We start from the raw sequence: 57,671 nt of genomic DNA, 5'->3' as shown, positions 1-57,671 counted from the left end.
TTACTCAGTGTAGGACTTTCCGGAATGAATTTTGGCGGATAAGCAAAAATATTTTCATTTCCCGATTTTAAAGCCGTTGCAAATAACCAGACAAAAGGCCCCACCATAATGGCCATAATCAAAAGCAACAAAACATAGTTAACTATGATTTTGCCGGCTTTTATAATAGATTTCTGCAACGATGACAATTGGGCAGATGTATGCGTTTCTGTTCCAATTTTATTATGCTGGGTTTTCAACTAAATCCCCCCTCAGGCAACAGATTGCTCTTTTTTTCGTGCAATCAGTAAATTTATAATTGAAAAAACCAGTGTAATCAGGAAAAGCACTACACCAGCTGCACTTGCATAGCCCATGTTCAGCTTGTCAAAAGCCTCCTGATATATAAAAAACACAAGTGTCTTTGAGCTGTTTAATGGTCCTCCACCCGTCATGATATAAATTTCTTCAAATACTTTCATGGCAGCTATGGAAGACATTACAGACACAATTACTATGGATGGAGTCAGCATCGGAATGGTGATCCTGATGGTTTTTTGCCACCAGCTGGCACCGTCAATCGTTGCTGCTTCATACAAATCATCCGGGATAGCCTGCAAACCTGCAAGATAAATAACCATGTAATATCCCAACCCCTTCCATACGGTGACGGCCATAACAGCAAACAGCGCCGTATTTGTGGAAGTCAGCCAGTGTACAGGATCATCGATGATCCCAATGCTTTGAAGCAAAAAATTCATTACACCGTTTTCGGCATACACCCATTCCCAGGCGATCCCTGCCACCACCCAAGATGTAACAACGGGAATATAATAAGCCGAACGAAAAAAGCCGATTCCTTTTAGCTTCTGATTTACTAAAATCGCCAGAAAAATAGGAAGAATGACAAGAGCAGGAACCACGCAAACTAAATAAATTAATGTATTTGTTAGGGTTTTCCAGAACAGATCATCTTGAAACAATGCTTCATAGTTTTCCATTCCAACAAAGTTCGGGGCCGGAACAATCATGTTATAATCCGTAAAACTCAGCCAGATTGCCTGCAGCATCGGATAAAAAATAAAAGCTCCTAGTATCATACATCCGGGCAGCAAAAACAAAAATGGTGTCCATGGCTTGAATTTCACCGTACCCCCTCCTTCCGAACAGAATCCAGGGCAAGCCTCGCGGCACCATATATGCCAGCTTCATTGCCAAGTTCAGCAGGTTTTATCCGCAGTGGAATTTTATACCTTTTTAGTTTCTCTTCCAAAAGGCCCCAGAACATCTTACTTGATTCAGCTACTCCTCCACCGATAATGACTAAATCAGGGTCAAGTCCGTTGGAAATCGTAACAAGGAAAACAGATAAATTTTCCAGATATTCTTCAACTGTTTGCTCAGCTTCCCTGACTCCCTCTGAATACAGTTCAAAAACTTGTTTTCCATGACTAACTGCCGTTAACCCATTTTGACGTGCCATTCTGATCAGGGCATTTCCGGACAGGTACTGTTCCACACAGCCATTCAATCCGCAATTACACTTTATTCCCCCCGGTACAAGGATTGTGTGACCCCATTCACCGCTGTGAAAATGATGGCCATGGACTAACATTCCGTTTATACAATTGGCGCCGCCCACACCGGTTCCAAGTGTCAGCATAACTACTGTATTTTCAACATAATTAGCCCTCTTCCACAATTCTCCCATCAGAGCGGCATTTGCATCATTTTCAACAAATACCGGCACATGATATCGTGTGCCAATTTCTCTTTTTAGATTGATTCCCTGCCAGCCTTTCAGATTATCTGTTGCATACAGCACTTCACCGGTTTCAGGGTTTACCCGTCCTGCCGTCCCTATTCCAATAGCATCAGCAGCATGCTTCTCAGTCAGTTTATTAATCATAAGACATAAGGATGAGAGTATCTGTTCTCTTCCGTCTGATGATTTTACTTTAATTTCCAATTGATCCAGTTTATCCATGGTTTCCGTTATGACTGCACCTTTTATAGCTGTACCGCCTATGTCCATTCCTAAAACATTCATTTTGTCACCCGCTTAGTAGATTTTATTAATCACTGCCCTGGCCGTCAGTTCCTTGTATTTTAGAGATTGTTCCTTATTTCTTAGGGCGATTCCGGTACACAGCAAGTCTATGATAAATAGTTGTGAAATTTTTGCCGCCAGGGATCCCCCCTCGAGAGGGGACTCTTTTCCGCCGCTTAGAAGAACTAAGTCAGCAACTTTAGTAATAGGGGAACGCGCATGGTAGGTTATGGCTATAACGGAAGCCCCGCTTTCTTTTGCCAGTTTCAAAGAATCAATCGTGTCCATGGTACTCCCGGAAACACTGATGCCGACTACAATATCATCTTTATCCAGAGTTGCGGCTGTCATCGCCTGAATATGAGAATCAATCACAGCTTCTGTTCTTTTTCCGATCCGCAAAAAACGATTTTTAGCATCCAGTGCAGTTAAACCAGATGTACCCACTCCGAAAAAAAGAATAGAGTTTGCCTTTTCCATCATATTTAGAGCCGTTTCAAGTTTATCCTCACTGTTTAATGCAACGGTTTCCTCAATGGCCTTCACATTATTCAGAGCAATTGATTTGATCATACCTTCCTCAGTTTCATGATTTTCTTCCGGGCTTCCTAGATCCTTGGCAATGGCCAGCTTAAATTCCTGATAGCCTTTGAATCCTATTTTTCTGCAAAATCTTAAAACCGTTGTATCACCAACATCTGCTTCATCTGCTAGATCTGTTACTGAAAAATACATGACTTGATCCATCTTTTCGAGAACGATTTCTGCTACTTTCTGTTCAGATTTGGTTAATGAAGGATAATAACTATTTATAACTCCTGTCAACCTTCCTTTCACTCCGATTTTACCTGCTTCCATTTTCATCACCTCTATTTATATATTTCACGAATCTTTTGGTGATTTCCTGCGGCCTTGTAATGGCTGATCCGACAACAACCGCATGGGCTCCCAGCCTCAATGCCTCTCTGGCCTGTTCCGGAGTGCGAATTTTCCCTTCAGCAATGACAGGAATGTTCAACTCGCTGCCAAGCCTTCTGACAAGTTCAAAATCTGGTTCACTATTTTGTACGGAATAAGAAGTATAGCCAGATAAAGTCGTTGAAACACAATCAAACCCAAGTCTTTCGGCCTTAAGTCCTTCCTCATAAGTCGATACATCAGCCATAACCGTCTGGCCTCTTTCCTTAGCGTACTGGACCAGTTCTTCAACTTTTTCACCGCCAGGACGATATCTGTCCGTACAGTCCAGTGCTAACATTTCGATGTCTGCATGAATTAATTGATCAATTTCCTTTTTTGTTGGGGTAATGTATACATCACTGTCTGGATAAACTTGCTTGATCAGACCGATAATGGGCAGTTTCGTTACTTTCTGAATTTCCTTAATATCTTCACAGCCATTGGCACGAAGACCTGCAGCGCCGCCGATTTCTGCAGCGAGTGCCATTTTGGCCATCGTATCCGATCCATGTAATGGCTCCCCTTCCAGGGCCTGGCATGAAACAATCAATGATCCTTTTATCCGCTGAAATAATTCCTGTTTGTTCAATTGCTACACCACCACATCCGTCTATTGTTAGAAAAAAGAAGAAGGGGAAAGGGCTCCCCATCTTCTTCAGTTCATGTTAGTTGCTTAAAATCTCATTCCATTCCTGTTCTGCTTGATCCAGTGCTTCATCTATTGTCATTTCCCCAAGCATAGCTGCCTGCAGGGCTTCAAATATGGAGGTTTTGAGATCTTCATAATTTTTCATCGGCGGAACCAGCACTTCACCATTTTTTAATTGGCTGGCAGAAACAATTCGGGCCCTGTCAATAGGAGTCGGATTTTCCGGAAGCTCATTAAAGAAAGGATCATCAAGGGCTGATTCAATTGAAGGCAGGATCGGAACAATCTTATCAAATTCTATTTGATTCTCTGCATTTGTAATAAATAGTGCAAACTTTACTGCTTCCTCCTGATGATTGGACTGTTTTGGAACAACCAGGTTCATCGCATCTACCTTCATTTTCCCAGTTTTTCCGGTGATTTGGGTAGAGCTTCGGGTAGCTTCCAATATTTCTGGCGCATTCTCTTTAACTGTATTTAGGAACTGTGGACCAGAAGCCAGAATAGCCAATTCTCCCGCCTGGTACATATCAATAGCTTTTCCATGACCTTCGGTAAGAGCTTCTCTTGGGATTAGCTCATTCTGGTATAAATCGACGAGAAACTGAAAAGCCTTTTTCCCTTCAGATGAATTAAAGGCTGCTCTGGTCATGTCTTCATTGGTCAGATCAGCCCCCATCATAACCATTGTTTCAAGTAAATGGCTGCCATCAAGTGGGGGGAAAAATGCATATTTGCCTGTTTCTTCTTTCATGGTTTCAGCAACTTCGTAAACCTCATCAAAGGTTTTTGGCGGATTATCAGGGTCGAGTCCGGCTGCTTCAAACATGTCTGCATTGTACATGGTCAACTGAGTGGATAAATACCATGGAATTCCGAAGGTTTTTCCGTTAAATGTGTTCGATTTCCAGACTCCTTCAAAATAATCATCCCGTATATCAGCAGGTACAGCCTCATCCATATTTACTAATGCATCAAGTTCTGCTAACTTTGAGGCAAACTGAGGGTTTAAGTTGGCAACATCTGGAGCTGTTTCCGATGCAACTGCAGAAAGAATTTTCTTTTCCATATCTGCCCATGGGACATCCACCCATTTCACCTTAATATTGGGGTTTTCCGCTTCAAAATCTTCAATTACACCATTGATGTAGTCATCAAATGTCGGAGAAAGTTGCATGGTCCAGAATTCAATTTCGACCTGTCCAGAATTGTCTCCCTCCTCCTGATCCTGTTCATTATTCTTATCCGACGTCTGCTCGCCTGAATTGTCCGAACATGCTGCTAAAAAAAACATTAGCCCAAAAAACAATAGAAACGTTAAAGCTTTTTTCATTTAAATCCCCCTCAAATAATTAATTTTATACTTACCTACTTCTCAAAAAAGTAAGATAATGCCCGTACCAAATCATTTCGCCAGAACTCCCAGCGATGTTCTTCATCTTCCTCATAATAATCTGTCCGAACTTCCATTTGTTTCAACTTGTTGTAAAGCTTTCTGTTTTCAGTCAAAATGTCCAATTTTTGGCCTGTCAAAGGCGACTCAAAATGATCTTCTTTCAGACCAACTACCTGGTAAACTTTCCAGTGATGTACCTGCTCACGGTTTAACCCTTCCAGGAATTCCACAGGACGATATGCTGCAGACTGCAATAGCAGATGTGTGAAACGCTGGGGACAATGAGAAGCTAAAGACACAGATGCTGTTGCTGCAAGGGAATCTCCTAACATGCCAATTTTATGTATCCCTTGATTTTCGGAGTTAAAGAACGGAAAAAATTCTTGATGAAAAAACGTAAGAAATTTCTGGTGTATGGGTTCGTCCTGATGATATAGATGATATCTTTCCCATGAGTCTCCCGGATGAATGAATAGAATATCTATTTTCCCCTGAAAATTGCCATCTCTTATGGTCTTACCAAATGCAGCTTCAAAATTTCCAAGCTCAAGGTAGTTTAAACCATCGTGGACAAAAAGGAGATACTGCTGCCCAAGATTGTCAGTATGACACTTCAAATGGAAGAAATTAATCTCCTTGCGCAAAGAATGGCTGAAGAAAACACATTCCTTAATAGAGTAAAATTAAATCTCCCCCTTTGTAATTGGTTTGATAATAATTTAACATAAATATTCCGAAAAATAAATATTTTTTTCATTTTTTAAATATTTAGCGGAGATATCCTCCAAAAATTACAAAGTATCGATTAACAGATAAAAAAGCTGCCCACAAAGGGCAGCAGTCTGAGTTCGAATCATTTTTCTGAATAAAAACTAGCAGATTAACATACACACAAATGATGTGCCAGATAACCGGTTATTGATCTTGTCTAATCATCTTTAATAGCCCGGGAATTTTATGCGGAGGTTTTGATGGGTTTTTAAATTCTTCTTCAAGAATATACCACCATCCATATTCCTCAAGGTAAACAAGATCAAACAGCATAATTCCATGAGCATTGTCCATAACGGTACGTAGGGCTTTTCGAAATTGTTCTGGATTATTCTCGTACTGTAATAAGTACAAACTGCCATACAAAAATGTTGCTTCATTAACCACATCCATAGCAATGTCCACAGACCCTTCAACGCTATACCAATCTGGGTTTCCTACTTCCACAGCTTCTTCTCGCGTTACTTCACTGAAATAGTTTCCAGTCATTAAAAAATCCAATGTTTCAGCATAACCGGTTTTATGATAATCCGGACTTGCCCAGTCATAATCAGGTTGATACGTGTTCGAAGCCCAGTTGACCCCTTCACTAAAGTAAAGGGGATACCAGGAACCAACATAAGTGCTAAAGAATAGATCTGAATCATGACTGTGTACTAGCTGCTCCGCCTTTTTAAAAAATGATTGTATATTCCCGGCTCTCCATTCAATCCATTTCTGGTAAAGAGGACCAGGTACAATTTGCTGACTTTCCCCGGTAAATGTGATTTTATAAATATCTTCCGGCCAATTTTCAACCGTTTCCCCGATATATTCTTCAAACTTGTCTCTGCTCAAGTCGCTAAAGTCAGCATGGATATTCGAATAACGTGCACGATCCAATACAATTCCATCTACGTCATAATTTTCAATTATTTCTTGTATAATGCTTAACTCATAGGTTTGAACATCTTCTCGAATTGGATTAACAAATGTGGAAAATGTCGGATATTCAGAGGCTGGTACTAATTTAGTTTCTCCTTTAGACAAATCAATTGTTTGACCAGGCTTTAAATTAGATAAAATCCATTCTCTTGCCTCTCCATGCCCTGATAGCACCATACCATTTTCTGGAATATCAAGTGGCGGGGCACCGTTGATTCTATCAACAATTTTAACTACTTCTCCATCGATAATTTGGACTTCAGCTCCCCATTGATTTGTCGGGGTCTTGTCGTACTGAGAGGGTGTGTAAAGAACCAGTTCATTTACACCTCTCGTTTTATTTATCCCGGTAATCTCATAAAGGCTCCCATTTTCAGCTTCTGCTAGCCTAACTTCCATGTAGAAAATGGACTGCCAATCAGGATTCTGAAATGCCGGACCATCTTGATACTGGTTATTCCCTTCGGAAAACACGTTAACATTAGCATGTACATCTATTCCCTTTTCATGAGCTGCCTTTATAACTTCCTCAAGTAAATCGTAACCTTCAGGGAATTTTTGATATTCTGGAATGCTTGAATTACTCATATGGGGTGCTATCTCGCTTATATACCCAACATTCCCCGTGTAATTTTTAACATCTAATATTATTGTGTCTATATTTGCATCAGTCGTTTTCTCTACTATTTCCCTTACTTTATCCGGAGTGTCGAGATTTTCAATATTTGCAGATAGATCATACCACAAGATCTTTGCTTTTTTCCCCTGGTTTCTTTCCAGGTTCGTCATAACTTCTTCCATTGCTGTTCGATCGGCTGCTAAAACTGGAAAAGCTAAAAACAAAATCAAAAAGAAACTCACTACAATAGTGAAATTTTTTTTCAACCATTTTCCTCCTTTAATATCCCCCAGACAGTATATTGGAAAATTCCTCCTTTATGAAAATATTAGGGGTTTTTAAAGATATTAACATAATTTTTTGAATTATGGAAACATTTTTCGTATTTAAAAATTTTAGTGGAATATACCTCCATCTAAACATATTAGAAGGCATAATCTATTCTTATAAATTTTTGAATACTTTTACCTTTAACAGGTCAGGGCGTTAAATAACTATCAAACATACGTAGGATAATTTAAAAATATATTGGACATCTATCTTGTATTTAAAGACATTTTAATCAACCAGTAATGTTCGTAATTTTTAATGATGCTATATCCTGACTAGCCTTTTATCTGATTCTCACCCCGAACACCCCTTTTTAGCACTTTAAACTTTTTCGGTCTCCGTCAGCTCTGTTTATTCCCTGTTTCCGCGAGTTTCACCCTGATTTCATGCTCAAAATCCAGATAATCATGGGTGTACAGGTAAAGTCTAATCAGGTCATTCGCTTCCATATAAGCTATCCGGTCCCTGAACAGTCCCATCGTTACAAAGTGATAAATCGCGAGCCGCTCAAACAAATGAACCATATAATCGTTATCAGACCGCAGAGAATCTTCCGTATCAAACAAGTATCGTTTCCCTTCAACCTCCACTACACCAAAACCGAGCCGGATGGCCGGATCAATGTCTACCTCCTGAACGTCAATGACAAATTCTTTCATGTGATCAACATCATGGATAGGCATAAGACTATATCCATCAAACCCTCGATCTTCCAAATACCTCTTAAAAACAACCTCACTGATGTCAATATAATCGGATTCTTTCGTTCCAGTGAAAGAGAAAAATGGATATCGGGAATAATCCTCCTCATCCATCACCGCATAGGACAAAATTTTGCCCTTTTCCGGATTAATTTTCGTAAAACGCATATCCATCTCACCTTCCTGACAATAATTTCACATATATATGGCTAAGGAAAGTGAGATTTGTACACGGAATTTGTTATTTTTACCGGTCTCTTTTTAACGGTTTTGCGGATTTGAGCCTCTCCTTACCCATAAGCATGCATTGCCAGCGAATTGTTATTTTGTAAAAATTACCTTATACTGTTGTAAAAAGGTGGTTTCTTATGATGATCAAAAATAAAATTCGTTTCACATCATCCTTGATATCTATTGCAGGGCTGACGATTTTACTATTAAGCTACTATATTCATGCATCCGTAATATTCATAAAAGGAATGTTTTTTACATCACTCCTATTCATTGGAATTGGTCTGGTCTTCAGTTTTTTCGCAATCATACGAAAAGAACATGGCCTATTCAAATATTCGGCTATCGCTGTTCCGGTTCTTATCCTGTTAGGAGTAGCCCTGGTCCCTCTATTCATGGGGATGTTTGGGTTTAACAATCCTTAAACATCAATAGGAGGGAGGGGACGAACCCCGCCCTCCTACCCCATCGTACAGTCAAGTTTTTTTGATGAACGATTGACCCATTTTAATGGTGGACCTGTTTAAATGGATGTGGATACGAAAAAACTTTAATCTGCAGGATATCTGGTTGCTTACATAGATTCCTGACGTTACCGCTTCCAAGTGACATATTTTTATTCCCTAAAGACCCTGGTTGTTATTCTCTTTAAAAGTGATGCGGATAATGCAGACATTGCCTTTTGCCCAGAGGACGATTAACAGGTATGCTATCCCTTTTCCAGGTCAATCAGCAGCCAATTGAACGTGAGATCACGGTCATGTTGGAATACATGGCCTGTCCTCTTTATGATTTTGCTGGTCAGTGTACGCAATCAGCTCATTTAAATCATACGGAATTGCGCTGAATGATATATTTGAAAATGGACGAAAACCAGATATATACCATATCCTGAAATGACACCCAAAAAATTAAATACGATATCGTTTATATCCACAATTCGTTCAGCCACACCAGTCGAGTAATTCAGTACAAATTGTGTTCCCTCAATGATGACTGGAAATAGAATTGCCCAGAGCAGCACCTGGCGTTTTTTTGTGATGTTTTTAATCAACGGAAGCAAGAAGCCAAAAGGCGCAGTCAAAATAACATTGAGTATAGCATTTTCGAGAGAATTGTTTTGAAACGGAATGAGATTCAGTATCTTTATGACTTCTTCACGGTCTGAAAGTTCAGATACGAGTCTGATTGGAAATAACGTATGTTTCGCAACCATACACATGTATATATAGAAAAGACTCCAAAACAAAATGTAATAGGAATTCACTTTAACTTTCACTTTCATGATCAATAGAATGAACAGTAAAATCATCCCTGCCATCATCAGATAGGGACCCTCAAAATAAATAGCCATCCGATCACCCCATCTCATTTACTATTTAATAAAATATGAATGTATATGGTCCCCGCAATTTTCCAGTTGCTATCTGTCTAGTATAAATAAATCAAGATCATTGGAGTCAGAGTTTTTATTTGCTGAATCAGGAAAACGTCATGAATGATGCATGAGGTGTTCTCGGCGTAGCCGTTTCGAACCAGGCATCGTGATGATCAAACTTTCTTTAAAATGGACTGGTGTTTTTCAGGTTTAGATGTTTTTTCGTAGATCGTAGACATCCAAAGGCCTTTCCCGGCTTCCATGTTTTGCTAACCTTTTACCATTCATATTATATTCATAAGTTGATGAAGCAGTAAAGTTTGGAATAATTGTAAAAAAGGAGGGAAATATTTATTGCGGCTTCCTGTGTTATTTAACATCATATGGTTCTAACTGTCTTTGTTAGCGGATTCCAATTTATTACACAGGTTAGTATGATTTGCGGATTTGAGAAATTTATTAGGAGGTGTTCAACCATGATGCTATTGATTCCGGTCTGGGGAATCATTCTGGGGACCATTCTGTTTCTGTTTGTCTTCATTTTATGCAAGAAAGCTAAACAATACCATTTAGCTTCACTCATTACATTTCTGTTTTCCATTCTCGTGATTGCTTACGGCTATATCATCGTCAGGGGATTTGAAGGATTTGGATACTTGCTTTTAGGTGTTGGTATCTTATTTCCCGGTATCGTCGGTACGATCTGGATTCCTAAACGGGCAAAAAAACATACAAACCAGTCTTCATTCAATCAACGGGATAAAATTCTTTTATTCACACTCCCGGTTCTGTTTTTAGGTACGATCAGTTTAATGCTTTTGTGGGGATAAAATGGGTCAATTCCAGCCGCGGTGAACCTACCCCGGCTGGATTCTATTTTCACGTGCAAAAGAAAAAGACGAATGATTCAGTGCTGTCACTTGTCGAACTTCTTTTCTTATTCTCAACATGCAAAACCCTGGCAAATCAGCGGAAAGGGCAAGAAAAGCTTTCCGCTTTTTGCGTCTAATCACCCCTATCTTCCATTCCGACAGTTGCCAGACACCTCCCGAAAATTCCCGAATCTTAGTGATTTTTATCGAATAGCCTTCCTTTTCTCCTTGAATACCTTGTAGTCGAATGGTACACTACCTTCGTGAACGAGTGGGGAATTCGAGGGAGAGGCGTGAGACGATGCAGATATTTTTAGGTATCCTTGCCATTCTTGTGATGCTAGCCATCATCATCCATTTCTTTGACTGGGTTTTGATCATTGGGGGAACTTATCTGCTATATCAGGCAATTCAGGCTTTTAGAGGAAAAATCGAGATGAAAAAATACAGAAGAGTGCTCAGTATCATCTTTGGCTCTCTTATTTTTCTCACCGGTATCGGAATGGCTGCCGGTAGTAAAGTTGAAGAAATATCTCAAGACGAACCGCATCATGTAGAAAGTCAGGATAATGATAAGGAACAAAATCATGAAGAACAATCCTCTACTGTCGAGGATAAAGATGAACCAGGTAAGGAAGAAAAGCAGCCAGATAATGACCCACAACCAAACCGTTCTGAAAACAAAAATGGTTCAGAAACCAACAACATTCCTGATTCATCCACACAAGATCAAAAGTCGGCCGAACACTCATCGGATGAACAACAGGAGACAACCGGTGATCAGGAAACAGATAATCAAGGGGCCGCTCCGGGTGAACCTGAACAAGATCAGGGAATTCCAGCAACCGTAACCCGGGTAGTCGATGGAGATACCCTTGAGATATCGATGAATGGGAAGACGGAAACCGTCCGTCTGCTGCTCGTGGATACCCCGGAAACGAAGCATCCATCGAAGCCGGTTCAGCCATTTGGACCTGAAGCATCACAATTTGTCAAAGATAAACTCGAAGGCAAGCAGGTACATGTAGATGTCGGGATTGAAGAACGGGATCACTATGGACGAATTCTCGCGTATGTCTGGATCGACGGGGAAACCATTCAGGAGAAGCTTCTAAGAAAGGGACTGGCCAGAACCGCTTATCTTTACAATGATGTCAGAATGCTCGAGGAATTTTATGAAGCACAGGATATCGCCATGCGTAAAGAAATAGGCATCTGGTCCATTGAAGGATATGCTTCCCCGGATGTTGATGATGGTTATCATTATGAAGAGATCAGTCAGGATACAGGTGTTGAACAGAGTAACAGAAATGAGCAAGTATCTGAAGAAGATTCTAGTAGTGCGGATGAGTATGAATATGACCCGTGGGGTCCAGACCGGGATTGCGGGGATTTCTCCAGCTGGGAAAATGCCCAGAAATTTTTTGAAGCTAGAGAAGGTGATCCCCACAGATTGGACCGTGACGGAGATGGAATCGCCTGCGATAGCCTGAAGTAGTGTTGATAGGCGTTATTTACACACGTAAGCAAAACCTTGAAATGACAATGGAAAGGGCGTATACCCTTTCCATTTTTTAAAATCAGCCCAATGTTCCGTTTGACAGGTGACAGTCACCCACTTACCATCTTCTAAATTCAAGATGAACTCCTTTTCCTACGCTGGCCGCCTGTTTCAATATTTCTCTGGTCATTCCATCAATCCAGTAATATTGAGGCTTTGTTCCGAAACAGGTTTTTACTTTCCAGGCTGTGGACAGGTTATTCTTGCCTGCTGTAACCTCTTCTTTACCCTCTACTTCAATCTGGATCATCATTTCCTGTTCAGCATGCGCATGAAAAGCATGTAACCTGAAAATATGGCCCGTTTGTAGAGGAAGGAGTCTCAGAAGCATTTCGACGGAAAAGGAATCAAAACACCCCTGATTTTTCAGTTGAATCGTCTTTTTTTCCGTACCTTTTCTAATCAAGACATGATGATTTTGATACATCGCTTCTATTTGCATGTCATCTGTGTAGCTGAAATAAGATACTGGTTTGAAACTTTCCCTCTCAACAATCGTGATATCCTGTCTGTTCCCCATAACCTTTGAATCCAGTATCTGTTCTCTCTTTATAACCTTACGTCCATGAATGGTTATGGGCTTGATCTTTTCTTCTGTCATTCCAATCATGTTTTCCATTCCCTGTTCCACTAGCACGACTTTCTTTTGGTCCACTGATTCCCCAGGCATCATCCACCGAAAACGGGAGTCACCAGTTTTGATCCATTCCATACCCTCATCCCTTTAAAACAGATTACATTTTCGGTCAATTATAACACATATACTAACAAGCACACTCAAACGTAAAAAAAACCCGGCATTTTGCCAGGCTGAAAAAATCACCTCAAATAACAGGCAAGTCTGCACCTGCCTAATTGATACGGATGGATCGCGCTTATCGTATATTCAAATATACATTTAACAGTTTTTTTATTTGCCTCTCATCTTCTTTATTCCTGGTTTTTATATGATATTGGTCCCCGGTCAGTTCCACGGAATATTCCTCAAATCCGCGCTGGTTCAAATAACGTTCAACATCGGAGGGCTGATCATTTGGGGTTAATAGCGGTTTATAGCCTACATGATCACCATTTACAAAAACCTCGTATCGATCATGGGAAAGTTTTGCATCTTCAACATCTGCTGCTCCACGAGGAAACGGTGGGAGTCCTCCGTTAAACATGGTTATCACTCTTTTCGTTTTTTTTATTATTTGCCATGACTAGAACTTCCTATACATTCCCCCCAGGATACCGTAAGTGGAATGTCTGATTCTCGGCCAGTTTTTTTAGGATCAATTCCATTATGGCGGTAGTCGAATGCTGGATGGATGTCATTCACTCCCCGCTTCCCAACAAATATTTCATAAAAATTCATTCCATCAGTTCCAGGGAGTAAAAACTTGATTGTTGGCATAAAAAACGATGCCCGGGCATTTAAGAAAGCGGTTTTTCCATATCGATCATATTCTTGAACCCTAGATGTTCGTATACGCTTCTTCCAGCCGAGCTGGACCACAATCGCGCCCGTTCTGCCCCTTTTTCTTTGAGCCACGAACATACTTCATCAACCAATATTCGCGCAAGCCCATGATTGCGGTGTTCTTCTAAAGTGTAGACGCTTATAATCCAGCCAAAAAGACTTTGCTCCTCAGCCAGTGGAAAGGCGTATTCCGTTCTGATAAGACCACCAGCACAGGAAACGATATGATCTTCGCTGTCTATGGCAACTCGAAACCTGAGATGGCCTGATGCGGTCTCTTTTAGAAACATGTTCTCAACTTGTTTAACCCTTTGAACATCAGGTTTTGGTATTCCATCGAGTTGTCCCATTTCACATGCCATCCTGAACCAGAAATCTGCCAGAATGGGAAGTTCGTGATCGGCAGCCCAGCGTGTTTGATACATGCCATTCCTTCCTCTCATGAAAAAATATGTTCTCAAAAAGGGGTACACATCCCTATTCGGCTGGCACCCCTGATGCGTTCATCTTTTTTTTCTTCGGTTTGTCTGGTAATTTCGGCCCGCGCTGTGGCCTTTTCGGATGACCATTTGGCCATAATTCTCCCTTGAAACTGACTGTGTTCCAGAAACCAATTGGCACACTGCTATACATTTTCAAAAAAGAGTCGAACGACATCAGCCCCTCCGATAAAGGTTCCAAGGGAGCTGCCAAGGTTCGCCAGGACAATAACCAGCAAGATTCGGGTGACTTTATTATTCCAGAATCCTTTCATGCTGTGAACATCTTCCGCAAGTGCTTCAAAATCTCCCACGTTCGGCCGTCTGATCATAGCCTGTACAAGCCCTGCAAACCACCCGGCGGCAAGCAGCGGATTAAGGGAAGTAATGGGGGCTGCGACAAAAGCGGTCAGAATCGCCAGCGGATGGGCAAAGGCAATTGCCGCACCAAGTGCTGAAAAAGAGCCGTTCCACAGCACCCAGCTGATGGTCTGCTGCATTCCAGCTGACGGATTTGCCAGAAACGTATATAAAATAACCGAGACAATTAAGATCGGGATTGCCCAGCCAATCATTTTTGGTGTCTTCGATTTCGGAGGCACTTTTGACAGCCTGGCCAGATTATGTTCTTTATGGATTTCTTTCTTAATGCCCGGAACATGGGCTGCTCCCACAACCGCAACCACTTTTTCACCAGAAGCCTCTTTAATTTTCTGGGCCAGATATTGATCCCGTTCATCAATCAACGGTTTCTTCAGGCGAGGGAAGTGTTCCGTAAATTCGTTCAACATGGAATTTAGCATATCCTGTGATTTCAGCCTCTCCAGTTCCTCCTCTGAAATTTCCTCCTTACTAAAAATGCTTCCAACAATCTGCATGAGGAGCTGCGCTTTTCCCCAGAAGCCCAGATTACCCCAGATGCGCGAAAAGGTGACCTGAATATTTCGGTCAGCAAGCACCAGTTCAGCTCCCACATCCTTTGCGGATTCAATTCCCTGAATCATTTCCTGTCCGGCCTTGATGCCGAACTGTTTTGCCACCCGCTTCTGAAAGGAGGAAATCACCAGGTTCATCAGGAGCAATGTTGCCCTTTTTTCTTTGATGACCTTAAAGATGTCCATCTCCTTCCACTGATTGCCTACCATGATGGACTGATAGCGTCCTTGATCCAATTCCACACACACTGAATCTGGCTGCTCCGCTTCAATCACTTCTTTTACTTCTTCGGCGCTTTTTTTGGAAACATGGGCCGTTCCGATTAAGATAATTTCTTTATCATCTAAATGAATTCTCGTGACATTCTGTTCCATGAACCCTACCCTTCCTTTACGAAATCCCGTCAGTCAAGCTATTACACTTGGAGTTCGGATTAACCTGTCTCTATTTTATACTGTATCATGTTCACACCTTTCCCTCCATAAAAAATCACATGATATTTTCAATACTACCCATTTCCCCATGGTAAAAACGCCCGAAATGGATATACATGAAAGAAAAAGAACATTTCCCCTATGAGCCCTTTACATTTTTTAAAAAACCATTTAATATGTTTGATTAAAGTTTTAAGAATGTTTCGAAAAGGTGTGAGTCCATTGGATTTTGAGATCTCCCAATCTCTCAAACATTTGCCTGAACAATTTTTTGCCCGGCTGGCATCGGATGTTCAGCAGTATGTTCAAAAAGGCTATGATGTGATTAACCTGGGTCAGGGAAATCCTGACCAGCCCACTCCGGAGCATATCGTCCAGGCGATGCAGGAAGCGGTCGCCAAGCCAGAATATCACAAGTATTCCCCCTTTGGCGGTCAGCCCTTTTTAAAAGAGGCAATTTGTGAATTTTACAGGCGTGAGTATGGGGTCCATCTTGACCCTGAAAAAGAGGTGGCCATTTTAATCGGTGCCAAACACGGGCTGGTTGAGCTTCCCCGGGCACTCTTAAATCCCGGAGATATGGTGCTGGTGCCTGACCCCGGATATCCGGACTACTGGTCAGGAATTGCCCTGGCGCGGGCGAGAATGGAAAGAATGCCTCTTACAAAAGAGAATGAATATCTGCCTGACTATGATTCAATCCCGGAAACCGTCAAACACCTGGCCAGGATGATGTTTCTAAACTACCCCAATAATCCAACGGGAGCAACCGCATCCCCGGCATTTTTTAAGGAAACCGTGCGTTTTGCCAGTGAAAACCAGATCTGTGTGGTGCATGACTTTGCTTACGGGGCCATCGGGTTTGACGGGATCAAGCCGCCAAGCTTCCTCGAAACGGACGGGGCCAAAGAAGTTGGGATTGAAGTATATACCTTATCCAAAACCTACAATATGGCCGGCTGGCGGATTGCCTTTGCTGCGGGAAACAAACGTGTGATTGGGGCTTTGAACCTGCTGCAAGATCATCTTCACTGCAGTGTGTTCAGTGCGATTCAGGAAGCAGCCAGAGTGGCCTTGACCGGCTCTCAGCAATGCGTAAAAGAGTTAAGGCAAATGTATGAAAAGCGCAGAAATAGGTTCATAGAGGCAGCAAAAGACATTGGCTGGCATGCAGACGCACCAAAGGGATCTTTTTTTGCCTGGCTTCCGGTTCCAGACGGGTATACGTCGGAATCCTTTTCACGTGAAGTTCTGGACAAAGCTCATGTTGCTTTTGCTCCGGGAAACGGTTTCGGTGAACATGGCGAAGGGTTTGTCCGGGCAGGATTGTTGACAACAGAAAACCGGATGAAAGAAGCGGTTCAACGAATAAAAGATTTGGAGATTTTTTGAAAGAACTCCCGGGCTGGCTCCGCATGGCCGGCCCTTTTTTCTTTTTCCAGCGGTACTGGTACCCACCACATTCTGCAAAATAGAAAAAATTATGCTTACAGTAAAGAGAAAATTTGTTTTACAAGTGCTGGACTACTGAGGATAAATACAAAAAATTTTAAGGGCGAGGCTGAATAGAAGAGAATGATACTTGGTTTTACAGGTTGACAATAGCTTTTTTCATCACTTCGATATCGATCTCATGCTTTTTGACGAGGGCCGTTACATCATCAAGCTTTTTTTCAATGGTCTGCAGCTTTTCTGTATTTTTGACAACTTGAGAAAGGATGGTTTTCTGATTTGCTTCCACCTGATCGAGCCGGGTTTCGAATTTGTCGAAACGGGTTTCTAACTTTTCCAGATGCGATTCGAGCTGACCCAGACGTGACTCAAACTTATCCAGATGCGATTCGAACTTACCCAGGTGTGACTCAAACTTATCCAGACGTGATTCAAGCTGACTCAGACGCATTTCAAACTTACCCATACGCGAATCGAGCTGACCCAGACGCGTTTCAAGCTTACCCATACTAGATTCGAGCTGACCCAGACGCGTTTCAAGCTTACCCATACTAGATTCGAGCTGACCCAGACGCGTTTCAAACCTATCCAGACGTGATTCGAGCTGACCCAGATGCGATTCCAACTTATCCATGCGGGTATAGATTGGGGCAAGCTTCTCATCGAGCATATTCGAAAACATCTTCATCAATTTTTCTTCATTCATCCATTTTCACCACCTTTCTTAAACTATAATATATCAAAAATTTCTTAAAAAAAAGTTACAAATCTTTTTAAAAATTTCCCAGTAATCATCGTGTCATACACTGTCCATGTAAGCTTCATGTGCCCATTCCGTTAAGATTTCCCACTTATTACAATATACTTTCCGAAAAATCATTAGGGGATTTGCCTCAACTTTCTATAAACTGTTTAAAAATCGTAGAAAAGTGCTACTGTAAAGTACCATATATAGATGCATTCCCACCTCATTCTCTTATTTTTGCATCGAATGGAAGGGAGGTGATCGAAAGACCCTTTCATTCCGATCTGAACTTGATCCCTCCTAGATATTTCGATACGGGAAGGGATTGGTAGACTTCAAGATACAGAAACTTGGAAAATATAACACGATGCCAAAAATGTGTATTTTCCATGTATAACGGAATGTACCAGAAAAAACATATGAATATGCAATCTTATCTAAACTCTCATAAACGATGAGCTGTTTGAATCTCTGAAAGTAATGCTGGACGGAAAATATACCATAACGTATTCGGCCAGATTTGTTTCCTTTATACTTTTCCAGACTTTCAAATTCCTGGTCAGGACTACCTCATCCGTTTAAATTCACGAAGAATCCTTAGATTATTCAGGGTCAGAATCCCTTTCCACTCATCCCTTGCTTTTGGCCAGTCTTCCTCATAATTCCCAAACCAGTCCCAGTTTGGTGCCCAGTTTCCTTTATCTTCCTGTTTATTAATTAAATAGTCGAGGTTTTTCTCAATGAGTGAATTGTCCACAACTTCTAAATATGGAGATTTTGGTGAGTCAATAAACGTTAAAGGGGTAGCGCTGTACTCCTCCCAATCCTTTTCACTCTTTCCGATGACCTGTGGAATACACCTTTTCAACTTTTCATAAACTGTTTCTTTTGGAGGATCAGCCAGACGCACCGCCATCCGGTCAAAACACAGGATTTCATGCATATCCATCTTATCGGGATAAGAAAGCAATGTATCAAGGGCCCGACCGGTCAACTCTTCCAAAAATTCTCTCGGCACTAGTTCGGCATATTCGTGAAGATACCCAATAATCTCTGCGGTGGGATTTCCCCAATCGCCTTCATTTTTCTCCTCCGAAACATGCCACCAGGGTGCGTGGGGATAATCATTTACCTTTTCTGGGACAGCCATCCAGCATCCTTTTTGTTCATCATATGTCTGTAAAAAATATCGGATTCCCTTCTCCACCATTGGGTGACTGGCATCCAGACTGATCCTGGACATAACCTGAAAAGCCACAGTTGTGGCTAACGGCGAAGAGTCGGACAGCCTGAAATCTGGTTCCAGACCATGTCCAAAACCTCCGTCTTCGTTTTGAAAAGTGTTCAATTCCTCAACAACCTTCTCCCTGCTGCCATTTTCAAATTCATATGCATACAGTGCTGCTTCAAGCGGGCGTGCCTGATGGATTAAAAACTCCCGTGCCTTTTGGGCTTGTTCTTTTGTCATTTTCATTAAAAATTCTCCTTTTCTATTCTAGATTTTCCCTCTTCTGTGTCTTTTTGCCAAAGTCGTATGAGCGTAAATGATGGTCTCAGCACTTTTTTGGTTTCAGATGCCACAGACCATTTGGCTTAGGGAAAAGATGACGGGTATAATGATGACCAAACCACCCATCGACTTTTACTTGCCAGGTGACATGATGAGTTTTCCAGGATTATAACGACAGGAAAGGGAATTCATGAATATTTATATCATTACAATTAAACAAAGCTGACTTTCTTAATCAATCGTCATAAACTGTTACCTTAGGCCAGATATCACTCCATTGTTTTTCAGTAATTCGTTTTTGATAAATGTCCATCAGTTTTTTAGACGCTTTAAAATAGGGGGTAGGCCGGACTTCCATGTTGATGACATCTTTTACACCCCATGGAGCGGCTAATTGTATTTCATTGCTTTTATCTAATTTGATGCCTAAGGCCGTGACAGTTTCAGGGAACTTTGAAATACCATCTAAAGCAGATTCATAAGGAGGAATTTTGTTGATCTTGTGCATTCTGGCTTGATTTTTAACGGACCAGGGAAGACCAGGCCAAATCTTATCCAGCTCCTTTTCAATCTTTTTTTCTTCCGATTCACTTACATGTTGTTCATCAAAAAAGATTACATCAATATCGCGGACTGGTGTTCTTTCTTTAAATCCATGCAAATTGTCCCAAATTTTGGATCGAATGAAGCCAGCACAAATCCACCAATCTGGTAAATTCATAGACTTAACAGCTTTTAATATGTCTATTATCCATTCATCATGGTGAAAAAGTTGAATGATATCCTTCTCATCTCTCAGTTTCACTTTACTTCCGTCCCCCTTACCAAACAGACATGCGTTTAACCATCCATATTTTTACTATTGTACCATATTTCATTGAACAAGTGTTGGATAACGAATGGGAATTAAGGCGATGGAAATGATCTTTTTCAGGTGAGAGTTAACTGATCCGTTTCTGCTAAAAAGCCTGCTCCATATAGAACGGAAGCAGGCTTCATTGTTTTATTCTGATTTCATTAGCAAATATAAAAAATACGGTGCCCCCAGGCAGGAGACTACAAGACCAACAGGAAGCTCAGACGGCATAATAATGACTCGGCCAATCAGGTCAGCAAGAAGGAGTAACAAAGCGCCGATGAGCGCACTGGTCATAATCAACCGTTCATGCTGGGGACCCACCAACTTTCTTGCAATGTGCGGGGCAATGAGTCCCAAAAACGTAATATTGCCACTTACGGCAACAGCTGAACCGGCCAGAGCGACAGCCAGAATAATCAACAGCTGCCGCTCCCTTTCCACGCGCATTCCCAGCCCAGTAGAAAGTTCATCACCTAAATGCAGAACATTCAGTGATCTGGACTTACACATCACAAATGGAATCAACAACAACACAGATGGAACAGTTACCGTAACATAATCCCAGTTCGCAGCCCATATACTTCCCGAAAGCCAGACGAGTGCTTTCATAAAGTTGTTGGCTTCCATCTGCAGCTGAATGACAATGAGCAATGCAGACAAAATGGCATTAAGGGCTACTCCTACCAGCACTAACCTCAGCGGGGAAACTCCCCGGTTCCAGGCAAAAACATAAATGAGTACAGCTGAGAGCATAGCTCCTGAAAAGGCAACGATCGGCAGCAAAACTTTAGACGTCAGGCTCAGTGACTCAACGGTTCCCCCGGTTAAAAAAATAAAGGTGACGATCGCCACACTGGCACCGGCGTTAATGCCAATGATCCCCGGGTCAGCTAATTCATTCCGGGTAATCGTCTGAAAAACAGCTCCTGAAACCGCAAGTGCCGCACCTGCCAAAATGGATAGAATCATCCTGGGCATCCGAAAATCAAAAAATAGTAAATGATGATTGTCAGTCCCCCTGCCCAATAATGTTTGAACCATTTCAGCAAGTGATAACCGAATCACACCCGAATTTAAGGAAATAAAAAAAGTAACGATGATCAGAACGATCAGGACGATGACCTTGCTTTCAAATGAAAATCGGTTTTCTTTCTGCATCATTTGCCCCCTTCCCTTCTCGCCAGATATAGGAAAAAGGGACCACCAAGGAGAGTTGTAATGGCTCCAACCGGCGTTTCAAATGGTGGATTGACCATACGCGCCCCAATATCTGCAACGACTAACAAAATCGCACCGAGGACACCGGAAAAGGGAATGATATACCGGTAGTCCACTCCGATTAACATTCGGGCGATGTGGGGAACAATCAGTCCGACAAAGCTAATGACTCCGGCGACAGCAACGGACATCCCTGTCATAACCAGAATAACCAGGGCTCCGGTCACTTTGACGATTAACGTTCGCTGTCCTAGCCCCTTAGACACTTCTTCCCCTAAACTCAGCACGGTTATTGATCTGGCAATGATCATCGATAGGGCAAAGGCGATCACACCAATGATCACCATGGGATATACGTACACCCATTTTACACTGGAAAAACTGCCAGCAAACCAGAAATTCATTTCTTTGGCAACGTCAAAATGAATCGAGATAGCTGTAGAAAGGGATGTAAGAAGTGCACTTACAGCAGCACCTGCCAACACCAGTTTAACAGGGGTTAACCCTCCTCTGGACAGGGCACCTGCCCCAAAGACCAGTGATGCACCCAGCAAAGCCCCTAAAAATGCGGCAGTCATCAAGGATGTGGTGGATAAACCAGGAATAAAAGCAAAACTGACAGCGATGGCAAAGGCAGCACCACTGGTAACACCCATAATCGATGGGTCTCCGAGTGGGTTTCTTGTCATTCCCTGCATAATCGAGCCTGAAATAGCTAAAAATGCTCCAGTCAGTGCACTGGCAATCGTTCTTGGAATGCGCACATCCCGGATAATCTGGTGTTCTGTTAATTCGGGATTAAAATAAAACAGGCTTTCCCATAGGACAGGAAGATCAATACTGGCCACTCCAAGAGAAATGGACAGAAACACGGATATTGACAAAACCAGGAAACCAATCAGAAACCACCAGAAATAAGTCTTTCCTGCTTTCTTTTCAATGACCTGTATGTTTTCTCCATGTTCATCTTTTCTTTTCTTGATGCTCATATAAATACCTTCCTTCACTGGATCAGCATATGCGTCTGTCAGTCCTGTTACTTGAACCTTTCGTCATTGGCTGCATATGTGCTGAATTCCCGTGTTTCATCCACTCTTCCTATCCATTCATGTAGGGGACGCCGTTTTTTAGGTTCAGGTACTTCATCCGGGTCAAAATAGCCTAAGTGAACCGTACCTATAATCCGCTTCGATGCAGCTATACCAAAAGCGTCCCTGAATTGATCATCCAGAATATAAGGATTGGTACGCCACACCGCACCAATTTGTTTCTGCCAGGCCAGCAGCTGGATATTTTGAATAAACGTTGATGTAGCACAAATGGACTCCAGATCTTTTTTTTCATCTTGAAAAACATCTGTAGCCACAATAAGGCTGACAGGTGTATGGAGCATGACTTTCTCATAGGCTTCCTTGATTTTTTTGACCTTTTCATCAGAATAATCTGCAAGAATCTGGTTGCGTTCATAGCTTTCAAATACACATTTCAAAAAATATTGATGTTCTTCCAGCGTTGATGCAATGGTTACTGACCAGGGCTCAACTTTGCTGTGGTAAGGAGCAAATGAAGCCTTTTTTAAAATGTCATACACCCGTTCAAGGTCGATTGGATCGCTTTTCGGAATTCGAATGGTACGGCGGGAAGTGATAATCGATTCAAGTTCAGACATCATAACCTTACACTCCAAGCTTAATTCGTTTTTGTTCATCCTGATTGATCAGGTCATACGTTAAACAAATCGGTTTGTTTAAACGGGGATCTTGAACAATTTCAGCATCAATGTGAAATACTTCCCTTAAATGTTCTTTTGTCATCACTTCATTGGGATTACCGCTGGTCAATATTTTGCCATTACGCATGGCAATAATGTAATCAGCAAATCGGGAAGCATGGTTTAAATCATGTATAACCATGACAATGGTACGATGTTCCCTGCGATTTAACGAGTACAGGATTTCCAGAATTTCGAGCTGATGTGCAAGATCCAAATAAGTTGTAGGCTCATCCAGTAAAATCAATTCGGTTTCCTGGGCGAGTGCCATGGCAATCCAGACCCGCTGCCTCTGACCGCCGGAAAGTGCATCGACCGAACGATGCTTGAATTGAATGGTCCCGGTAATTTCAAGGGCCCAATCAATCATTTCCCGATCCCTGGCTGTTAATTTCCCAAAACCTTTCTGGTAGGGAAAACGCCCATACGAAACGAGTTCGTAGACGGTTAATCCGCCGGGAGCAGAAGGTGTCTGAGGAAGAATGGCCATTTGTTTGGCAATTTCCTTTGTAGATTGTTTTAAGATCTCTTTTCCATTTAAATAAATCGTTCCTCCATCTGGCTTCATAATGCGGGCCATAGATTTTAGGAGTGTGGATTTACCGCACCCGTTCGGACCAATAATGGTCGTAATCTTCCCCCTGGGAATGTCAATATTGAGCTGGTCGATAATCGTTGACGTACCGTAGGAAACGGTTACGTTTTGTCCCTGTAAACTATGCATGCCATCGCCTCCAGCTTAAATGGGATTACCTATAGCCACCTGATCACTCCTGGCTGCCCGTGATTTTTTCCACCATCAGCTCAAGCTGAGCTTCTAATGAATATGGGTCAGCATAATACATGTGAAGGAAGTTCATGAGATATACCTGATTGTTCTTAATGGCATCCAAATTGCTCCAGACCGCACTAGATTTCATTTTTTCAAATAGTTCTTCATCTGGACCCTGGGCCTGAGAATTATAAGTGGTAATAAACATGTGATCCGCTGCGTATCCAGGCAATGCTTCAAGAGAAAGTTCTTTATACTGAGTGCCCTCTCCGATTAGCTCCTGCATTAGTGCTGGCGGATCTAACTGTAATGCCCGGTAAAGCACATGACCTCCCCGGCCCCAGTTATCCCCGAAAATATAAATTTTTTCATCCGCAATTTCATAGATTCCAAAAGTTTCGCCTTCTTCAATAAAAGGTTTTATTTTTTCCCGTTCAGCGGCTGCCTTTTCTTCAAACGAAGCAATCCAGTCTTCTGCTTCCTGTTCTTTGCCGATAATTTCAGCGATTTTTCGGAGCTCTCCGTAAAAATCTCCTTCAGAAGCGTAAGGAATCACAATTGTCGGTGCAATTTGATTTAATTTTTCATAGTTTTCATCTGATTGCACAACAATTAGATCGGGCTGAAGCTGCAAAACTTTTTCAACGGAGATCGGTGCACCTATATCTTCAATCCCATCAATCTGGTCCTCAATAAATGGATTGCGAAGAGACCATTCATTGGCTCCGACTGGTTTAACCCCAAGTGCGAGAAAATCGGCGAGATATAGATCCGTCACGATACGTTTCGGATTCGCCGGAACCTCCACTTCCCCTTTGACTGTTTCAATAACTCTAGTTTCATCATCTGATGCAGAATCACCATCAGAATTGGAATCCGATGTTTTTTCGCTGGAATCTGCTGTTTCATTTTCGCCGTTTGTTTCGCCGGCACAGGCTGACAGCAGCAGAAGGAATAATAGACTAATGATACTCCAAAATATAAGGCCTTTCTTTCTATTCATATATACCCCTCCCGGTTGACATTGAGAATCATTATCATTTTCATTTAAAAATGTTATCACAAAATGATTGCATCTGTCTATCTTTTTTTGAAAATGATTCTCATTTAAGGAGATTATATATTACAACCGGGAAACGTTTTCTGATTTATTTTCTTCATGACAAAAAAATCAGAGGGACATCTGCCCCCTGATGATAGCTGTCCTACTTTACTCTTTTGTCTGATTCGGGTCCGTTCCTGGTATCACACAGCCTTCCGGACCGCAAATCATATCCCCCTGTTTCTTCGCTTCTTCCGCTCGTTCCTTTTCCAGCTGTTTTTGCTGCCACTCGATATCGATTGCAGGAGAAAATTTTTCCGGATAACGAATATACCAGCGCTGTTTTCGAATTAAAAAATTATCCGGATCGAGCAGCAGTGCCTCATCGAATTCCTTTAAAGCTTGATCTTTTTTTCCGTTATGCACATATTCCATACCCAGCTTAAATTTTGTCTGTGCCAGCTGCTTTTCTAAATCACTGATCTGCCGGGCTGGCTTGTAATACGCATCATCCAGTTCCACTGTCTCTGCTTCTTCAGTTATAAGCTGTTTGACGGCATCCGTATGTTCTTCATTGGAAACATACAATCCCTGCTGGATCATTCGAATGTTGCCTTCCTCGTCAATAAAAATTCCATTGGGAACAATTTTAAATCCAAAGAAGTTCGCTAATTGATTTTCAGCATCCACAACCGTTATAAAAGGTCTGTCTTCCGCGTAAGGTCTTGCTGCTTCAGGGCCCTGAACATCCACTGATACTGACAGAATCTGAAAATTTTTATCCTTATACTTCTCATAAAATTTCTGCCATCCAGGCAGATGATTCCGGCAGCGTCACCAGCTGGCCCACATAAAAATCAGCGTCTTTTTGCCCCGGAAATCCCGTATGGAAACCTGATTTCCATTTAGATCGGGCAGCTGAACATCCGGTATCGTTTTCCGTAACATGGTTACCTCCCTCTCAAAATAGTTTCTACTTCACGTATTCCTTTTTTGGCAAATTCGAAAACTTCCTCTTTAAAAAGGTTTCACAGACATTAAAATGATGAGAATGACAGCAGATGAATGGAGAATCCTGTTTAAAGTCCGAAGACTATGGTTGATTTCAGTAAATGCATATGGAAGGTTTGGTTCCTTGTGGTTTTCAAGGGACTCAGCCGTTTTTCCCATCTTCTTCGGCAGTATTCCTGCTGAAATCGCCTGAACTGCCACGTTCAGAATTGAGAGTTCTTGATCATTCCACCGAAATGAAGCAGTAAATGTAACATGCTCTTTATACCCGTTTTCGAATCTGAAAATTGTCTTGCAATAAAGCCCAGTTTTGCGGGAACGGATAGCCAAGAACCCAGTAGCTGATTCCCCTCAAGCCATACTCCTTGACCAGATCAAATTTGGCCTGTGCACTTCTTGCATCTTCAAACCATACCTCATGGGCACGCCCCTGTTCATCGGTGTAACGGAAAAACGGGGACTGAGCGGTTGTATCGTATTGGATCTCAGCACCATATCGAACAGCCCGCCGGACGGCTTCCTGCATATCAAACGTTTCCGCTTCCTGACCTTGAACATGGGGGAGGAGCCAGTCGCGGGCATACAGCTGAAAGCCCATAAAAATCTTGTCAGCTGGCATGACGGATACAGCAAAATCAATAACCCTCCGTATCTGATCAAGGGGCGAAATGGCACGTGGCGGCCCCAGCCGATATCCCCATTCGTAGGTCATCAAGATCACAAAATCAGCCATCCTTCCATGGGCGGCATAATCATGTGCTTCATACAGGAGGCCAGGCTGATCCGGACGGGTTTTTGGAGCGAGTGCAGTGGAAACAAAATACCCTTCCGGATGGAGGCGGTCAACCGCACGCTGCAAAAATTGATTGTACCGCTCCCGGTCCCGGGGATACACATTTTCAAAATCAATATTTAAGCCGAGATACCCCTTTTCCCTCATCACGCGGATCATGTTGGTAAGCAGACGTTCCTGAAGTTCCGGACTTGCCAGTATCGTACTGGCCAGCTGCGAACCTGGATCCCGGTACGTAAAGTTGGTGATGGACATCATGGGGACAACCTGTTGATTATAGGAAGCCAGAATCATGGGGTTGTCGTTGATGGAGGTGAGTCCTCCATCTGCCTGAATAATGTAGGCAAATGGCGAAGAATAGGTTAAATACTCTCCTCTCTGTCGAATGATTTGAGCTCCTTCATTCCCCATATTGATGAGATAACCATTGACATCAATGGCGGGATTTGGAAAAGGAATGATCAGACGTGTACCTGGATAAATGAGGTCTGGATTCTGAATCCGGTTTTCATTGATGATCGACCGGGTAGTTGTTCCATAACGCCGGGCAATCTGCCATAACGTTTCTCCAGGCTGAACCTCATGGATCCTGGGAGGAATGATTAGCGGGGTTCCCGGATAAATAATGGAAGGGTCCGACATCTGGTTTGCCTGCACGATCGTGTTTACGGTTACGCCATATTGCCGGGCAATCTGCCAGAGGGTTTCCCCGGGACGAACGATATGCTGACGGTCTGGAGTTGGAATGACGAGGGATTGACCTGGAACCAGCTTATTGGGATTGGGAAGTTCATTGATGCTGGAAATTTGAGCAGCGTTGACTCCAAATCGGTTTGCGATCGTCCACAATGTATCTCCTCTCTCCACTACATGGATAAACATGAAACGGTACCTCCTCAAACGAAATCAATCATAACAGTATATTCACCCCCTCTGTCCCAATATGAAAAGAGAACGATGCCTGTCATCTGTCGATTGTCAGGCAGTTGTAAAAAAACCGCATTCTCTTCCGAAATCACTGAAGGAATGCGGTTTTTCCGTAACGATTTCTCGACAGGTAACAGCCACTATATATCGGCTTTATCTTTTTATTGAAAGGCCTGGGTGATGTCATAGTCAGCGGGATCCAGCTCTGTTTTCATTCCAAGAGCCAGTCTGGCTATCTCCAATCCTAAAAATGGTCCGGCCGTTAATCCGGTGGAGCCGAGGCCATTGGCAACGATTAAATTTGTATAGGTCGGAGCATAGCCAAATACCGGAAGATATCCCGGAGTATGGGGACGAAATCCGACTCTCGTCTCCAGCAGCGTACTGTCTCCAAGACCCGGTGCTACTGCTAAGGTTTTTTCTAAAATTTCTCCGACTCCTCCGGCGGTTGGCCGCAGATCAAACCCTTTACCGTCTTCATGAGTTGTACCCGCGATGATCCGTCCATCTTCAAAAGGAAGAAAATAATAATGCTGGGGCGGGATGACCACAGGCCAGTTATCGGTGTCCGTTTCCTCCAGCCTTAAATGTAGAATCTGGGCCTTCTGGGGAACGACTGAAAACGTTAACCCAATAGGTTCCAGAATTTCCTTTCCCCAGGCACCTGCTGTCACAATGACCTGATCCCCGCTGATCTGTTCGCCATTAACTTTCACGCCAGCGACTCTGTTTCCATCCGCAATCAGTTCCCCATTTCCCTGAATATATGAAGCACCCTGTTTCTTTGCCGCACGTAATATGGCCTTCCGGAGTGCCCTTCCATTTACCCGAGCTGCGCCAGTAATATGCAGGGACATATAGTCGCCTTCCGCCAGAGGGGGAAACAGCCTTTTTGTTTCTTCCCTGGACATACAAGTAATGTCTCCGATTTCCGGAGCCGTCTCCTTCCTCGTTCTTACCAGTTCCTCCAGCGACCTTACCCGCTCTTCATCCGTATGTAACCGAAGAGCTCCCACTTTTTTATAACCTGTATCTTGCTCCCCTTCATCTTCCAGTGCTGCAATCAATTCCGGGTAGTATCGGGCACCGGATGTGGCCAGCCGATACCAGGCCTTATTCCTCCGTCTGGACAGCCAGGGGCAGATCATACCGGCTGCTGCATCAGTAGCCTGACCCGGGTCATTTCTGTCGATTACAGTAACCTCGCCCCCTTCTCTTGCTAAATGATAAGCTGCTGCCGCTCCTAAAATTCCTGCACCTACTACGATGATACGAGTCATGTTTTACACCTTTTCTCTATTCATTTTCTACAGTTATTGTACAGGACATCTTCTGTTTTTTAAACGAATTCACCATTTTTTCTAATAGGACGTCCTATAAACTTTACCCCGCAGTAAATGAAACAAGGATTTCATAATCACCCATCTGCTTGACCAGCTGCATCTTTTGCTTAGTATGAACTGATTCTAAAGCATGTCTTTCATAGAATTTTTTCTGTCATTTATTTTACCGTAAGCACCTTCATTGCATAACAACACAAAATGTTACATAATATTATTATTAACATGTAATATGTAACATGAGGAGGAAAACATGAACTTTGTTGATCCGATTCGGAATATTGAACATATCAGACACATGAAACGGTATTTAAAAAAACACTCCTGTAGAGACTATTTGTTGTTTACCCTTGGCATTAATACAGGACTTCGAATTAGTGTTCTTCTTAGATTGACGGTTTCAGATATCCTGACTGAAAATTTGACGCCAAAAACTTATTTATTAGCGGAAGATCAAAAGTCTCCAATATACATAAATTCTTCTGTAAAAGATGCCCTTCTTCATTTTCTAGATCACACCGAAATTTCTTTTGACAGCTATTTATTTTTTTCCAATAGCCCTTCTAAGCCCCTTACCAGGCAGCAGGCTTACCGAATCATTAAAAAAGCCGCCTGCGAAGCCGGAGTTGAAGCAAACATAGGCACCCACACTCTCAGAAAAACCTTTGGATATCATGCCTACCGTCAGGGAGTGGCAATATCTTTGCTTCAGGAACGATTTCATCATGCTACCCCATCAGAGACCCTGCGATACATCGGGGTCCTAAAGGAAGAAAAACACGTTCCGCTTATAGACGTGAGACTTTAAGAGGTGATTGAATATGCCAGGATTAACTAGTCCAGATTCTACAGTTCTTTTACTCGGTCTTTTCCTGATTGCCGGAGTACTGACGGCTAAATTTTCAACACGAATGGGGGTCCCTGCACTCGTATTATTTATTGCAGTTGGCATGATTGCCGGGAGCGATATAACTGGCTTTATCTATCTGGATAATCCGTATATCGCGCAATTGATTGGAATATTAGCGCTGATCATTATTTTATTTGAGGGTGGATTGCAGACAAAATGGACAACCGTAAAACCCGTTATGAAGCCAGCTATATCACTGGCCACGATTGGGGTAATCATTACTGCTACCATTGTAGCAATAGGAGCGAAACAGATACTTGGTATATCCTGGGCCGAAAGCTTCTTATTCGGTGCCATTGTCGGTTCTACTGATGCGGCCGCAGTATTTGCAGTATTAAAAGGACAAAATATAAAAAATCGACTTACGGCAACCCTGGAGGCCGAATCCGGTTCCAATGATCCAATGGCCGTATTTCTGACCCTGACATTAATTGAACTTTTACTTATTGATCATGAAGGTATTTTTACCCTGCTCACTTCTTTTCTGGTACAGATGGGGATCGGGATGATCATCGGACTGGGATTCGGAATGCTGGCATCTTTTTCAATTAATCGCATTAATCTCGATTCCAGTGGATTATATCCTGTATTTGCCCTGGCATTTGCTTTATTAACCTATAGTATGGCTGCTCTAATGGGAGGAAGCGGTTTATTGGCTGTCTATATTGCCGCCCTTGTCATCGGCAACCAGGATCTGACTTATCGCCATTCCATTTTTCGTTTTAATGAAGGATTCGCCTGGATGATGCAAATTTTAATGTTTATCATTCTGGGATTACTCGTTTTCCCGAGTCAGGTTTTTCAATTGGACATCATATATAAAGGACTCTTACTTTCTATTCTTTTGATGACTGTGGCAAGGCCAATCGCTGTGATTTTATCGACGTTAAAGATGAATTTTGACATGAAAGAAAAAATTTTTTTGTCATGGGCAGGACTCCGCGGGGCTGTTCCGATCGTTCTGGCTACCTTTCCCCTGACTTCAGGTCTTGAAAACAGTCAGCTCATGTTTAATGTAGTTTTTTTCGTTGTTTTAACGTCTGCTCTCATTAATGGTTCAACTATTAAACCTCTTGCTAATAAATTGAAGCTAACTGGGCCGGCCCGACCCAATCCAGTTCATTCGTTAGAGCTTGTGTCAATCGGAAAGGCTAATGCAGAAATTGTAGAATATGAAGTGAATGAAAAAACTTCGGTACTCGGGAAAACCCTTGAGGAAATTCCGTTTTCAAAAGATATTCTGGTCAATGCCATCATTCGAAAAAATGAATTAGTAACCCCTACCGGGAAAACCCACGTGAAAGATGGAGATATATTATATATTCTGGTTCCAAAAAAGAAAAAGAACGAATTGAAGCGGATTTTGAATGAACCGTCAACGGAGTTAAGTAACAGAAGTGAATGATCAATGGAAGATCTTTATTTTTCAAGCTATATTTGAGAAAGTGACATACTCCTACCACCTGCGCTGACGCTTAGAGTCCTTTGGATTAAAAGGATGGGAAAAAGCTCAAAAGAAAACGAAATGAGGCCGGGCTAAAAAAGGAAGAGACGGTGGCAAAGACGAACAACTTTGCAACATCATTTACGTCGTCCATTTGCAAGACACCTGCGGGGACAGCGCGAGCCAAATATCGCGTAGACAACGAAGCAGGACGTGCCCGCGGAAAGACAGGAATAAAGGCGGAGGCGACTGTCTGGCCCCGAAAGTGCTGGAAACCTGTGAGGAGGCTGTTGCCGCCACAACAGGACAGAAGCACCCCAGGGGCCAGTGTAGCAGCTGGATCATCCTCCCCTGCATTAGTCCTTTTTCACAAAATTCTCCGGCATGACAACTGCTACCACCTCACCTGTGGCACACAGCGTGTCATTCGCATAAACTTCCGTATGGACTTTCCATTTTTTCGGATGAATCTCTTCCACTGTCCCGACTGCTTTTAGTGGCACATCCTGGGGTGTCGGCTTTAAAAAGTTTACATTCAATGAGGCCGTAACAAATCTCGGAGGCTCCGTTCCATCCCCTGGTTCATGCCCGTTTTTTCTATGTAACGCAAGAGCGGCAGATCCTGTGCCATGACAGTCAATCAGCGATGCAATCACTCCTCCGTATACGAAGCCAGGAATCGCTGTATGTTCAGGCTCTGGTTGGTAAATGGTCACGGTACGATCTCCATCCCAGTTCGTCTTAAAATGGTGACCTTTTGCATTCAATCGCCCGCAACCATAACAATAAGAAAAATCGTCAGCATAGTAGTCCTGAATTCCTTTTTGCACTTGTCCTTTCATCTTTCTCCCCTCTTTTTTCTGCATATTATAACACATATTTGGGATAAGGTTTGTAATTTTTCGCCATAAATCTATAACTCGCTGATTTTATGTTTTTCTACATATTTTATATATGGAACTCGATTTGAGACAAAGAATTGACATGATTTTATAAACTATTTCAGTCTGAAATGGATCAACTGGCATGAAAAGCGATGAAACATGAATGGTTGCACCAGCTATTCGAAAACACGAAGTTTAGGTGTTACACCCATCTCCCGCTGATACATAGACTAATATAAGAGCTTAATTTGCGATACTGAAAATAAATCAGGGGTGTTTAGAATGAGTTATAAAGTGAGTCCACAAAGCATAGGATTCAATCCCGCAGAAGCTGAACGGGCAGCCAGAGCGATGAATCAATATCTGGCTAATCTTCAAGTGTTGTTTATCAAGTTTCACAACGTTCACTGGAATGTAATCGGGATGAGTTTTTTTGACATCCACGAAAAAACCCAGGGGCTTTATGAGCATGTGGCTGTGGAGATTGATTTAATTGCAGAACGGATTAAAATGATTGGCTTCTATCCGGTAGGGTCGCTAAAGGAGGCCTTAAAACTGGCAACCATTAAAGAATTGCCCAGCAACGTTGATCTGAATGGCCCTACAGTTGCAAGCATCGTCGTTAAAGACCTCCGGAAGCTAATCGCCCAACTGAGGGAAATCAGCCAGAATGTGGATAGCACCTACACCGGCGGGTTCATTGAGGATGCCCTATCTTACTATGAAAAACAGCACTGGCTGTTCAGCGCTTATTTGACAAAGGAATAGCTCATCAAAGAAGGTAAAGAACCAGTTATGACAGATATTCATAACTGGTTTTTGTGTTATGCTGTAAATCGCTTGGCCTCTTGAGCATTGATCAAACCTTTTTTCTCCAGATAATATAAAAAAACTTCCCTGGATGTTAATCGGGGCGTGTACCCAAATTCCGTTTTCAATTTCTTGTTGTCGAGAACAGGACGATAACGGAGAAAATTCACCTGTTCCTCCCCGTACTGCGTCAGGGATAACCGCTTCAGGACAAACAAACCCGTTTTTACAAGCCATGCCGGGAGCCTCAGGACTTTTTTATTTAAAATCGCTCCGATCTCATCAATGGTCAGTTTTCCGTCTCCGGCTACATTAAAAATCCCGGTTTTTTCTTCCGTTATTCCCTGAACCAGACATTCCACCACATCCTGATCCCAGATGAAAACAAAGGGACTGTCCGAACCCGCAATTCCCAGCATCACCTTTTTTTCAAACAAAGCGGTAATCTGATTATTAACGGTTTCTCCTAAAATAGTGCCGATCCGAAATATCACCTGTTCAAGCTCCGGATATTCCTCGGAGTAGGAAGCGAGCATCTCCTCAACAAGCCTTTTATGATAAGCATAGGAAAACTCCTCATTCCCTCTCAGGGCCTGATCTTCTGTAATCCATTCCGGGTTGTCCGGATAATAGCCATAGGCCGCCCCGCTGGATGTGATCACAAATCGTTTGACATGATGTTTCACACAGGCTCGAAGCACATTTTCCGTTCCTTTTACATCAACCGAATACTCAAATTCCCGGTTGCTTTTTTTCCCGGGGGTGACAATGGTGGCCAGGTGGACTACGGTATCGATATGATTGGTTCTGATGACCTCTTCCACCTGATCCGAACGAACATCCAGCTGAACATACTCGACTTCTTCCCCTGCTTGAAACGTGGGCGTATCCCGAATATCGGCAGCAACAATCTTCCACTTTTCTTTGCGTTCCCTGTTTAATTCGATCAGACGGTTGACCAGCAAATGGCCAATATACCCTGATGCTCCTGTGATAAAAATATTCATGTGGACAGCCCTCCATTTACTGGAATATTGGGTTTCGGCTCTCTTTTGGACCAGAATCCCGCGAGTGTCAAGCCGGCGATAATATGCCAGATGGACCACCAGGCCGCTACAATGGCCATTCCTCCCAGTCCATCAAAAAAGTTAAAAATCAAAATCAGTCCCAGCCCGGAGTTTTGAATCCCGATTTCAATGGAAATGGCCCGCCTGTCCGATTCGGGCAATCCAAAGGCCCGTGATGAAAAATAACCAAGACAAATCGCCGTCAGATTATGCAAAAATACTGCGATTACTACCATGCCCACATACTCCAGAAAATAGTTAACATTCGCAGCTAATGCACCAAGTACAAACAGAATAAAAAAGACAATGGAAAAGCGTTTCATCCATTTATTGGCCTTTTTCGCCCAGTCCGGATATCGGTGATGGATATACATGCCGAACGCAAGGGGAATTCCCAGCAAAATCACAATGGTCACGAACAAATCAACCGGACTGATGCTGAACGACCGCAATAAATCACGGGTCGGTTTGTATAATGAACCCCAGAGCATGGTGTTCAGCGGTGTCATCACAATGGCCAGGGCTGTTGAAATGGCGGACATCGTGATGGATAATGGAGCATTTCCTTTCCCTAAATAGGTTAAAAAATTCGAAAGATTTCCGCCCGGGCAGGCGGCAACCAAAAACATTCCTAATGCAATGCTGGGCAGGGGTTGTATGATTATCACAAGCAAATACGTAAAAGCCGGCAGCAAAAGAAACTGTGCGCTTAATCCGATCAAGGCGGGCTTCGGGGTCACCAGCACGCGCTTAAAGTCAGACGGCTTTAAGTCCAGTGCCACACCAAACAAAATAAATCCGATTAAAATGTTCATCATCATCAGGGTGGCCGGACTGAAGTTTAATTGTACCTGATCAATTCCCATGATTACTTACCCTTTGGTTCCTGATGCATATCTTTAAAATATTTTAAACCTGGCGCCCACATATGCTTGACCGGATCAACTTCAGCGTGGATCACCGCACATTTTCCGGTCTCAAGTGCCCGCTCCAGTGCCCCTTTTAGCTCTTTCGGATCATTGACGTATTCCCCATATGCCCCCATACTTTCCGCCAGTTTGTCAAATTGAATATTTTCTAAATCCGTATTAATGCTTTCTTCCGGGCTTAACGTTTTCTTCACAATCGTTTTAAAAGGCTTTAAGGCGAAATGCTGATTCATTTTCACCATACCCCATTGCTTGTCGCACATGACGACATAAACGACTTGCAGATTGTTGCGAACAGCGGTTTCAATCTCCTGCGGATGGAACCCCATGGCTCCATCACCGATGATACACAGTACGGGTTGATCCGGATTGGCTGCAGCCACACCGATGGCCTGTCCTACCCCGGCCCCGAGCATGCCAAATTTATAAGTGGAAATGGCGGATCCGGGTTTTTCAATTTCATAATAAAAATTAGTCCAGATCGCGGTGTTGCCTCCATCGATGACCATATACGTATCATCTGAAAATACTTCCTTACATACAGCTGGGACATGGGCGGGGTTCATCGGTGCATCCCATTCACTTAAGTTTTGATCCAATTTTTTTCTTGCCTTTTCTTTATCTGCTAAAAACTTGTCAATCAGGGTCTTCCGGCTTGAATATCTGATCTGTTCTTTCCGCTCCAGGAGCACCTCCTTTAGTTTTTGCAAAAACGTTTTCACATCTGCCTGAATCGCCTGAGTGACAGGCTTGTTGGCACCAATAATGGATGGATCAATATCCACCTGAATGACTTTCTGATCAGCCTTCCAGTAAGGTGCTTTCCCCCACCAGTCCGTTTCCCCAATCCGTGAGCCAAGCACGAGAACAACATCTGCCTCATTGCGCATCTTGTTATTCGTTTCAATATAAATCATCGGCATCATCAAAGGATTGCTTTCCCGAAAAGCTCCCCGGGCCGCCCAGCTTGTGGTGACCATCGATTGCAACAGTTCTGCTGTCTGTTCCAGCTCTTCATAGGCCTGTGCATGAATCACACCGCTTCCGGCATGGATGATGGGAAATTCAGCATTGATCAGCAAATCAGCTGCTGCCTCCACCTGATGCCTGGATGGTTCGGGGAAATCCATTAACCGATATTGATGTGGTTCAAGAAAATCTATGTCACATTTAAATTTAGAGTTTAATATATTTTCAGGAACATCAATATGAACGACTCCAGGTCGTCCTTCATAACATTTCCGAAATGCCGTCCGCATCAGTTCTGGTATCCGCTCAAAGGACGGAACGGTTTCACTCCATTTGGCTATCTGCTTGATGACCCCTGTCTGATGGAAACATTGATAGGTTCCTCCCCGGTCCGGGTACATAATGCCGGTTCTCCTTGAGCTGGTAATCACCAGCACCCGATTTCCCTCGGCCTGTTCCACGACCAGACCCGGCAAAATATTGGCAACACCAGGGCCGTTACTGGCCATACATACACCTAATTTCCCTGTTACCCGGGCATAAGCACCGGCCATATGGGCAGCACTCGTTTCATGGCGCGGTGTCAACAGATCAATATGGTATTTCTCAAAATTAGAATATAATCCGAAATACGTCCCATCGATAATGCCAAACACCGTTTCCACTTTTTCTAAACTTAGCATTTTTGCAATGACTTCTCCACCAGTCATTTCTGCCATTCACAACCACCCCTGTTATGTAAAATTTAAAATAAATCTTCTATCAATCTTGCATAAACCTCAGTCACATCATCCTCATTCGGAAGCTTTCGATTCGTTTGAATTCCGTTGCCGGACAAAGCATCCCTGACAAGCTGGGGAATGGCCTGAACCAGCTCCTGTTTATGCATAAAAGATTTTCCTAATTCGTACAGGTTAAAAACCTGATTCAACTTCTTCACAATCGCTACGGCATCTTCAGCACGTTGATTCTGACCCGTCTGATCAAGAGCCCGCGCTACGTTTTGATAGCGTTCCTGATTGACATCAAGTCCAAACTCCATCACATAGGGCAATACCAGTGCCACACTGAGCCCATGGGGAATGTGAAATCTTGCTCCCAGCGGGCGGGCTGCTGCGTGGGCGAGATTGGTAGATGCATTGGAAAACGCAATCCCTGCCAGACTGCTGGCCAGCAGCATTTTTTCCCGGGCCTCCAGATCATCAGGCTTTTCATAAACCGCCGGCAAATATGTCCCGATTAAACTCATCGCCTCCAGTGCCAGCACATCGCTTATGGGATTGGCCAGCGTCGATACATAGGCTTCCATCGCGTGGGCCAGAGCATCCATTCCGGTAAACGCCGTGATAGGCTTCGGGAGTGATACGGTTAATGCTGGATCCAGTATAGCGATATCAGGAATCAAGCGGGGGTGTCCCGGATTGATCTTCACCCGGGTTTTTTCATCGGTAATGACCGAAATTTTTGTCACTTCTGAACCCGTGCCCGCAGTTGTGGGAATGGCAATTAAAGGGAATCTGTCAACATCGGCTAATGTCTTCATGCTTTCCATCGTGACCGCAGGATTTTTTGCCGCCGCAGCCACAGCTTTAGCCAGATCGATGGCACTCCCACCTCCTATAGCCACTACACAGTCAGCTTGAGAATCGATGAGGATGCGGGAAGCTTTTTGGACGTGATGAGTATTCGGTTCGCCTTTGTAATCCGAAAAGAAGGTTGCCTTTAGACCTGCATCCCGGGCTATTTTACGCACGGCATCTCCAACCTGTTTCTTTACACTCAAGCTGATCACAATAAACATATGGGAAGCCTGGAGTTCCTGAACAGCTTCTCCGAGTTCCTTCAGACTGCCGGCTCCCAGCCTGATTTGATTCGGAAAATAGAGATGTGATATCAGATGATTCACCACCCTTCCAAAAATTGAAATCGCTTTCAAAATCGAGCCTTATGGCGTTTCGTTTTAATCCGAAATACATACATTTCCGGCTTTATGGTACTCGTATAATATTCAATCATTTTTCCGTGATGATCCGTAATGGTACGTTCTACATAGAGAGCATTTGAATCAATGGGGACTTCTAAATTTTTGGCATCATCTCTGGGGACTGGTTTGCAGGTGATGAGCTGCTCTGCCTCAACCATATCGATCCCTAATTCATGTTCAATGAGGTCATAAATCGTGGAAGTCTGGAGATTGAATTGGGAAAGTTGTTTTCCTAAATCACAGCTGTAATAGTGTCTTTCGATCGCGATGGGTATGGAATCGGCTGTTCGAAGTCTCTCGATTAAATAAAACTGTTCTTCATGAATGATTTCCGATACATATTCCGGTTCACTGACGATTTTATTTGTCAACAGTCTCGAACCCGGCTTCATCCCCATATTTCTCACCGTTTCTGTAAAACTGTGCAGGGAATTGAGCCAGTCCTGAACCGGCCGCCTTCTGGCGATAAATGTTCCTTTTCCATGAATTTTATGAAGGATGCCTTCATGCACTAAATGATTGACCGCTTCCCTCACCGTAGTGCGGCTGACAGAAAAACGATCCATCAACGCCCTTTCACTGGGGATTTTTTCTTGATACTGTCCATCCAAAATTTCTTTTTTCAACGTTTCCTTAATTTGATAATGAAAGGGTACGGGATTATTTGTATCTACCAAACTCATATCCCTCCTCACTTGTCATAACGTCACGACCAGTTAAGTAGCAAAATATCCTCCCATCCATGCGGTTATTCATCCCCATTATAGCTAAAGATCGCATCAATCACAATGATATTTTGGAAAAACTTAAAATTTTCTGTAAATATCTTTGATTTATGCTGATTTTCCTTTACGATTCTTCACAAACTGGTACTGGTATGGACCACTTGTCACTTGAGTGAAAGACGTGTAAATCCAAGGGGAGCGCGTGACAGCCCAAGCAGGAGCGCTAATGCCCAAAGTGAGTGCGTAATAGCCCAAGCAAAGGCTCTAACGGCCCAAGGGGAGCACGTAACAGCCCAAGCTGGGCAGCTAACAGCCCAATGGGAGCACGTGACAGCCCAAGCTGGGCAGCTAACGGCCCAAAGTGGGTGCTTAATGGCCCAAGCAAAGGCTCTAACGACCCAAGGGGAGCGCGTGACAGCCCAAGCTGGGCAGCTAACAGCCCAAGCTGGGCAGCTAACGGCCCAAGGGGAGCGCGTGACAGCCCAAGCTGGGCAGCTAACGGCCCAAAGTGGGGGCGTGATGGCTCAAGCAAGGGAGCTAACGGCCCAAGGGGAGCACGTAACAGCCCAAGATGGGCAGCTAACGGCCCAAGGGGAGCACGTGACAGCCAAGCTGGGCAGCTAACGGCCCAAAGTGGGTGCGTGATGGCTCAAGCAAGGGAGCTAACGGCCCAAAGTGGGGGCGTGATGGCCCAAGCTGGGCAGCTAACGGCCTAAAGTGGGTGCGTGACAGCCCAATCAGGAGCGCTAACGGCCCAAGGGCAGCACATGACGGCCCAAGCTGGGCAGCTAACAGCCCAATGGGAGCACGTGACAGCCCAAGCTGGGCAGCTAACGGCCCAAGGGGAGCGCGTAACAGCCCAAGCTGGGCAGCTAACGGCCCAAGGGGAGCGCGTAACAGCCCAAGCTGAGCAGCTAACAGCCCAAGCAAGGGAGCTAACGGCCCAAGGGGAGCGCGTGACAGCCCAAGCAGGAGCGCTAATGGCCCAAAGTGAGTGCGTAATAGCCCAAGCAAAGGCTCTAACGGCCCAAGGGGAGCACGTGACAGCCCAAGCGCGAGGAGCAACGGCCCAGGGGGAGCACGTAACAGCCCAAGCTGGGCAGCTAACAGCCCAAGGGGAGCGCGTAACAGCCCAAGCTGGGCAGCTAACAGCCCAAGCTGGGCAGCTAACGGCCCAAGGGGAGCGCGTGACAGCCCAATCAGGAGCGCTAATGGCCCAAAGTGGGTGCGTGATGGCCCAAGTCGGGAGTGCAATGGTCCAAGATTGGTGATCCACAACGCCGGTATTTCCCACCGAAGTCCTTTTCACGATTCTAGACTTGAGGTGCTGAAAAAATGTCCTTAACGTAAATGTCAATGGGACTATTACCATGACCCACTACACCCTCCCTCACATTTGAAGTCACAGTCGTGGTGACTACCGTAGCTGGATTTCCCCTCTTTATGACAGAACCGGATATTCCGCGGCAAACACGCCCTGCATGGATTTTTTGAAACGCTGAGGACCGAATTGGAAGAAAAAAGCGGTACAGATCCTCATCGCCTGCCCCACTTTTATGAAAATAGCCATGGGACACACCGCCCTGAGCGACGACGGAAACCAGGTTTCCAATCAAACAACAGACCGTCGGAAATGTGTTGACTCCGGATGTTGTGGCCGATCAAATTGTAGAAGGATTGCTTGTCCGAAAAAAACGTTTGTATATCAGCCTGGTTGCCAAAATACCCCTCTGAATTACCAGACTGTTTTCAGGCCTTTATCAAAAAAATCAAGATCCATCATATAAAACCTGGATATAAAAAGAAACAATAGAAATCGAAGTTGGTGACATTTCAGGGTACGAAAGAGAGACGCTCTGACAGAAGAATAGCGCGGAAAACCTCTGTTATTCAAAGTAGACCTAACCAGTGCTTTCAATGCTGAAAAACAGGTTTCAAAAAAACCTGACACCTATCAGTCTATAAATAAGTGTCAGGCTTTATCATTCATCAACAACTCGTCTTTACCCAAAGTGCTTTGTATTTTAACCCCAAAGCCAGTGTTTCATGATTGATTTCTATCCTGAGAAGATTCCTGGTTACAGTTTAATTTGCCTTATGATGCGCAGCTGTTTTTGGTTTGTTTTTCACTGTAGGAGCTGTTTCTTCTTCCTTAGCCAGCCGTTCCTCATTGGCATAATTGACCAGTGCTAAATAGCGGTACACAAAGTGAACAAACTTTGTATATGGAGCTGTAAAAAAGAAAGCAGCAACACTTCCTAAATGGATCACGAGCAACGAATTCATCGCTGCGGTCTCACGGAAGATTAACAATAACATGCCCGTTACATTCACTGTCCATAATGCCATAATAAAAGAAGCACCGGATTTGCTGGCTTTTTCGTCAGTGAGGTCAGGATCCCGCTTTAATTTAAGATACAGCAATCCAGTAGTTCCAATGATCATGCCGACTCCTCCCAGTGTTCCCAGGATGACAACTGGATGGAAAACTGGATATGGTGCCGGGATGTGTAAGATATGTGCATAAAAGGCTGCCAGGGATGTAGAGGCAAAGGTTAAAAGAAAACCGTAGCCGACAAAATGGTGAAGCCACCTGCGATTGGTTGCCGGTTCTTCATCCGTGTCCGCACATCCTTCCCCTTCTCCTCCGAGATACCGGAGGCTCATCGCATATTTCGTCGCAGTCACGATATCCTGGAACATCACTTTCTCATTTTTGGATGATCGAATGTCACGCCAGAATTTTCTTGCCCCTATCAGCCATACGCCTATCATCCAGAGGCCCAGTGCTGAAAATACACCAATCATGAAATATTCAGGAATAAGTGCATAGAATGATCCTTCCCCCGTGTATTTCTGCCATACACTGGCAGGATCATTGGTTGCAAAAATGAAACCGAAAAATAATAATGTAGCTAAAAGAAAAGCAATCCAGAACCCGCTAATCTTTTCACCCAGTGCCTTTCCCCAGGCAACGGGCCAGGTATACTTTTGATAAGTTTTCTCCCTCAGCTGTGCAAACAGTTTTGGAGGGTTGATTCCAAATTGGTGCGGTGTGGTAAAGGGACAAGCATAATAACAGTCACCACAATCATGACAGAGATTTGCCAGATAAGTCATATCATGATCATCAAAATCTCGCCGCCATTCAATCGCCTGCCAGACAGCACAATATCCTTCACAATAACGGCAGGCATTACATAATCTCATTTGCCGTTTTCCATCATCGAACAGATTCTTGTCTGATTCCATTGGCTGCTTCCCTCCCTGCAATTCTTCCAAGTGTAGCTCCTAACGTCAGTCCAAACCCTGCCAGATACCCCCGTTTGAGGACATTTCCGGCCGTTATTTCTCCACTGGCAAACATGTTTTTCGCAAGACTGCCATCTTCCATGATCATTCTTGCATGCTCATTCACTTTTACACCGAGATAGGTGAAGGTAATCCCGGCTTTCAACGGATAGGCATAGTATGGGGGCTGATCGATCTTTACCGCCCAGTGACTTTTTGGGGGCTTTAACCCTTCTGTTCTACAATCATCTAATTCAGCTGGATTAAACGTCCCCGGACGAGTGGCTTCATTGAATTCCTTTACTGTTTTTTCCACTGCATCCGAATCAAGGCCTAGTTGTTCAGCCAGCCCTTTGATCGTGTCGGCAGATACAGGGTCCCATACAGACGGCATGAATTTTCCAATCATTTTGCTGTCAAAAATGGAGAATGCAATCTGGTCAGGCTGGCGAGCAATCAGTCCGCCCCAGATAGCATAACGCTTGGGCCAGAAATCCTCTCCTTCATCGTAAAACCGTTGACCGTCTTTATTCACCACGATGCCAAAGGGAACACTGTCCAGTCGGGTCACAATTCCTCCATCATTTTCCGGTGCTCTCCCGTCCACCGCTACTGCATGGAAGGCATCCGGCTCTCCAACTCTGGCCACTCCATAGTCGAGGAGGAGCTTGAGCACATTTCCCTGATTGTATGGAGTCCCGCGTATGATAAAATTGTCCGCCGCAGATCCCCAGTATTTCCGATGCCATTCCCGATTAGCTTCAAATCCTCCAGAAGCGACAATGATTGCTTTGGCTTTAACCGTCACAACTGAATCCTTTTTGCGGACTCTGGCAGCCTTAAATTCATTACCTTCAATCTCCATATCCTCCAGCATGGATTCATACCAGACTTCGATTCCCTTTTTTTGCGCTGTCCGATAATAGGCATTCATCATCGCCTTTCCGCCGCCAAGCTGAAAAATATTGGTCCGTGCTAAATGAAGTGTGCCTGACAGTGCCGGCTGCCAGGAGACTCCCTGCTTCCCCAGCCATTCAGGGAGTGTTTCGGATTCTCTTACAATTAACCGGGCGAGGTCTTCATTGATTTCACCTCCGGCTACCCGCTTTAAATCATCTACAAACTCGTCTTCTGTATACCGTCCGATCATAAAGTCATTTCCTTTGATGTTCATCACTCGAAAATCCCGGGTGTGCCGGCTGTTTCCTCCGCGATAAAACTTAGGAGCACGTTCAATCACAAGTACCCTTGCACCATGATCTCTCGCTGATAAAGCTGCACAAAGGGCAGCATTTCCACCGCCGACCACTAATACGTCTGTTTCCATTTATAAAGCTCCCTTCCAGAAGTGATATCCCTTAGCATCAATATAATCGATTCCTAACAATAAAAAAAATATTAATTTTCTATTTATATTCATAAAAAATATTTATGAATAGGCACCAGCTGGCTTCTCTTCCTTCACCGTTCAGTCATATTGACTATTTTAGACTAATGTATAACCTTCCATGATGCGCCTTGCAGTCCGACCAATTGCCGCTCTGGTAACGATGTAGTTTCCGTCTTTCTGATCAACCTGGCCTTCAACGGTAATCATTCCAGATGGGTGCCCAATATTAATGGATCCCTTTTTAGAAGTATCGACCATCGAATGGATAATCGTTCCTGGTATTTGTGCTCCGGTCGCAATGGCGATTCCACCGCTGACTGCAAAGGCCTGATGCAGTTTGCCCATCGCAACATATCTGCCTACAATGTCAATATCTGCTTGATCAATCGGTTTGTTGTTGCTACTGATATAGGATTGAGGTGGGGAAACTACTGCAATTTTAGGGAGGGCATGACTGGCTGGCGATGCCTGTTTCTTATCGGGAATGAGGCCAATTTTATGACCAATTTCCACCCTGATTTTCTCCAGTGTATCTAATAGTTCAGGCTGGTTAAATGCATCCCCGATTTCGGTTCCCTTGATGTTTAGTTGCTCGGCAGAAACAAAGGATACAACATTGGCAGAATCGATTACGGAAACATGATACGTTCGGCCATCGTCTATTTGAATCGCATCAAGGACATGCCCTGTCGGCAACAAATGACCCGTGATCGCTCCTCCAGAATCTAAAAAATTTACCATGATCTTTGATGCCGTTCCCGGGACTCCATCAATTTCAAAGTCCCCTTCATATTGAATTTCACCATTTTTTACAGGAATTTCCACCTCGATGATCTTATTAATATTGCTGTTATATATTCTGACAACCGTAATCGGTTCAACCAGCTTTACATATCCCTCTTCGGCTGCATATAATCCTACTGCGGTTGCAATATTGCCACACGTAGGGGTATAGTCAATCTCTTTGTCCTCAAGACTTACCTGACCGAACAAATAATCAATATCGACATCTTTTCTGGATGGAGCATCAATGATTGCCAGTTTACTCGTTACGGCCGTGCCTCCGCCCAATCCGTTGATTTGTCTTTGGTCAGGACTTCCAAAAATTTTTAAAATCCATTCATCTCTCTCTTTCGGGTCGGCCGGGAGGTGATTTTTCCTCAAAAAAACACCCTTACTTGTTCCTCCCCGCATAATGACGCATGGAACTCTTGTAATCTGGCTCATTTTTTCCACTCCTTTATTCAGAACATAATTCAATCAGTTCACCGATATGTTCAACCTTCTCTAATCTATCCACTAAACTCATAACCAGAACTGCTTTTTCTCTGCCAATCACACGGCCGGCAAGGGCCATAAATTTTTCCTGAAGCTCTAAACGGGATAATGGGTATCTGGGATCGCCTTTTGCGTCATCGACAACTTCCACAAGGTGTTGCCCATCATAGGTTTCGATCTCGAGCTGACATCCCCATTTCCGGGGATAAACCTTACTAAAGGTTTCATCTGCTTCAATCTCCACTTTTGCTGCAAGCTCAAGTACCTTTCGATCTGTTATGCGATCTTCGGTAAATTGTTCCAGCAATGCTTCTCCATCATAAAAAGCGACCGCTATGCCATACGGGATGCTGAAACGCGCCTCATTGACATTTTTCGGACTGCTGGTAAACCCGCATTGTACTTTAGCCACCTCATACGTTTTTACCTTTACCCGTTTAATTGACTCCGGTTCTACGCCTTTATCTTTTAAGGTTAAGGCTGCCTGAATAGAAGGATGCATACTGCGGCAGCAGGCATATGGTTTATGGGATACCCTGGTGATCTCATACTTCTTACCTATATCCCTGGTGATGACATCAAAATGAAAATGATTTGAGGAAGCCCGAAAAAGCCCGCCGTCTTCCGCTTCTAAAATGTAAGCAGGACCTGTTAATCCTCCTCTGGTTAACGTTGCGGCCATATATCCGCTGGAAGCCGCACTTCCCGCATGAAACTTCTTACAGTTCGCCCCGTCTGCAGTAAAGGCCCATAAACCGGAAGACTGAGTGCCGGCTAATCCAAGGGCGCTGACAAACTGTTTCAAATCAAATTGTTCCAGTTTGGCAATGGCAGCAGCAGCTCCAAATGTTCCGCAGGTCCCTGTTGCATGCCAGCCCTTCAGCCGATGCTCGGAAGCATTGATGGCACTTCCAATTCTCAACATAACCTCATATCCAATTATGACAGATAAAAGGAGTTCCTTTCCGCTGACCCCCAGATGCTCACCGTAACTGAGGGCTGCAGGAACAACGACTGTGCCTGCATGGGATTTTGCCTCTTTATGAACATCATCCAGTTCGACAGCATGACCCATGGTGGCGTTTAAAAGCAAGGCATAATGAACAGACGTCTTTTTTCCGAATCCGATTACCGTCGATTGCTCAGGTAGTTCATCACCTGTCAATTGTTGTACAATGGCAGGCATATCTTCGGTTTGTGCACCGGCCAGCATACACCCTAATGTGTCCAGGATGGCATTTTTTGCCGCATTTACAGCATCAGGCGGAAGATCGTCATATTGAAGGCCGACTAATGGTTCAGACAGCTGAGTTGTAACTGACACCCGCATCACCTCTTCGGTTAAAAAATATTGAGAAGCCCTTTTGGCCAGTACAGATTCATCATGTTGCCAAATAAAAGAATGATACCTATCGTAATGGCTGTACTGACGGAAGTTTTAATGATTCCAAATTTCGTTTCAAATAATAGAAACAATACAAGGAATAAGGTTGTTGTAATCATAAATCCCAGGATATAAATGCCTGTGACATATCCGATGATCCAGATCATGTACCTTACCGTACCTGTGAATTCCTCGGTATCTTCCTGGTCCTCCTGCTCCCTTTGCTCAGACTTTCTGAGTTTCAGGTAGCGATATATATTGAGTATCAGGTCCATCAATGCAAAGAACACAGCGATGGCTGCTATATATAATGGAAAAAACCTTGCTAATTTGGCAAACGTAAGGGCATCAATCACAGCATAAGTAAAGATGACTAGAAGGAAGATGGAAAAATAGATCGAATATTTTGCTTTCGCCATAGTTAGCCCTCCTCAGGAAATCGATGACATTTCATTGTTTTTCTTGTCTTTGTTCAATTTTTTTATAATGGTTCCGCTGCTCAGGATTAAAATAATGATGATTCCGATGATCACTACCCCTGTATTGGTAAGCCAGCTGAACCCGTACCTTGACATCGAAATCCAGAGATACCGTTCAGCTGCCGGAGCCAGCACAAAACCGATCAGCAAAGGCGCTCGCGGCCAGTCCAGACGTTTCATGATCCAGCCTAAAAGACCAATACCCACAAACAAAAACATATCCCCAATATGTCTTGTGCTCTGATATGCCCCTACGAGCAGCAGCACCAATAAAAAAGGAACCAGTTTTTTGGCTGAAATCAAGCTGAACTTTGCAATCGGTTTACTCAGCAAAATACAGGCGATTGCCCCAAATATGTTTGCAAGTACCAGCGTCCAGATGATCGACAGCGTAATCGGCAAATCTGTGGTTACCATTTTCGGCCCTGCCTGAAGGCCCATCAGGGTTAATCCCCCCAGTAAAATAGCGGTCGTTCCACTTCCAGGGATACTGAACAGCAGGGTGGGAATCAGTGCTCCACCTTCTTTCGCGTTGTTCGCACTTTCTGGTGCAATGACCCCTCTGATATCTCCTTTTCCAAATGAATCACTGTTTTTGACCGTTTGTTTGGCCAGGCCATAACTGATCCAGTCAACCACACTACCCCCCAGTCCCGGGACAAAACCAATCAAAGAACCCGTCACGGCACTTCTGAACATGAGCCATTTATTTCTAATGGCATCGACTATTCCATCCTTCCAGCTTCCTTCCAGTTTCGTTTTCGATGAAATTTTCCTGTTTTGGGCAAGTAAATCCACCATTTCTGGAAAAGCAAAAAGCCCAAGTGCCACGACAGCCAGCGGAATCCCATTAAATAAGTAAATCCAGTCAAAGGTATATCTGTATTCGGAAACAGCCGGTGCTCCGCCAATGGTCCCCAGCATTAAACCCAACAATCCTGCCAGAAGTCCATGGCGGGCATTTTTGGCCGCCAATACCCCTACCATACTTAAACCAAGTACAGCCAGCATAAATAATTCAGGAGAGCCGAAAGCCAGTACAAGGGGTTTGGCTACAGGGATTGCTAAGAAAAGTGTGATTCCCCCGATGATTCCGCCTACTAATGAACTGAAAAAAGCTGCACCTAAAGCCCTTGCAGCATTCCCGCTCTTAGCCAGTGGATAACCGTCCATGATCGTTGCCTGGGAACCGGAAGATCCGGGAATTCCCAGCAGAACAGAAGGAAATGTATCACCTGTGTGCAAAACTGCTGCCATTCCGATTAATAGCGCCATTCCTGTATATGGATCCATGCCATAAACAAAGGGAAGCAAGATGGACATGCCAACTGTCCCGCTTAATCCCGGCAGTATTCCAACAATTAATCCCATTGCTATCCCTAAAAACATAAATGGAAGTCGCTGAGGATCTAGAATCATGACTAACGCTTCTATTGCAGCTTCTAACATATCCTGGCCACCTTTCTATGAAGAAAAACCATTCATTCTGTTCATAAAATGGGTATATTTTGGGATGTATGTTCTCAAAAAAATTAAATGTTATTGGAGTAATAAATGAGGGAAGTCTCCTTCCCCCATTTTGATGATTTCTTTAATCCAGCCTTTCTACACCATAGTTATCTTTTAAAAATTCTTTGACCCAATCAACCACCTCTGGATCAACATTCAGCATTCCATTGACGACTTGATCGACTTCTTCTCCAACATATAGATCATATCCGCCTAGTACTTCTCCACCCTTTTCCTTAAATTCACTGTCCTGCGCCATTTCTTCAGACGCCTGTTTTAACGCATCGACTGCATCAGACGGAGCATCGGAATGTAACCAGAATACTTTTTGTACGGTAAAAGAAGCTCCTACAAACGTTTTATAAGCTTCCCATGCTGGACCTGATGGCTCTTCGCCATGCAGCTCAACATAGACTTCTTTGATGGAAGGCAAATCAGGGAACGCAGGGTCTCTCACAATATCTCCCTCAGCATTTAATTGTCCAAAGCTGTACATCGGAATCGCATCTCCTGATTCTACCAGAGGTGTCACATTGGTTAAGAATGCCGAAGATGTCTGATAATCAATGTTGCTTTCACCTTGCTCAAATGCTACTCTCGAAGGCCCTCTTCCGTCATAACCTAACACGGCCTGGACATCCAATCCCAGAACCTCAAATGAGAGCAATGTAACCAGATCCAGTCCGGTTGCACTAATTCCTGCATACACTAAGTCTTCCTGGGGATTCAGGAGATCTTCCGGACTTTCAATACCAGTACTTGGAGACGTATAAACAACCCCGCCAGTCGGCAGTCCCGCTACTGGAATCATTTCCTTTAAATCAAACCGGACTGCTTCCTCTCCCAACAGGTACGGTGCATGTGTAGAAGCACTTGTCACCAGAACATTTAACCCATTATGTTCCCTTAATTCAACAAATTCATTTGCCCCATTAATACTTCCTCCACCCGGAACATTCACAACTTGAACATCCGGATTTCCTTCTACAAAATCGCTAAAGTATGGAGCCATAAAACGGGCAAAAGTATCCGTACCTCCACCAGCTCCGAACGGAACTAGAAATTCAATGGTCTCACCTTCATAGAATACTCCATCGGCTGTATCAGTTGATCCATCTGCCTGTCCATCATCACTGTTCTGATCTGTTGAAGCATCCTCTGATCCACAGGCAGTTAGAAAACCAGCAAAAAACGTCAATGATAACAATAAAACAAGCAATTTTTTACTTTTCAAATTGTTTCCTCCTTTTGAAGTTTATTTATGTAGCGTCTTTGTTATCCCCCCTTAATGAAACGCTTACATAAATAAAATTTCTATTTTTCTATTTGTTAAAAATTTTATAACAATTCTCATTATAAATACAATAGATTATTTTTATCTATTTTCATAAGTATTTTTTATGAAAATTGGAATAAAAACCAATATATGTGACCCGGACGACAGGATTCCTAAGATATTTTACAGAAACAGCACGCTGATAATGAATGGCAGAAATGTAACTAACATAGACACCCTGAATAGATGCATAAGGGTGACCAGCTGTACATCTGCATCAACATCTTCTGCTATTATTGAGATTTCACTCATGCCTGCTGGGATACTGCCGCACAGGGCCGTGAACCAGTCTATTTTTAGAACTTTCTGCAGCCAATATGCTACGATCAGTGCTAGAATAAAATGACTTAACGTTGCCAGCAGCCCCGGGAGAAAAATAGCTTTGAGTTCATTAAGCAATTCACTGTTGATATTTAATCCTGCAATGCCTCCTATCGTCATTTGAATAGCCCGTTTTGACCTCACTTGTAAAGGCTTTGCCCCTAATCCAACCATTTGCGCAATGGCAATGGTCAGAAAGCTACCCATTACTGCACCAATGGGCAACTGGAAATAAACCCCCAGAGCACTTCCTGCCGCCATAAGAAAAAATACCTTTACCACTCTGAAATCAGGCTTAATCATCATCCCTCCGATCTGAACCTTTTATAAATCATTCTAAGAAAGACCGGTACAACTAACATCAGCACGATGATCCTCATGAGTTGAAACATAGCAACTGCCTGAGTATTTGCTTCTACAGAACTGGCTAAGGTTAACATTTCCGGCAGTCCCCCGGGAACAGTCGCTATAATAGCTGTGATCAGAGACAAATCCGTGAGCTGATAAACGACAAATCCAATCAATAAAGCTGACAGGACACTGACAACTCCAACAAACAAAATACCCCCAAGCATTTTTTTGGAATAGGCTATAATGTCCCTGGAAAATAAAAGACCAAGCATCATTCCCAAGCATGCCTGGCTTCCCCACCGAACAATTTGAGGCACATCATTTAAATTTAGTATATTTGCAGCCTTGAAGGATCCAACTAAAAAAAGCGGTCCTACAAGTGCTCCTGCAGGGATTTTTAATAAAGTCCCTAACATACCTCCAACAATGACCAAGATCATAAAAAAAACCATCTCCATAGATATCACCATGTTCACATTCAATTTAAACCAAACATCCCTATTATATTTTAAAATAAGAATATTTTTTTAGAATAACACGAATTATTTGAAATATATTTACATTTTATTGTACAATCTTTAATAAATACAATATATATTTTTTATCATCTTTCATAACATTTTTTTATACTGTATAGCGAAAGAGCTGATATTTTATGATTGAACGAGATTTTGAACTGCTGAAAATCCTTCACGAGGAACAAAACATTACGAAAGCAGCTGAGAGGCTCCACATTTCTCAGCCCGCCTTAACGTACCGAATTAAACAGATTGAAAAAGAATTTGGAACGAAAATTATTTTAAGGGGAAAAAAAGGAGTCTCATTCACAACACAGGGAGAATATCTCGTCCAATTCGCCAACAAAATGATGCTGGAGATCCGCCGGACAAAAGAAAACATCCAGAATATGAACAACAGGGTGGAGGGGACTTTGAGAATTGGGGTTTCAAGTAATTTTGCTCATTATAAACTGCCAGTTATCTTAAAAAAATTTCTCAGCAAATATCCCAATGTGGAAGTGAACGTTAAAACCGGCTGGAGTACACAGGTCATGGAACTGATTCAAAAAGAAGAGGTACATGTTGCCATTGTCAGGGGTGGAATAAACTGGCACCATCAGAAATTTCAGCTGAAAGAAGAGGCTTTATTTATTGCATCTAAACATGAAATCAAGCTGAAAGATCTACCGTTTCTGGGGAGAATTCAATACGAAACGGATGTTCATTTAAAACACACCATCAATGACTGGTGGCATCATACTTTTGATAAACCTCCGTTCATTACAATGGAAGTGGATAAAATTGAAACATGCAAGGAAATGGTGTTAAACGGGCTCGGGTATGCGATCTTCCCGAGTATTTGCTTAAAGGAAGAAGACCCGCTGCATCGAATTATTTTAAAAGATGAAAAAGGAGAACCGATCAAAAGAAAAACGTGGCTGCTCTGCAAAGATTCATCTCTGGAGCTGTCCGTGATCAAAGCATTTGTAGAATTTGTGAAAGATATTGATTTTTAACCATGTAATTTGACAGATTAGTAAAATCCACTTTGCCTTGATTGATATTCAGCAATTAACAACAGCCGGCTGCTCCTTAAGCCGGCTGTTGTTTCATCCTCCATCCCTTTGTCTGCTCAATCACCCATTTACTTCTTCAAGTGCACCGTTCCCATTGCAAACAGGACAGACCGTATAGTCCTTTATATCATTATCCCGTTGCTGACCTGCTTCAGTATAAAATCGCTGTTCCTCAATTTCACCATTTCCATTGCAGTGCGGACAATCGTTCATGTTCGAACCCCTTTCTGTTATACTACAGTTATTTTTTATTTGTTTTATTATATAACACAATGTATTTTAACACAATGATTTTTTGAAATTTTCCAAGGTATATCCTCTTCAAAACCCTTTCTCGCCGTATTGATCCTTTTTCGGAAGATGTTTCATTCAAATAAAGGATTCGTGCGATTTTTGTCGAATTAAATTTTCAATCTCATTTTTATTTTTTGGGGGTGGGTACTTTTTATCGTTTTGTAAGCGCTCGCAATCCATGTTTTGACGAAAATACGGAATGGAGGATATGAGATGGAATCAAATAAGAGCGGAAGTATCTCCCTGGTGAATCGCTTCAGAATTGCCACCAAACTCAGGGTGCTGCTCACTGTGCTTATTTTGATTATCATCATTACAAATGGCATTAATTTTTTAAACACAAACAATATTTTTAATGGTTTAAAAGCTCAGCTCTATGATGAACTGTTTATTGGGGAAGGTTTGCTTTTAAATGCTGATCGGGATTTTTATCAGGCAAAAGTAGCCGTTTTTAAGGCAATGAAAATGGAGAACTCGCAGGAGGCAGAGAAACTCCTGGCTGATTATAAAGAAAATTTACAGCAGACGAAGGATCGTGTGATGTCGGTGGAAGAAATCTTTAACAACAATAAGGATGCCTATCAGTCGCTGCAATCAGATGATGGGAACACTGTTTTTGATCATTGCCGAACAGACCAATCTGCTGGCACTGAATGCAGCCATTGAGGCAGCCCGGGCCGGTGAACATGGACAGGGGTTTGCTGTGGTAGCAGATGAAGTACGAAAACTGGCCGAAGAATCTACAAAAGCCACAGAAGATATATCCGGCATTATTCAGGAGATTCTCGCGGAGTCTGATAATGCGGTTCAGGCTATGGGAACCGGAACCGAATCATTGAATGAAGGAATCACACAGGTGGAACAAACCGGTAAATCGTTCAAGGAAATCACGGACAAAATCAAAACTGTACTTGAACAGGCCCAGTCTGTAGCAAATATTGCCAGAGATGTCTCAGGCAATACACAGCAGATGGAGACCATGATGCAAGAGATTAAAACTGCATCAGAGGAGGCATCGGAAAGTGCCCAGAACGTTGCCGCCTCCACTGAAGAGCAGCTGGCATCGATTGAGGAAATATCATCTACTTCTGAATCACTGTCGCAAATGGCCGAGGAAGTAAAAGAATCCATCAGCCGATTTAAAATTTAATAGGATTATAAATGAAAGACCTTTTAGGGATGGAAATGAAAATCACCCTAAAAGGTCTTTTTAGGAACGGACATAGACGACGTTGTTATGAGGTCAGCCATGAGAAATAGGATTGAGCCTTCCATTGTAAGCTGGAATGATTACGATCCCAGATTGACTTAATCAGTTCGATGAATCCATAATAAGGGATTTAGGGCAGCCAGTACTGCGCCACCTTCTAAGCCTTATATAATTTTGAATGTCTTCCTCTTTGTTCCGCTTCATACCAGGCCTCTTCCTTCCTCACAAGATGATCATTTGTATAGATGGAATGTTAGAATCTTTATATAATATGCACCGATTTTCCCATACTTCAAAGTAAAAGGGTTCATGTTCGTATCCATAAAGGCCTGATCTAAACTTATGCACAAAAAACAAGGTAAGGAGGATTCGGATCCTATCCCTCACCTTATTTCATTTTATATGGTCAATTGGGTAATAAAAACTACTATAATCCCTCCCAGCACTACAATCATTAAGTTTAATTTCATGAAAGCTAATATAACCGACGTTATTCCACCAATCACGGCTGCTTCCATGTTATTTACAGCATTTAAAATGCCAGGAAAAATCAGGCTTGCCAGAACAACGTTAGTACATTATCCCATTACTGCTGAGCGCTAAGAATAATTGAGTCGTTTTTCAAAGTTGTTTAGCAGTCTTTATTGTAACTCCCAAATAGCATTACCTTTTCTAAATAATGTTTCAATATCAGCTCTATATTTTTCAATGATCTGTTTCGCCATGTTGTCACCTTGATCTTTTTTTACAGGGTTTAAATGTTGATCAACGTAAATCTCATAAGCTTTTCCGTCTTTTTGTAACCTTACACCGTATTCATATCCTCCAAATACTAATGGCCAAATTATTAAAGATTCACCCTCTTTATTATTTGAGACAGTTAAATTTCCCGTAAAACTAAGGTAATCTGGCTTCTTGACGCTAAAAGTATATCCATCTTCTTCTATAAAATGTACTCCAAAATCATTTTTGGGTACCTTTTCCACGTAAGGTTTATACATAATAGTGATTGTAGAAAACCATATAATGTTCCATAAGATAAATAGCGATACAAGGGTAAGGATGATCTTTTTTATACTTAATTCTTTTGCAAATTTTTTCATAAATTTATCACCCTATTTCCTTGTTTTTTAACTTCTTCATCATGTGTAACCATTAAAACTGTCTTACCTTCTTCATTAAACTGTTTAAGATAATTTAGCACGATTTGTGAATTTTTTTGGTCAAGAGAACCGGTCGGCTCATCAGCTAAAATAATATTACACTTCTTCAACATCAATCTTGCTAAGGCCACTCTTTGTTGTTCTCCACCAGACAATGTAAAAACTTTATTGTTTAGTTTATCCTCTAAACCGACACGTTTTAATGCCTCCTCCATTGTTAAATCTGTTCTACAATCTTTTCTAATTATTTTAAGATTTTCTTTCACCGTTTTATTATCAATCAGAGCAAAGTTTTGAAATAAAAACCCTACTTCATATCTGAAATATGTCAAATGTGTTTTTTTATCACTTAAATCAATTCCATTTACAACTATGCTTCCTAAGTCAAATTCTTCTAAAGCCCCAATCATATTAAGTAATGTCGTCTTACCACAGCCACTGGGTCCAGAAAATATGATGAATTCTCCATCTTCTATATTTAAATTAAAGTCTGAAAAAATAACTTTATCCCCAAAAGCTTTTGATAGATTTTTAATAATAATCATAAATTTCCACCCTTTAAAACCCTTACTATCTTTGCCTTTTCAATTTTTTTAATATTATACATTATCAATAATAGCTCCAAAAAAAGAATCATGAATCCGCCAAGTACTATATATAAAAGGTGTCCAATACCCATAAGTACCCCAATTAACAAAACTGCAATAATGCTCATTAAAGATGTGGCTATGGTCACTATCGTAATTTTCCTATACCTTCCCCATTTGCTATGACCAAATACTTTTTTTATAGAAAGTTCCACAGCATTTACATCATATTCCAGTCTTATTATAGAACTAATAATGATCACTTCTAGACTTAAAATTAAAATACTGAAAACAAAGTTCATATATAAAATCCTTTTTGCAATCGCCCAATTATATGCATATTTTTCAAGCACATTTGTTTTGGTAACGATTTGACCTGTTAAGTCGTTTTCTTCAACAAATCTATTAAACTTATCTTCAGATAGGTTATACATTATATCATGCAAAAAATTCGTTTTAGCAATGTTGACGATGTTATTTGATTGAATTTTTTGAAACTCAGCAGGTGTCATATTATCATAAACAATAATGGGGTTTTCAACTAATTTACTGCCATATTTAGAGTTTTCATCTATACTGATCAACTCTTGGTTTTTATCATAATAAATAATTTCGTATTCGTACTTAAAATCACGCCCATAGTAATGCATTACTGCCTCATGAACTTCAGAAATAATTCTGTTGTTTTGTTTCATATTATTTGGAATTAAAAAATAAAAATCTTTGATCAGTTTAATCCCTTGCAATTCATCTATATGGTTTGACAAATAATCAAATGCATTTTTATTTGCTATAATACTGTCGTAATCAATGATATTTGATATATCCGCAATAAGCGTAGCATCAAATTCATAAAAAAACTTTTGATAAAATTCTACTTGAATATCTGCACTTGATCCTAATGTGTCTACAATTTCTCCGTCTTCCGTCATCAGGGGTTTATATTCTAATTTAGTGTAGTAATAATCAGCGTGTTTTTCAAAAAAGTCTTTCTGCCTATATAAACTATATGAATCAAATATTAAAGCTATATTACTAGCTATTATCAGCGGAACAATAATCGCTGCTATAAACTTTAAGGTGTAATTTAGGGATAAAAGTTTTCTGGAACCTTTAACGTTCGAAAATGTTTCTTTTAAATCATAAAAGTATAGATTCAAATAAATAAGTCCATTTAATATAATTAATATGACAAGACCAATAATTGAAATATTAAACATAAAAAATACAAATGTTACATTTGACAATATATACATAACAAGTAAAAAACAAATAATTATAGCACTTGTATCGAATAAGATGTTCTGGATAATAATTTTACTTATTCTTTCCCCAAAAGAGATCCGGATCATATTCTCCTTCTTTTGGAGGATGGAGTCATAATAGGTTAACATAAAAGTTATTAATATAATTAAAATCCATATAGCAATTGCTGTATTTCTCAACTCTTTACTAGCATACCCCTCATTGGGATGATTCCCGGCGTATTTGTTAATTAGGTCCATCTTAAATTCATGAACTTGTTTATTACTACCAATAACATAATATTCGTGCGTGTTTGACATGTCTGGAATATCATTTAAACTGTGAAAGTGGAAGATAACACTCCCCATAAACAGACTATTATATGTCCTATCCGTTATATTTAGATTGTTGTTGATATAATCGATTGCCTTAGTCGTACCGTAAACATGAATTTCTGTTTGAAATGTACTACGAGGGGTGTTCTTAATCGTAAAAACCTCAACTTTATTTTCCTTTGCTGATTTAAGTATATCCTTTTTCATTTCATTATCAGTTGTATCCGGCTGCAAATATAAAGTTGTATTATCAAATTCCGTGTAAAAATTATTTAGTTTAAATATATGGCTTTCGCCGATTATTAGCATCCCAATAAAAAAGATGCAGAAGATGATGATATACTTAATTTTTTTCATAATGATGTACCCCTCGTAGTTTTCTTTTGGGACAGTATGCAGCAATTTTCAATTAATATGAAATGCTGTAATAAACTGTCGAACCACTGTGTCGAACAGAAATATTTGCTTTTGCTCCAGCATCATCTTCATCAGTAAAGCTACCATTAGCATTACTTACTGTTGCTGTATGATGTCTGCTTTCATGAAACGTTGTTGTATAATCCTCATTAATCCAAGCTGTATTATAACCATATTCCATAAACCATTCATCTGTCCCCGCGTAGTTTTCCCATGCCTTGTCAAAACCTTCCCCAGCACTGGAATAAGTATGAGTTGTAGCAAATGATGATGTTGCTCCTACAAAGGCAAACACTAACAATAGCAAGCCTGTAATTGCCAACTTTTTCATAACATCCCTCCTCTCTACCCTGGTCCGAATTAAAACGGACCTTTTTATTTCCCATATCAGTACAATTTTCCATTAATCAACATTACTGATATGGATTTTATATAAACAGGTTAAACTTAACCTGTTTATATAATTCTTTAATCTTTGTGTAAATTTCCTAGTTTAATACATATTTTATATAATATTGGTTCTCCGCAACAAAATGTGCTTGATTCTTCCTCTATCGTATGATTGCTTTCAAATGCTAGGCTGGTTGCTGACATTCCATGCGAATACGCAT

Annotated in this window: 57 protein-coding genes (1 of these 57 running past the window's edge); 10 read left to right on the top strand and 47 right to left on the bottom strand. The window is 42.3% G+C overall.

The window, feature by feature from the left end:
• The 9 genes from EDD68_RS08500 to EDD68_RS08460 all read right to left on the bottom strand — a co-directional run.
• Positions 1 to 239, bottom strand: the 5' portion of a protein-coding gene (locus tag EDD68_RS08500) for a carbohydrate ABC transporter permease (RefSeq protein ID WP_243646809.1). It extends 658 nt beyond the left edge of the window; 239 of the gene's 897 nt are visible here — the first part of the coding sequence; it begins with the start codon at positions 237 to 239; its stop codon lies off the left edge, out of view.
• Positions 240 to 251: 12 nt separating this feature from the next.
• Positions 252 to 1,127 carry a carbohydrate ABC transporter permease gene (locus tag EDD68_RS08495; protein WP_243646808.1) on the bottom strand — a complete coding sequence of 292 codons (876 nt, stop codon included), beginning with the start codon at positions 1,125 to 1,127 and terminating at the stop codon, positions 252 to 254.
• Positions 1,124 to 2,029, bottom strand: coding sequence for an ROK family protein (locus EDD68_RS08490; RefSeq protein ID WP_132371821.1), 906 nt, complete (start codon positions 2,027 to 2,029; stop codon positions 1,124 to 1,126). The genes EDD68_RS08495 and EDD68_RS08490 overlap by 4 nt, the downstream gene beginning before the upstream one ends.
• A gap of 12 nt (positions 2,030 to 2,041) precedes the next feature.
• Entirely contained in the window at positions 2,042 to 2,887 is an 846-nt protein-coding gene (locus EDD68_RS08485; RefSeq protein ID WP_132371820.1) for a MurR/RpiR family transcriptional regulator, read from the bottom strand.
• On the bottom strand, positions 2,874 to 3,578 hold the full coding sequence (locus tag EDD68_RS08480) for an N-acetylmannosamine-6-phosphate 2-epimerase (RefSeq protein ID WP_132371819.1): 705 nt from the start codon (positions 3,576 to 3,578) through the stop codon (positions 2,874 to 2,876). Before EDD68_RS08480 ends, EDD68_RS08485 begins: the two co-directional genes overlap by 14 nt.
• Positions 3,579 to 3,654: 76 nt before the next feature.
• Complete coding sequence (locus tag EDD68_RS08475) at positions 3,655 to 4,971, bottom strand: ABC transporter substrate-binding protein (protein WP_132371818.1); 1,317 nt, start codon at positions 4,969 to 4,971, stop codon at positions 3,655 to 3,657.
• Positions 4,972 to 5,006: 35 nt separating this feature from the next.
• The gene (locus tag EDD68_RS08470) at positions 5,007 to 5,678 is read right to left on the bottom strand and encodes an alpha/beta hydrolase-fold protein (protein ID WP_279388244.1); all 672 of its coding nucleotides are present in this window, start codon (positions 5,676 to 5,678) and stop codon (positions 5,007 to 5,009) included.
• A gap of 271 nt (positions 5,679 to 5,949) precedes the next feature.
• Entirely contained in the window at positions 5,950 to 7,614 is a 1,665-nt protein-coding gene (locus EDD68_RS08465) for an alpha amylase family protein (protein ID WP_132371816.1), read from the bottom strand.
• 405 nt (positions 7,615 to 8,019) lie between these two features.
• Positions 8,020 to 8,547 (bottom strand): hypothetical protein, encoded by a 528-nt coding sequence (locus EDD68_RS08460; RefSeq protein WP_132371815.1) that lies wholly within the window; start codon positions 8,545 to 8,547, stop codon positions 8,020 to 8,022.
• A 203-nt stretch (positions 8,548 to 8,750) separates the two neighbouring features.
• On the opposite strand from EDD68_RS08460, the gene EDD68_RS08455 reads away from it, so the two are divergent.
• Entirely contained in the window at positions 8,751 to 9,035 is a 285-nt protein-coding gene (locus EDD68_RS08455) for a hypothetical protein (RefSeq protein ID WP_132371814.1), read from the top strand.
• 398 nt (positions 9,036 to 9,433) lie between these two features.
• Here EDD68_RS08455 and EDD68_RS08450 read toward each other — a convergent pair whose 3' ends face one another.
• A complete protein-coding gene (locus EDD68_RS08450; RefSeq protein ID WP_165902116.1) occupies positions 9,434 to 9,964 on the bottom strand; it encodes a VanZ family protein in 531 nt (176 codons plus the stop codon).
• A gap of 500 nt (positions 9,965 to 10,464) precedes the next feature.
• Here EDD68_RS08450 and EDD68_RS08445 point away from each other — a divergent pair, with 500 nt between their 5' ends.
• A complete protein-coding gene (locus EDD68_RS08445; RefSeq protein ID WP_132371812.1) occupies positions 10,465 to 10,818 on the top strand; it encodes a YesK family protein in 354 nt (117 codons plus the stop codon).
• Between the two features lie 343 nt (positions 10,819 to 11,161).
• Positions 11,162 to 12,358 carry a thermonuclease family protein gene (locus tag EDD68_RS15415; RefSeq protein WP_132371811.1) on the top strand — a complete coding sequence of 399 codons (1,197 nt, stop codon included), beginning with the start codon at positions 11,162 to 11,164 and terminating at the stop codon, positions 12,356 to 12,358.
• Between the two features lie 121 nt (positions 12,359 to 12,479).
• Here EDD68_RS15415 and EDD68_RS08435 read toward each other — a convergent pair whose 3' ends face one another.
• The 4 genes from EDD68_RS08435 to EDD68_RS08420 all read right to left on the bottom strand — a co-directional run bounded on the left by EDD68_RS08435 (position 12,480) and on the right by EDD68_RS08420 (position 15,672).
• Complete coding sequence (locus tag EDD68_RS08435) at positions 12,480 to 13,133, bottom strand: DUF3108 domain-containing protein (RefSeq protein ID WP_132371810.1); 654 nt, start codon at positions 13,131 to 13,133, stop codon at positions 12,480 to 12,482.
• 163 nt (positions 13,134 to 13,296) lie between these two features.
• Positions 13,297 to 13,584: a hypothetical protein gene (locus tag EDD68_RS08430; protein ID WP_132371809.1), complete on the bottom strand. Its 288-nt coding sequence runs from the start codon at positions 13,582 to 13,584 to the stop codon at positions 13,297 to 13,299.
• 253 nt (positions 13,585 to 13,837) lie between these two features.
• The gene (locus tag EDD68_RS08425; RefSeq protein ID WP_132371808.1) at positions 13,838 to 14,308 is read right to left on the bottom strand and encodes a GNAT family N-acetyltransferase; all 471 of its coding nucleotides are present in this window, start codon (positions 14,306 to 14,308) and stop codon (positions 13,838 to 13,840) included.
• Positions 14,309 to 14,508: 200 nt separating this feature from the next.
• A complete protein-coding gene (locus EDD68_RS08420) occupies positions 14,509 to 15,672 on the bottom strand; it encodes a TraB/GumN family protein (RefSeq protein ID WP_132371807.1) in 1,164 nt (387 codons plus the stop codon).
• A 258-nt stretch (positions 15,673 to 15,930) separates the two neighbouring features.
• On the opposite strand from EDD68_RS08420, the gene EDD68_RS08415 reads away from it, so the two are divergent.
• The gene (locus EDD68_RS08415) at positions 15,931 to 17,124 is read left to right on the top strand and encodes a pyridoxal phosphate-dependent aminotransferase (RefSeq protein ID WP_132371806.1); all 1,194 of its coding nucleotides are present in this window, start codon (positions 15,931 to 15,933) and stop codon (positions 17,122 to 17,124) included.
• Positions 17,125 to 17,320: 196 nt separating this feature from the next.
• Here the strand turns inward: EDD68_RS08415 and EDD68_RS08410 are convergent, their stop codons facing one another.
• The 11 genes from EDD68_RS08410 to EDD68_RS08355 all read right to left on the bottom strand — a co-directional run bounded on the left by EDD68_RS08410 (position 17,321) and on the right by EDD68_RS08355 (position 29,112).
• Positions 17,321 to 17,890: a coiled-coil domain-containing protein gene (locus EDD68_RS08410; protein WP_132371805.1), complete on the bottom strand. Its 570-nt coding sequence runs from the start codon at positions 17,888 to 17,890 to the stop codon at positions 17,321 to 17,323.
• Between the two features lie 604 nt (positions 17,891 to 18,494).
• On the bottom strand, positions 18,495 to 19,403 hold the full coding sequence (locus EDD68_RS08405; RefSeq protein ID WP_132371804.1) for a hypothetical protein: 909 nt from the start codon (positions 19,401 to 19,403) through the stop codon (positions 18,495 to 18,497).
• Positions 19,404 to 19,674: 271 nt separating this feature from the next.
• Complete coding sequence (locus EDD68_RS08400; RefSeq protein WP_207902561.1) at positions 19,675 to 20,244, bottom strand: nucleotidyltransferase family protein; 570 nt, start codon at positions 20,242 to 20,244, stop codon at positions 19,675 to 19,677.
• 198 nt (positions 20,245 to 20,442) lie between these two features.
• Positions 20,443 to 21,456, bottom strand: a complete 1,014-nt coding sequence (locus EDD68_RS08395; protein ID WP_424399162.1) for a FecCD family ABC transporter permease — start codon at positions 21,454 to 21,456, stop codon at positions 20,443 to 20,445.
• The gene (locus tag EDD68_RS08390; protein ID WP_132371802.1) at positions 21,456 to 22,505 is read right to left on the bottom strand and encodes a FecCD family ABC transporter permease; all 1,050 of its coding nucleotides are present in this window, start codon (positions 22,503 to 22,505) and stop codon (positions 21,456 to 21,458) included. Before EDD68_RS08390 ends, EDD68_RS08395 begins: the two co-directional genes overlap by 1 nt.
• A 47-nt stretch (positions 22,506 to 22,552) precedes the next feature.
• Positions 22,553 to 23,188, bottom strand: a complete 636-nt coding sequence (locus EDD68_RS08385; RefSeq protein WP_243646807.1) for a nitroreductase family protein — start codon at positions 23,186 to 23,188, stop codon at positions 22,553 to 22,555.
• Between the two features lie 4 nt (positions 23,189 to 23,192).
• Entirely contained in the window at positions 23,193 to 24,011 is an 819-nt protein-coding gene (locus tag EDD68_RS08380) for an ABC transporter ATP-binding protein (protein ID WP_132371801.1), read from the bottom strand.
• A 43-nt stretch (positions 24,012 to 24,054) separates the two neighbouring features.
• Complete coding sequence (locus tag EDD68_RS08375) at positions 24,055 to 25,062, bottom strand: ABC transporter substrate-binding protein (RefSeq protein WP_132371800.1); 1,008 nt, start codon at positions 25,060 to 25,062, stop codon at positions 24,055 to 24,057.
• 207 nt (positions 25,063 to 25,269) lie between these two features.
• Positions 25,270 to 26,049 (bottom strand): redoxin domain-containing protein, encoded by a 780-nt coding sequence (locus EDD68_RS08370; protein ID WP_243646806.1) that lies wholly within the window; start codon positions 26,047 to 26,049, stop codon positions 25,270 to 25,272.
• Between the two features lie 325 nt (positions 26,050 to 26,374).
• Complete coding sequence (locus EDD68_RS08360; protein ID WP_132371797.1) at positions 26,375 to 27,787, bottom strand: glycoside hydrolase family 18 protein; 1,413 nt, start codon at positions 27,785 to 27,787, stop codon at positions 26,375 to 26,377.
• A gap of 206 nt (positions 27,788 to 27,993) precedes the next feature.
• Complete coding sequence (locus EDD68_RS08355; RefSeq protein WP_132371796.1) at positions 27,994 to 29,112, bottom strand: NAD(P)/FAD-dependent oxidoreductase; 1,119 nt, start codon at positions 29,110 to 29,112, stop codon at positions 27,994 to 27,996.
• Positions 29,113 to 29,425: 313 nt separating this feature from the next.
• Between EDD68_RS08355 and EDD68_RS08350 the strand changes: the two genes are divergently transcribed.
• Positions 29,426 to 29,980, top strand: a complete 555-nt coding sequence (locus EDD68_RS08350) for a tyrosine-type recombinase/integrase (RefSeq protein ID WP_132371795.1) — start codon at positions 29,426 to 29,428, stop codon at positions 29,978 to 29,980.
• 13 nt (positions 29,981 to 29,993) lie between these two features.
• Positions 29,994 to 31,487, top strand: a complete 1,494-nt coding sequence (locus tag EDD68_RS08345; RefSeq protein ID WP_132371794.1) for a potassium/proton antiporter — start codon at positions 29,994 to 29,996, stop codon at positions 31,485 to 31,487.
• A gap of 395 nt (positions 31,488 to 31,882) precedes the next feature.
• Here EDD68_RS08345 and EDD68_RS08340 read toward each other — a convergent pair whose 3' ends face one another.
• On the bottom strand, positions 31,883 to 32,368 hold the full coding sequence (locus tag EDD68_RS08340; protein ID WP_132371793.1) for a PaaI family thioesterase: 486 nt from the start codon (positions 32,366 to 32,368) through the stop codon (positions 31,883 to 31,885).
• A gap of 324 nt (positions 32,369 to 32,692) precedes the next feature.
• Here EDD68_RS08340 and EDD68_RS08335 point away from each other — a divergent pair, with 324 nt between their 5' ends.
• Entirely contained in the window at positions 32,693 to 33,178 is a 486-nt protein-coding gene (locus EDD68_RS08335; protein WP_132371792.1) for a Dps family protein, read from the top strand.
• A gap of 56 nt (positions 33,179 to 33,234) precedes the next feature.
• On the opposite strand, the gene EDD68_RS08330 is transcribed toward EDD68_RS08335, so the two are convergent.
• The 16 genes from EDD68_RS08330 to EDD68_RS08255 all read right to left on the bottom strand — a co-directional run bounded on the left by EDD68_RS08330 (position 33,235) and on the right by EDD68_RS08255 (position 50,685).
• Positions 33,235 to 34,227 (bottom strand): SDR family oxidoreductase, encoded by a 993-nt coding sequence (locus tag EDD68_RS08330; RefSeq protein WP_132371791.1) that lies wholly within the window; start codon positions 34,225 to 34,227, stop codon positions 33,235 to 33,237.
• A complete protein-coding gene (locus EDD68_RS08325) occupies positions 34,224 to 35,153 on the bottom strand; it encodes a bile acid:sodium symporter family protein (protein ID WP_132371790.1) in 930 nt (309 codons plus the stop codon). Before EDD68_RS08325 ends, EDD68_RS08330 begins: the two co-directional genes overlap by 4 nt.
• 2 nt (positions 35,154 to 35,155) lie before the next feature.
• Positions 35,156 to 36,904, bottom strand: a complete 1,749-nt coding sequence (locus EDD68_RS08320; protein WP_132371789.1) for a thiamine pyrophosphate-binding protein — start codon at positions 36,902 to 36,904, stop codon at positions 35,156 to 35,158.
• A 26-nt stretch (positions 36,905 to 36,930) separates the two neighbouring features.
• A complete protein-coding gene (locus tag EDD68_RS08315) occupies positions 36,931 to 38,091 on the bottom strand; it encodes an iron-containing alcohol dehydrogenase (protein WP_243646805.1) in 1,161 nt (386 codons plus the stop codon).
• Between the two features lie 26 nt (positions 38,092 to 38,117).
• Positions 38,118 to 38,846 (bottom strand): GntR family transcriptional regulator, encoded by a 729-nt coding sequence (locus tag EDD68_RS08310; protein ID WP_132371788.1) that lies wholly within the window; start codon positions 38,844 to 38,846, stop codon positions 38,118 to 38,120.
• A 271-nt stretch (positions 38,847 to 39,117) separates the two neighbouring features.
• Entirely contained in the window at positions 39,118 to 39,426 is a 309-nt protein-coding gene (locus EDD68_RS08305; RefSeq protein ID WP_132371787.1) for a hypothetical protein, read from the bottom strand.
• A 47-nt stretch (positions 39,427 to 39,473) separates the two neighbouring features.
• Positions 39,474 to 40,172, bottom strand: coding sequence for a hypothetical protein (locus tag EDD68_RS08300; protein WP_132371786.1), 699 nt, complete (start codon positions 40,170 to 40,172; stop codon positions 39,474 to 39,476).
• A gap of 807 nt (positions 40,173 to 40,979) precedes the next feature.
• Positions 40,980 to 42,146: a tricarballylate utilization 4Fe-4S protein TcuB gene (gene tcuB, locus EDD68_RS08295; RefSeq protein ID WP_132371785.1), complete on the bottom strand. Its 1,167-nt coding sequence runs from the start codon at positions 42,144 to 42,146 to the stop codon at positions 40,980 to 40,982.
• Positions 42,118 to 43,512, bottom strand: a complete 1,395-nt coding sequence (gene tcuA / locus EDD68_RS08290; protein ID WP_132371784.1) for an FAD-dependent tricarballylate dehydrogenase TcuA — start codon at positions 43,510 to 43,512, stop codon at positions 42,118 to 42,120. The genes tcuB and tcuA overlap by 29 nt, the downstream gene beginning before the upstream one ends.
• A 159-nt stretch (positions 43,513 to 43,671) precedes the next feature.
• Positions 43,672 to 44,802, bottom strand: coding sequence for a 2-methylaconitate cis-trans isomerase PrpF family protein (locus EDD68_RS08285; protein ID WP_132371783.1), 1,131 nt, complete (start codon positions 44,800 to 44,802; stop codon positions 43,672 to 43,674).
• Between the two features lie 13 nt (positions 44,803 to 44,815).
• Entirely contained in the window at positions 44,816 to 46,177 is a 1,362-nt protein-coding gene (locus tag EDD68_RS08280) for an MmgE/PrpD family protein (protein ID WP_165902114.1), read from the bottom strand.
• A gap of 17 nt (positions 46,178 to 46,194) precedes the next feature.
• Positions 46,195 to 46,656 (bottom strand): tripartite tricarboxylate transporter TctB family protein, encoded by a 462-nt coding sequence (locus EDD68_RS08275; RefSeq protein WP_132371781.1) that lies wholly within the window; start codon positions 46,654 to 46,656, stop codon positions 46,195 to 46,197.
• A gap of 12 nt (positions 46,657 to 46,668) precedes the next feature.
• A complete protein-coding gene (locus tag EDD68_RS08270) occupies positions 46,669 to 48,165 on the bottom strand; it encodes a tripartite tricarboxylate transporter permease (RefSeq protein WP_132371780.1) in 1,497 nt (498 codons plus the stop codon).
• Positions 48,166 to 48,307: 142 nt separating this feature from the next.
• On the bottom strand, positions 48,308 to 49,459 hold the full coding sequence (locus EDD68_RS08265; RefSeq protein WP_132371779.1) for a Bug family tripartite tricarboxylate transporter substrate binding protein: 1,152 nt from the start codon (positions 49,457 to 49,459) through the stop codon (positions 48,308 to 48,310).
• A 225-nt stretch (positions 49,460 to 49,684) separates the two neighbouring features.
• Positions 49,685 to 50,185, bottom strand: coding sequence for an AbrB family transcriptional regulator (locus EDD68_RS08260; protein WP_165902113.1), 501 nt, complete (start codon positions 50,183 to 50,185; stop codon positions 49,685 to 49,687).
• Positions 50,185 to 50,685: an AbrB family transcriptional regulator gene (locus EDD68_RS08255; protein WP_424399163.1), complete on the bottom strand. Its 501-nt coding sequence runs from the start codon at positions 50,683 to 50,685 to the stop codon at positions 50,185 to 50,187. The genes EDD68_RS08260 and EDD68_RS08255 overlap by 1 nt, the downstream gene beginning before the upstream one ends.
• Before the next feature lie 203 nt (positions 50,686 to 50,888).
• Here EDD68_RS08255 and EDD68_RS08250 point away from each other — a divergent pair, with 203 nt between their 5' ends.
• Entirely contained in the window at positions 50,889 to 51,749 is an 861-nt protein-coding gene (locus EDD68_RS08250; RefSeq protein ID WP_132371776.1) for a LysR family transcriptional regulator, read from the top strand.
• A gap of 120 nt (positions 51,750 to 51,869) precedes the next feature.
• Here EDD68_RS08250 and EDD68_RS15230 read toward each other — a convergent pair whose 3' ends face one another.
• Complete coding sequence (locus EDD68_RS15230) at positions 51,870 to 52,022, bottom strand: hypothetical protein (RefSeq protein ID WP_165902111.1); 153 nt, start codon at positions 52,020 to 52,022, stop codon at positions 51,870 to 51,872.
• A 294-nt stretch (positions 52,023 to 52,316) separates the two neighbouring features.
• Between EDD68_RS15230 and EDD68_RS08245 the strand changes: the two genes are divergently transcribed.
• On the top strand, positions 52,317 to 52,769 hold the full coding sequence (locus EDD68_RS08245) for an MCP four helix bundle domain-containing protein (protein WP_132371775.1): 453 nt from the start codon (positions 52,317 to 52,319) through the stop codon (positions 52,767 to 52,769).
• A complete protein-coding gene (locus EDD68_RS08240) occupies positions 52,705 to 53,253 on the top strand; it encodes a methyl-accepting chemotaxis protein (protein ID WP_207902560.1) in 549 nt (182 codons plus the stop codon). The genes EDD68_RS08245 and EDD68_RS08240 overlap by 65 nt, the downstream gene beginning before the upstream one ends.
• Positions 53,254 to 53,954: 701 nt before the next feature.
• Here the strand turns inward: EDD68_RS08240 and EDD68_RS08235 are convergent.
• The 4 genes from EDD68_RS08235 to EDD68_RS08220 are packed head-to-tail and all read right to left on the bottom strand — an operon-like array spanning position 53,955 to position 57,391.
• Positions 53,955 to 54,416 (bottom strand): hypothetical protein, encoded by a 462-nt coding sequence (locus EDD68_RS08235; protein ID WP_132371773.1) that lies wholly within the window; start codon positions 54,414 to 54,416, stop codon positions 53,955 to 53,957.
• On the bottom strand, positions 54,413 to 55,021 hold the full coding sequence (locus tag EDD68_RS08230; RefSeq protein WP_132371772.1) for an ATP-binding cassette domain-containing protein: 609 nt from the start codon (positions 55,019 to 55,021) through the stop codon (positions 54,413 to 54,415). The genes EDD68_RS08235 and EDD68_RS08230 overlap by 4 nt, the downstream gene beginning before the upstream one ends.
• On the bottom strand, positions 55,018 to 57,000 hold the full coding sequence (locus EDD68_RS08225; protein WP_132371771.1) for a DUF1430 domain-containing protein: 1,983 nt from the start codon (positions 56,998 to 57,000) through the stop codon (positions 55,018 to 55,020). The genes EDD68_RS08230 and EDD68_RS08225 overlap by 4 nt, the downstream gene beginning before the upstream one ends.
• 52 nt (positions 57,001 to 57,052) lie before the next feature.
• Positions 57,053 to 57,391: a mediterrocin family bacteriocin gene (locus EDD68_RS08220; protein ID WP_132371770.1), complete on the bottom strand. Its 339-nt coding sequence runs from the start codon at positions 57,389 to 57,391 to the stop codon at positions 57,053 to 57,055.
• Positions 57,392 to 57,671 lie beyond the last annotated feature (280 nt).

This window comes from Melghiribacillus thermohalophilus (assembly GCF_004342905.1).
GTDB lineage: Bacteria > Bacillota > Bacilli > Bacillales > Alkalibacillaceae > Melghiribacillus > Melghiribacillus thermohalophilus.
This window is presented reverse-complemented; position numbering and strand designations above follow the sequence as displayed.

Bases quoted from the DNA above. Each gene is read 5' to 3' on its own strand.
- EDD68_RS08335 (WP_132371792.1), top strand. From the start codon at position 32,693: ATGAGTTATAAAGTGAGTCCACAAAGCATAGGATTCAATCCCGCAGAA.
- EDD68_RS08255 (WP_424399163.1), bottom strand. From the start codon at position 50,685: ATGGTTTTTTTTATGATCTTGGTCATTGTTGGAGGTATGTTAGGGACT.
- EDD68_RS15415 (WP_132371811.1), top strand. From the start codon at position 11,162: ATGCAGATATTTTTAGGTATCCTTGCCATTCTTGTGATGCTAGCCATC.
- EDD68_RS08475 (WP_132371818.1), bottom strand. From the start codon at position 4,971: ATGAAAAAAGCTTTAACGTTTCTATTGTTTTTTGGGCTAATGTTTTTT.
- EDD68_RS08250 (WP_132371776.1), top strand. From the start codon at position 50,889: ATGATTGAACGAGATTTTGAACTGCTGAAAATCCTTCACGAGGAACAA.
- EDD68_RS08275 (WP_132371781.1), bottom strand. From the start codon at position 46,656: ATGGCGAAAGCAAAATATTCGATCTATTTTTCCATCTTCCTTCTAGTC.
- EDD68_RS08235 (WP_132371773.1), bottom strand. From the start codon at position 54,416: ATGAAAAAATTTGCAAAAGAATTAAGTATAAAAAAGATCATCCTTACC.
- EDD68_RS08220 (WP_132371770.1), bottom strand. From the start codon at position 57,391: ATGAAAAAGTTGGCAATTACAGGCTTGCTATTGTTAGTGTTTGCCTTT.
- EDD68_RS08270 (WP_132371780.1), bottom strand. From the start codon at position 48,165: ATGTTAGAAGCTGCAATAGAAGCGTTAGTCATGATTCTAGATCCTCAG.
- EDD68_RS08410 (WP_132371805.1), bottom strand. From the start codon at position 17,890: ATGAATGAAGAAAAATTGATGAAGATGTTTTCGAATATGCTCGATGAG.
- EDD68_RS08230 (WP_132371772.1), bottom strand. From the start codon at position 55,021: ATGATTATTATTAAAAATCTATCAAAAGCTTTTGGGGATAAAGTTATT.
- EDD68_RS08375 (WP_132371800.1), bottom strand. From the start codon at position 25,062: ATGAATAGAAAGAAAGGCCTTATATTTTGGAGTATCATTAGTCTATTA.
- EDD68_RS08455 (WP_132371814.1), top strand. From the start codon at position 8,751: ATGATCAAAAATAAAATTCGTTTCACATCATCCTTGATATCTATTGCA.
- EDD68_RS08360 (WP_132371797.1), bottom strand. From the start codon at position 27,787: ATGTTTATCCATGTAGTGGAGAGAGGAGATACATTGTGGACGATCGCA.
- EDD68_RS08330 (WP_132371791.1), bottom strand. From the start codon at position 34,227: ATGAATATTTTTATCACAGGAGCATCAGGGTATATTGGCCATTTGCTG.
- EDD68_RS08490 (WP_132371821.1), bottom strand. From the start codon at position 2,029: ATGAATGTTTTAGGAATGGACATAGGCGGTACAGCTATAAAAGGTGCA.
- EDD68_RS08260 (WP_165902113.1), bottom strand. From the start codon at position 50,185: ATGATTAAGCCTGATTTCAGAGTGGTAAAGGTATTTTTTCTTATGGCG.
- EDD68_RS08380 (WP_132371801.1), bottom strand. From the start codon at position 24,011: ATGCATAGTTTACAGGGACAAAACGTAACCGTTTCCTACGGTACGTCA.
- EDD68_RS08415 (WP_132371806.1), top strand. From the start codon at position 15,931: ATGTTTCGAAAAGGTGTGAGTCCATTGGATTTTGAGATCTCCCAATCT.
- EDD68_RS08390 (WP_132371802.1), bottom strand. From the start codon at position 22,505: ATGAGCATCAAGAAAAGAAAAGATGAACATGGAGAAAACATACAGGTC.
- EDD68_RS08320 (WP_132371789.1), bottom strand. From the start codon at position 36,904: ATGGCAGAAATGACTGGTGGAGAAGTCATTGCAAAAATGCTAAGTTTA.
- EDD68_RS08430 (WP_132371809.1), bottom strand. From the start codon at position 13,584: ATGTTTAACGGAGGACTCCCACCGTTTCCTCGTGGAGCAGCAGATGTT.
- EDD68_RS08240 (WP_207902560.1), top strand. From the start codon at position 52,705: ATGGGAACACTGTTTTTGATCATTGCCGAACAGACCAATCTGCTGGCA.
- EDD68_RS08405 (WP_132371804.1), bottom strand. From the start codon at position 19,403: ATGAAAATGACAAAAGAACAAGCCCAAAAGGCACGGGAGTTTTTAATC.
- EDD68_RS08325 (WP_132371790.1), bottom strand. From the start codon at position 35,153: ATGGGAATTGATCAGGTACAATTAAACTTCAGTCCGGCCACCCTGATG.
- EDD68_RS08485 (WP_132371820.1), bottom strand. From the start codon at position 2,887: ATGGAAGCAGGTAAAATCGGAGTGAAAGGAAGGTTGACAGGAGTTATA.
- tcuA (WP_132371784.1), bottom strand. From the start codon at position 43,512: ATGGAAACAGACGTATTAGTGGTCGGCGGTGGAAATGCTGCCCTTTGT.
- EDD68_RS15230 (WP_165902111.1), bottom strand. From the start codon at position 52,022: ATGAACGATTGTCCGCACTGCAATGGAAATGGTGAAATTGAGGAACAG.
- EDD68_RS08350 (WP_132371795.1), top strand. From the start codon at position 29,426: ATGAACTTTGTTGATCCGATTCGGAATATTGAACATATCAGACACATG.
- EDD68_RS08345 (WP_132371794.1), top strand. From the start codon at position 29,994: ATGCCAGGATTAACTAGTCCAGATTCTACAGTTCTTTTACTCGGTCTT.
- EDD68_RS08460 (WP_132371815.1), bottom strand. From the start codon at position 8,547: ATGCGTTTTACGAAAATTAATCCGGAAAAGGGCAAAATTTTGTCCTAT.
- EDD68_RS08435 (WP_132371810.1), bottom strand. From the start codon at position 13,133: ATGGAATGGATCAAAACTGGTGACTCCCGTTTTCGGTGGATGATGCCT.
- EDD68_RS08420 (WP_132371807.1), bottom strand. From the start codon at position 15,672: ATGGAACAGAATGTCACGAGAATTCATTTAGATGATAAAGAAATTATC.
- EDD68_RS08340 (WP_132371793.1), bottom strand. From the start codon at position 32,368: ATGAAAGGACAAGTGCAAAAAGGAATTCAGGACTACTATGCTGACGAT.
- EDD68_RS08385 (WP_243646807.1), bottom strand. From the start codon at position 23,188: ATGATGTCTGAACTTGAATCGATTATCACTTCCCGCCGTACCATTCGA.
- EDD68_RS08225 (WP_132371771.1), bottom strand. From the start codon at position 57,000: ATGAAAAAAATTAAGTATATCATCATCTTCTGCATCTTTTTTATTGGG.
- EDD68_RS08425 (WP_132371808.1), bottom strand. From the start codon at position 14,308: ATGTATCAAACACGCTGGGCTGCCGATCACGAACTTCCCATTCTGGCA.
- EDD68_RS08285 (WP_132371783.1), bottom strand. From the start codon at position 44,802: ATGAGCCAGATTACAAGAGTTCCATGCGTCATTATGCGGGGAGGAACA.
- EDD68_RS08355 (WP_132371796.1), bottom strand. From the start codon at position 29,112: ATGACTCGTATCATCGTAGTAGGTGCAGGAATTTTAGGAGCGGCAGCA.
- EDD68_RS08245 (WP_132371775.1), top strand. From the start codon at position 52,317: ATGGAATCAAATAAGAGCGGAAGTATCTCCCTGGTGAATCGCTTCAGA.
- tcuB (WP_132371785.1), bottom strand. From the start codon at position 42,146: ATGGAATCAGACAAGAATCTGTTCGATGATGGAAAACGGCAAATGAGA.
- EDD68_RS08395 (WP_424399162.1), bottom strand. From the start codon at position 21,456: ATGCAGAAAGAAAACCGATTTTCATTTGAAAGCAAGGTCATCGTCCTG.
- EDD68_RS08450 (WP_165902116.1), bottom strand. From the start codon at position 9,964: ATGGCTATTTATTTTGAGGGTCCCTATCTGATGATGGCAGGGATGATT.
- EDD68_RS08445 (WP_132371812.1), top strand. From the start codon at position 10,465: ATGATGCTATTGATTCCGGTCTGGGGAATCATTCTGGGGACCATTCTG.